General features: G+C 67.2%; 34 protein-coding genes (1 of these 34 running past the window's edge). 21 read left to right on the top strand and 13 right to left on the bottom strand.

From position 1 onward, the window contains the following. From J7J50_RS16810 to J7J50_RS16800, 3 genes are all read right to left on the bottom strand, one after another. The coding region (locus J7J50_RS16810; protein ID WP_215097514.1) for a pseudouridine synthase at positions 1-1,550 on the bottom strand (1,550 nt) is incomplete at its 3' end. Continuing rightward, the gene (scpB, locus tag J7J50_RS16805) at positions 1,547-2,554 is read right to left on the bottom strand and encodes an SMC-Scp complex subunit ScpB (protein ID WP_215060087.1); all 1,008 of its coding nucleotides are present in this window, start codon (positions 2,552-2,554) and stop codon (positions 1,547-1,549) included. The genes J7J50_RS16810 and scpB, both read right to left, overlap by 4 nt. A 177-nt stretch (positions 2,555-2,731) precedes the next feature. Next, the gene (locus J7J50_RS16800; protein WP_057943149.1) at positions 2,732-3,652 is read right to left on the bottom strand and encodes a ScpA family protein; all 921 of its coding nucleotides are present in this window, start codon (positions 3,650-3,652) and stop codon (positions 2,732-2,734) included. 377 nt (positions 3,653-4,029) lie between these two features. Between J7J50_RS16800 and J7J50_RS16795 the strand changes: the two genes are divergently transcribed. From J7J50_RS16795 to J7J50_RS16745, 11 genes are all read left to right on the top strand, one after another. Next, the gene (locus J7J50_RS16795; RefSeq protein WP_215060085.1) at positions 4,030-4,932 is read left to right on the top strand and encodes a hypothetical protein; all 903 of its coding nucleotides are present in this window, start codon (positions 4,030-4,032) and stop codon (positions 4,930-4,932) included. A 24-nt stretch (positions 4,933-4,956) separates the two neighbouring features. Continuing rightward, entirely contained in the window at positions 4,957-6,288 is a 1,332-nt protein-coding gene (locus J7J50_RS16790; protein ID WP_215060083.1) for a peptidoglycan-binding domain-containing protein, read from the top strand. Positions 6,289-6,440: 152 nt separating this feature from the next. Beyond that, positions 6,441-6,740, top strand: a complete 300-nt coding sequence (locus J7J50_RS16785) for a YciI family protein (RefSeq protein WP_215060081.1) — start codon at positions 6,441-6,443, stop codon at positions 6,738-6,740. Further along, on the top strand, positions 6,737-7,033 hold the full coding sequence (locus tag J7J50_RS16780) for a BolA family protein (RefSeq protein WP_343222531.1): 297 nt from the start codon (positions 6,737-6,739) through the stop codon (positions 7,031-7,033). The genes J7J50_RS16785 and J7J50_RS16780 overlap by 4 nt, the downstream gene beginning before the upstream one ends. A gap of 187 nt (positions 7,034-7,220) precedes the next feature. Beyond that, positions 7,221-8,276, top strand: coding sequence for a LacI family DNA-binding transcriptional regulator (locus J7J50_RS16775; protein ID WP_343222530.1), 1,056 nt, complete (start codon positions 7,221-7,223; stop codon positions 8,274-8,276). Positions 8,277-8,377: 101 nt separating this feature from the next. Next, positions 8,378-11,404 (top strand): TonB-dependent receptor, encoded by a 3,027-nt coding sequence (locus tag J7J50_RS16770; protein WP_215060077.1) that lies wholly within the window; start codon positions 8,378-8,380, stop codon positions 11,402-11,404. 122 nt (positions 11,405-11,526) lie between these two features. Then, positions 11,527-13,188, top strand: coding sequence for a glucoamylase family protein (locus tag J7J50_RS16765; RefSeq protein WP_215060075.1), 1,662 nt, complete (start codon positions 11,527-11,529; stop codon positions 13,186-13,188). Positions 13,189-13,192: 4 nt separating this feature from the next. Then, positions 13,193-14,623 carry a sugar ABC transporter substrate-binding protein gene (locus tag J7J50_RS16760; protein ID WP_215060073.1) on the top strand — a complete coding sequence of 477 codons (1,431 nt, stop codon included), beginning with the start codon at positions 13,193-13,195 and terminating at the stop codon, positions 14,621-14,623. Beyond that, positions 14,620-15,498 carry a sugar ABC transporter permease gene (locus J7J50_RS16755; protein ID WP_215060071.1) on the top strand — a complete coding sequence of 293 codons (879 nt, stop codon included), beginning with the start codon at positions 14,620-14,622 and terminating at the stop codon, positions 15,496-15,498. The genes J7J50_RS16760 and J7J50_RS16755 overlap by 4 nt, the downstream gene beginning before the upstream one ends. After that, a complete protein-coding gene (locus J7J50_RS16750) occupies positions 15,495-16,331 on the top strand; it encodes a carbohydrate ABC transporter permease (RefSeq protein ID WP_251044349.1) in 837 nt (278 codons plus the stop codon). Before J7J50_RS16755 ends, J7J50_RS16750 begins: the two co-directional genes overlap by 4 nt. 329 nt (positions 16,332-16,660) lie before the next feature. Then, positions 16,661-19,867 (top strand): discoidin domain-containing protein, encoded by a 3,207-nt coding sequence (locus J7J50_RS16745; protein ID WP_343222528.1) that lies wholly within the window; start codon positions 16,661-16,663, stop codon positions 19,865-19,867. A gap of 48 nt (positions 19,868-19,915) precedes the next feature. On the opposite strand, the gene pgl is transcribed toward J7J50_RS16745, so the two are convergent. The 4 genes from pgl to J7J50_RS16725 form a co-directional block, all read right to left on the bottom strand. Beyond that, entirely contained in the window at positions 19,916-20,662 is a 747-nt protein-coding gene (gene pgl / locus J7J50_RS16740) for a 6-phosphogluconolactonase (RefSeq protein ID WP_215060067.1), read from the bottom strand. Between the two features lie 223 nt (positions 20,663-20,885). Further along, complete coding sequence (gene glk, locus J7J50_RS16735) at positions 20,886-21,869, bottom strand: glucokinase (protein ID WP_215060065.1); 984 nt, start codon at positions 21,867-21,869, stop codon at positions 20,886-20,888. Further along, positions 21,866-23,305 carry a glucose-6-phosphate dehydrogenase gene (gene zwf / locus J7J50_RS16730; protein WP_215060063.1) on the bottom strand — a complete coding sequence of 480 codons (1,440 nt, stop codon included), beginning with the start codon at positions 23,303-23,305 and terminating at the stop codon, positions 21,866-21,868. The genes glk and zwf overlap by 4 nt, the downstream gene beginning before the upstream one ends. Positions 23,306-23,821: 516 nt before the next feature. Further along, entirely contained in the window at positions 23,822-25,210 is a 1,389-nt protein-coding gene (locus J7J50_RS16725; RefSeq protein WP_215060061.1) for a GH1 family beta-glucosidase, read from the bottom strand. Between the two features lie 160 nt (positions 25,211-25,370). On the opposite strand from J7J50_RS16725, the gene ugpC reads away from it, so the two are divergent. The 6 genes from ugpC to nudK all read left to right on the top strand — a co-directional run bounded on the left by ugpC (position 25,371) and on the right by nudK (position 31,281). Further along, positions 25,371-26,465 carry a sn-glycerol-3-phosphate ABC transporter ATP-binding protein UgpC gene (ugpC, locus tag J7J50_RS16720; RefSeq protein ID WP_215060059.1) on the top strand — a complete coding sequence of 365 codons (1,095 nt, stop codon included), beginning with the start codon at positions 25,371-25,373 and terminating at the stop codon, positions 26,463-26,465. Between the two features lie 389 nt (positions 26,466-26,854). Beyond that, positions 26,855-27,394, top strand: a complete 540-nt coding sequence (locus J7J50_RS16715) for a hypothetical protein (protein WP_215060057.1) — start codon at positions 26,855-26,857, stop codon at positions 27,392-27,394. 67 nt (positions 27,395-27,461) lie between these two features. Next, positions 27,462-28,895 carry a DUF2235 domain-containing protein gene (locus J7J50_RS16710; RefSeq protein ID WP_215060055.1) on the top strand — a complete coding sequence of 478 codons (1,434 nt, stop codon included), beginning with the start codon at positions 27,462-27,464 and terminating at the stop codon, positions 28,893-28,895. Positions 28,896-28,900: 5 nt separating this feature from the next. Next, complete coding sequence (locus J7J50_RS16705; RefSeq protein ID WP_215060053.1) at positions 28,901-29,482, top strand: hypothetical protein; 582 nt, start codon at positions 28,901-28,903, stop codon at positions 29,480-29,482. 64 nt (positions 29,483-29,546) lie between these two features. Beyond that, positions 29,547-30,584 carry an aldehyde reductase gene (locus J7J50_RS16700; protein WP_215060051.1) on the top strand — a complete coding sequence of 346 codons (1,038 nt, stop codon included), beginning with the start codon at positions 29,547-29,549 and terminating at the stop codon, positions 30,582-30,584. 121 nt (positions 30,585-30,705) lie between these two features. Beyond that, positions 30,706-31,281 (top strand): GDP-mannose pyrophosphatase NudK, encoded by a 576-nt coding sequence (gene nudK / locus J7J50_RS16695; protein ID WP_215060049.1) that lies wholly within the window; start codon positions 30,706-30,708, stop codon positions 31,279-31,281. A 42-nt stretch (positions 31,282-31,323) separates the two neighbouring features. Here the strand turns inward: nudK and J7J50_RS16690 are convergent, their stop codons facing one another. The 6 genes from J7J50_RS16690 to J7J50_RS16665 all read right to left on the bottom strand — a co-directional run bounded on the left by J7J50_RS16690 (position 31,324) and on the right by J7J50_RS16665 (position 41,167). Continuing rightward, positions 31,324-32,580, bottom strand: a complete 1,257-nt coding sequence (locus tag J7J50_RS16690; RefSeq protein WP_251044351.1) for an MFS transporter — start codon at positions 32,578-32,580, stop codon at positions 31,324-31,326. A 94-nt stretch (positions 32,581-32,674) separates the two neighbouring features. Next, positions 32,675-35,050: a TonB-dependent receptor gene (locus J7J50_RS16685; protein ID WP_215060101.1), complete on the bottom strand. Its 2,376-nt coding sequence runs from the start codon at positions 35,048-35,050 to the stop codon at positions 32,675-32,677. 137 nt (positions 35,051-35,187) lie between these two features. After that, positions 35,188-38,214 (bottom strand): beta-phosphoglucomutase, encoded by a 3,027-nt coding sequence (pgmB, locus tag J7J50_RS16680; RefSeq protein WP_343222527.1) that lies wholly within the window; start codon positions 38,212-38,214, stop codon positions 35,188-35,190. A gap of 337 nt (positions 38,215-38,551) precedes the next feature. Continuing rightward, positions 38,552-39,364, bottom strand: coding sequence for a hypothetical protein (locus J7J50_RS16675; protein ID WP_215060047.1), 813 nt, complete (start codon positions 39,362-39,364; stop codon positions 38,552-38,554). 392 nt (positions 39,365-39,756) lie between these two features. Further along, positions 39,757-40,038 carry a hypothetical protein gene (locus tag J7J50_RS16670; RefSeq protein WP_215060045.1) on the bottom strand — a complete coding sequence of 94 codons (282 nt, stop codon included), beginning with the start codon at positions 40,036-40,038 and terminating at the stop codon, positions 39,757-39,759. Between the two features lie 115 nt (positions 40,039-40,153). Beyond that, entirely contained in the window at positions 40,154-41,167 is a 1,014-nt protein-coding gene (locus J7J50_RS16665; RefSeq protein WP_251044352.1) for a LacI family DNA-binding transcriptional regulator, read from the bottom strand. Between the two features lie 340 nt (positions 41,168-41,507). Between J7J50_RS16665 and smc the strand changes: the two genes are divergently transcribed. From smc to epmA, 4 genes are all read left to right on the top strand, one after another. Next, entirely contained in the window at positions 41,508-45,011 is a 3,504-nt protein-coding gene (smc, locus tag J7J50_RS16660) for a chromosome segregation protein SMC (RefSeq protein ID WP_215060043.1), read from the top strand. A gap of 190 nt (positions 45,012-45,201) precedes the next feature. After that, positions 45,202-45,969, top strand: coding sequence for a cell division protein ZipA (gene zipA / locus J7J50_RS16655; protein ID WP_215060041.1), 768 nt, complete (start codon positions 45,202-45,204; stop codon positions 45,967-45,969). Between the two features lie 567 nt (positions 45,970-46,536). Beyond that, the gene (gene ligA / locus J7J50_RS16650) at positions 46,537-48,900 is read left to right on the top strand and encodes an NAD-dependent DNA ligase LigA (protein ID WP_343222525.1); all 2,364 of its coding nucleotides are present in this window, start codon (positions 46,537-46,539) and stop codon (positions 48,898-48,900) included. Beyond that, on the top strand, positions 48,897-49,882 hold the 5' portion of the coding sequence (gene epmA, locus J7J50_RS16645; RefSeq protein WP_215060037.1) for an EF-P lysine aminoacylase EpmA. Its footprint extends 4 nt past the window's final position; 986 of the gene's 990 nt are visible here — the first part of the coding sequence; it begins with the start codon at positions 48,897-48,899; its stop codon lies off the right edge, out of view. The genes ligA and epmA overlap by 4 nt, the downstream gene beginning before the upstream one ends.

The following is a 49,882-nucleotide window of genomic DNA, read 5'->3' as shown; positions in this document are numbered from 1 at the left end:
GCGCCGGGGCGTCCGCCCGGCTTGCCGCCGGCCGGACGTGGCGCGTTGCCGCGCGCGGGGCGTTCGCTGCCGTAAGGATTGAAGCCCGGGTTGGCGTGGTCGGACGGGAAGCTCGGGGCGTTGCCCGGGTGGCCGTAGGGCCGCGTGCTGCGCTGGCCCTGGCCCTGGCCTTGCCCCTGACCGCCGCCGCCGCGGCGTTCGCCGTAGGGGCTGTTGCCGGTGCTGTTGCCGTTGCGATCGCCGCCGAAGCCGCCGCCTTGCGGACGGCCGCGACCGACGCCGGCACCGGCGCCCGGACCGCGATTGCCGCCGGCGCCGCCGCCGGGCTTGCCGGCATAGGGCTTCTTGGCGCGACCGTCGGGATTGCGATGGCCGCTGGGGCCGGTCTCGACGCCTTCGGGCACGTACCAGGTGCGGAACGCGGCCGGATTGCCGTCGGGCAGGGGCTTGACGCCCTTTTCCTTGCGCTGCTTGAACGGCTTCTGCGACTGGCGGGCGGCGGCTTCGCCGCTGACGGTCAGGCCGCCGGGCTTGCGCGGACCGCCGCGGCCGCGGCCGCCGCGATCTTCGCGGACGTGGTCGAAGCGGCGCAGTTCGCGGCCTTCATCGGCGGTGTTGTGGCCGCTGACGTAGCCGGCCGAGCGCTCGCCGCCGGACAGGTGCACGGTGGACTTGGCCGCCTTGCGCTGGCCGATCACCGGCTGCAGCGTCAGCGCCGACGGGGTGCCGTCTTCCAGGCCCAGTTCGGTGCGCAGGGCATCGACCTTGTCGTTGACCAGTTCCTGCGACTGGCCGCGCAGCAGTTCGCGCGGCAGCGAAACGGTGCCGTAGCGGATGCGCTTGAGCCGGCTGACCTGGCAGCCCTGCGATTCCCACAGGCGGCGCACTTCGCGATTGCGGCCTTCCTTCACCACGACGCGGAACCAGTCGTGCGAATCGGTGCCGCCGATGCGCTCGATCTCGTCGAACTTGGCCGGGCCGTCGTCCAGCGAGACGCCGCGGGCGAGGCGATCGACCAGGTTGTCCGGCACCGTCTCCTGGCCTTCGGGAGCGCGCACGCGGCAGACGTATTCGCGCTCGACCTCGAAGGACGGATGCATCAGCGCATTGGCCAATTCACCGTCGGTGGTCAGCAGCAGCAGGCCGGTGGTGTTGATGTCGAGGCGGCCGATCGCGATCCAGCGTGCGCCCTTGAGCGCGGGCAGGGAATCGAAAATGGTCGGGCGGCCTTCGGGGTCTTCGCGCGTGGTGACCTCGCCTTCGGGCTTGTTGTACATCAGCACGCGGGAGGGTTCGGTCAGCGCGCTGGCGACGAAGCTGCGGCCGTCCAGCTCGATCTTGTCGCCGCCCTTGATGCTCACGCCGATCTGCGCGGTCTCGCCGTTGACCTTCACCAGGCCGTCGGCGATGCGCTGCTCCAGCGCCCGGCGCGAGCCCAGGCCCGCTTGCGCGAGCACTTTGTGCAGGCGTTCTTCCAAGCGCGGCGCTTCGGGGGCCGTGCTGTCGCCGCTGCGCTTCAATGAGAGCTTGCGGGGTTTTTCGTCAGTCATTTCTGTTGCTCCGGCCGGTCGTCTTCGGACTCGGCCTCAAGTTCCGGAACGGTCGTCGTCTCGACGGCGTGTTGGTCTTGCTCGTGATCGTTCGCGTCCGCCGCGCGCTCGCCCGGCGCGGCATCGGGGTCGTCCGAAAGGACGGTGTGTTCGGTGTGTTCGGTGTCGTCTTCGCTGTCGGCGCTCGCGCCGGCGGCTTCGGATTCGGGGGCTGCCGCATCGGCGTCGGCATCGGCATCGGCATCGGCCGGAGCGTCTTCGGCAGCGGTTTCTTCATCGCCGTAGTCGTCGTCGTTGACTTCGCCGCGCTCGCTTGCCGGTTCGTCGGCGCGGCGCGCGGCGGTTTGCGCATCGGCGTCGCCGGTGTCGGATTCGTCCGGCGCCTGCTCGTCGCTACCGTCGGCGTCTTCGTTACCGTGGCCGATACCGCCGGCGGCGATCGCTTCACCGCCGAACGACAACTGCGGTTCCAGCTCGCCGATGTCCTTGAGTTCCGACAGCGGCGGCAGTTCGTCCAGGCGCTTGAGGCCGAAGTAGTCGAGGAAGGCCTTGGTGGTGCCGAACAGGGCCGGCTTGCCGGGCACATCGCGGTGGCCGACGACGCGAATCCACTCGCGCTCTTCCAGCGCCTTGATGATGTTGCTGCTGACCGCGACGCCGCGGACCTGTTCGATCTCGCCGCGGGTGATCGGCTGGCGGTAGGCGATCAGGGCCAGGGTCTCGAGCGTGGCCCGGGTGTAGCGGGTCTGGCGCTCGGTCCACAGGCGCGCGACCCAGGGATGGACATCGGCCTGGACCTGGAAGCGGAAGCCCGAGGCCAGTTCGACCAGTTCCACGCCGCGCTCGGCGCAGCCTTCGGCCAGCGTCTGCAGCGCGGTCTCGACGCTGTCGGCCGGGGCCGGCTGGTCTTCCGGGAACAGCGCGTGCAGCTGCGCCAGCGTCAGCGGCTGGTTGGCCGCGAGCAGGGCGGCTTCGACGATGCGGGTGACTAGGTGTTGGTCCATGTAACCGGGATTCGGGAATGGGGATTCGGGATTCGTAAGGGCGTGTAGCGGTTCAACCGTGGCGCGTAACGGTGCGGCGCGGCCGCCCCGGCAAGGGTGGATTTCGAAGACTGACTGACAGCGATGGCGCGCCGGGCGCTTGCGAGGTCCGGGGCGCGGACGGGCCGGCGCAGGCGCTCACAGGGCGCGATCGTCGTTGGCGGCGTCGTCGAACTCGCTGCTGAGCTCGATCTCGTCCGGGTCCTTCATCAGCGCCAGCGACTTGACGTAGATCGGCGCCAGCGGCCCGTCCTGCAGGATCTCGATCAACTGCTCCTTGGCCAGGGTCAGCAGCCCCAGGAAGGTCACCACCACGCCGAGCCGGCCTTCCTCGACCGTGAACAGCGTTTCGAAACGGTGGAACACGCCGTCGTTCATGCGCGTGAGCAACTCGCCCATGCGCTGGCGCACGCTCAGCGCGTCGCGCTTGATCGCATGCTGGGTGTACAGCTCGGCGCGCTTGAACACGTCGTGCAGGGCCAGCAGCATTTCCTTCAACTCCACCGGCGGCGGCAGCTTCACCGAGGCCCGGTCCGGCACGTAGGCCTGCACCGGCACGGTGTCGCGGTCCTGGCGGGGCAGGCTGTCGATGTCCTCGGCGGCCTTCTTGAAGCGCTCGTACTCCTGCAGGCGGCGGACCAGTTCGGCGCGGGGGTCTTCCTCGATGCCTTCCTCGTTCGGCGCGCGCGGCAGCAGCATCCGCGATTTGATCTCGGCCAGGATCGCGGCCATGACCAGGTATTCGGCGGCCAGCTCGAAACGCATTTCGTGCATGGCCTGGATGTAATCGACGTACTGCCGGGTGATCTCGGCGACCGGGATGTCCAGGATGTCCAGGTTCTGCCGGCGGATCAGGTACAGCAGCAGGTCCAGCGGACCTTCGAAGGCTTCGAGAATGACTTCCAGCGCGTCCGGCGGGATGTACAGATCCTGCGGGATCTGCAGCACCGGCTGGCCGTGGACCACCGCCAGCGGCATTTCCTGCTGCTGAGGCGTCGTCGGGCCGGGTAAGTGCCCCGTAGCGGGTTCGGTCGCGGCGGGCGCGGGTTCGTTGGTCATTCGGAACCGGCCCCTCCGGGCCGTGGGCACTGCTGTTGCGACGATGCGTGCGGCACAAGGCCGCACCGGGAATGCCGGACCGGTGGCGTACCCACCGGAATCGGAGCGTCCCTACGGGTGCTACGAACCACTCATTAAAGGCGTGTGCTTGGCCCGAACGATCCCGGCCTGCGCGACACGCGGGGCGTGGCGGCTAAGGCGTCGAGGGTTGCGGGCGCGGGCCGGTGGACTGCAGCGATGCAAGCGTACTGGCGCACCGATGGTGTGCGGGAGAGTACGGGTGCGGACGTGGCGACGGTGTGGGGTTCCGGTCGCGACGGGTTTGCTGCATCCGGCCTGACGGCAATTGAGGTTTAGGGTAAGGGCTGGGGGCGGCAGTGTCCAGCACCGGTATGAATGCCGGATGGGGCGCGGTTCCCGGTTCAGGCAAGCCGGGCCGCCCGGGGCACCGGTCCGGCCGGGCCGCCGGCGACGGCCGGGCGGGGCGGATTAGTGCAATTGATCGGCGCGGCCGGGACACATTGCCCGGGGTTCTGTCGCCTGCGGCGATCGGATTCGGTGGTCCGGTACCTTGCAGGCGCCGTGCGGAACGGGAACTCGCGGGCGATATCGCCAGGCCGCCCGCGCCGCTAAACTGCCGCGAGGGACTTTCATCCGCCTATATGGAACCGGGGATACAGATGAATCAAGCAAGGATCGCGGCCAGTTTGCTGGTCGTCGTGTTGTCGGCCTGCAAGGCGCCCGCGCCGGCCGAGAGCGCCGCTGCGGCGCCCGCCGCTGTGCCGGCTCAGGCCGCTGCCGTCTCTCAAGGCGCTGCGTCGGCGGAGGCGAGCAAGCCGCAGCCCGCGATCGCGGCCGGCAAGATCGAGTTGACCGAAGGCGCGTGCAACAAGACCGAAGACGATTTCTGGTCGTTCTTCCAGGATTACGTGAACCGCGAGGACGTGCGCGCCCGCTACACCGCGCCGACCATCGAGATACGCAGCTACGCCGACCCCAAGAAAGTGCTCGGCAGCGAGGCCGTGCAGGGCAACGGAGCGTTCAAGATCGGATTGGTCGACAATATGTGGTCCTACATCGAGCCTTCGCGTGCGGACGATGACACGCCCTACGACCGGGTCGAGCTGGACCTGCGCAACCAGGGCGATTTCATGCGCATGAATTTCTCGAAGGCCGAATATGCGCCGAACGACGATCTGATCAAGAAATTCGGCGCCCCGGGCGCCTATGTATTCCAGCACAAGGACAATTGCTGGCAATTGGTCCAAGAGCTGCGCTGAGATTCATCCACAAGGAGAAGTGCGATGCCTAAGTACACGATTGTCGAATCCGTCGACAAGAAAAACACGATCGAACACATCCACGATCTGGGCGACATCGAGCGCCACCATCCCAGCCGCGGCAACGAATCCGGCCGCGTCTATGGAACGGTGAACGGCGAACGCGAAGAGTTGTTGGGCAACTACGCCGGCAAGGCGACGGTGTCCCGCGACGGCGATCACTATGTCTCGAAGGACTTCATCCTGCAGTCGGGCAGCATGAAGAGCGTGCCCGTCCCGTCGGTGGCCAACGGCTATATCGGCAAGATCGATCCGGCCAACGGCATCGTGCAGCTTTACGACAAGCCGGCCACCGATCCCAGCCGCGAGATGATCGCCCAGTATCGTCATCTGGATCTGCGCGGGACCAAGCTGGAAGTCGGCGACAAGGTCGAATACGGCCAGCCTCTGGCGCCGCAGGGCGGCTTCAACAAGGGCAATCCGAAAGCCTTCGGTCCGCACGTGCATATCGATATCAATGCCAGCTATCTGCCGCAGATGGACCGTTACATCCGCGACATGGACAACGGCACGATCAGCACGGACAAGCGTCCCCCGCATTCGGAAAACCTCACCGCCGCGGCCAAGGTGACCGATGTCTCCGGCAAGGGCACCGTCACTCACACCGCCCCCGCCGGCACCGCGCATCACGACAAGACGCCCGCCGCGCCCATGGCCGACGGCACCCTGCGCAAGGACGAGCACGGCCCGGAAGTAAAAGCGCTGCAGGAAAAGCTCAGCCAGCTCGGCTACAAGGACGCCGACGGCAAGCCTCTGGTCGCCGACGGCAAGTTCGGTCAGCGCACCAAGGACGCGGTCGAAGCCTTCCAGCGCGATCACCACCTGACCGACGACGGCATCGCCGGCAAGGACACGCTGAAGGCGCTGAAGACCGCGCAGCCCAGGCAGGCCGACGCCGAGCCGACCCGTTCGGCCGATCCGGCGACGCGCGGGCCGCTGCTGTCGGACGCCGCGCATCCCGACAACGCGATGTACAAGCAGGCGGTCGGCGGGCTGGAGAAGCTCGGCGGCTTCAAGAACCACCAGGAGCTCGAACGCGCCGCGGCCACGCTGACCTACGACGCCCGCGTCAGCGGCCTGACCAAGATCGATCACGTCGTGCCCAACGCCAGCGGCACCGGCCTGTTCGCGGTGCAGGGCGGGCTCAACGATCCCAGCCACCAGCGCGCCTTCGTCGATCGCGCCCAGGCGACCCAGCAGAGCGTCGAGCAATCGACCCAGAAACTGCAGCAGGACGCGCCGAAAATGGCCGCGCCCGAGCAGGCCCCGCAGCAGGCGCGCACGATGGTGGCGTAAGCCCTCCATCGCGCTGCGCTGCGCTCGACGGCCCGCATCATGGATGCGGGCCGTCTTGTTTCCGCCAATCGCCGCAAGCGGCATCGCCGTGCGCCGCGCGCTCGCCGCTACAATGCGGGTTCCCTGCGCAGCTACGAAGTCGAGGCTTGGCCATGTGGTATCTGATCGAAGGTTATGACGTCGCCGATGCCTTGCCCAAGCGCGGCGAGGCGCGTCCCGCGCATCTGGCGCGCCTGCACGAACTGCGCGATCTCGGCCGCCTGCTGTTGGCCGGCCCGTGCCCGGCGATCGACGCGGAAGATCCGGGTCCGGCCGGTTTCAGCGGCAGCCTGATCGTGGCCGAGTTCGAATCCCTGGAAGCCGCGCGCGTGTGGGCCGATGCCGATCCGTATGTCGCGGCCGGCGTGTATTCGCGCGTGGACGTGCGGCCGTTCCGCAAGGTCCTGCCGTGAGCGCAGGCCCGTTGCCGCGCGAGCAGCGCGTGGAAGCGATCCGCGTCGCGATCGAAGCGGCGCTGGCGCCGTCCGCGCTGGAGATCGAGGACGAAAGCCATCGCCACGCCGGCCATGCCGGCGCCCAGGACGGACGAGGGCACTTCCGCGTCGCGGTGATCAGCGACGCGTTCGCCGGCCTGAGCCCGATCGCGCGCCATCGCGCCGTGTACGCCGCGGTCGGCGAGCTGATGAACACCGACATCCACGCCTTGGCGATCAGCGCGAAGACACCGGACGAAGCCGCGCGCTGAAGCCGCCGCATCGATGCGCGAACGGTGTTGCGGCGAGCCGCATCGTTGCGCACTGCAGCATGATGCGCCGGGCGAATTCGCCGACGCCGGCGGCCTAACCGGTTTTCATAACAAGCGCTTTACACTCGTTCCTGAAAACGTTTACAGTCGTCCCACTTTCCAACCGCGAGGGGCGGCCAGGACAGTGGTGAGCGTGACGATCAAAGATGTCGCCCGCGCGGCCCAAGTGTCGGTGGCGACCGTATCGCGGACCTTGAACGGCCACGGCAACGTGGCCGAGGACGTGCGTCGGCGCGTGTTGGCCGTCGCCAACGACCTGCGCTACACCCCGCATGCCGCCGCGCGCAGCCTGAGCAGCCGGCGCACCCAGACCCTGGGCGTGGTGCTGCCGGATCTGCACGGCGAATTCTTCTCCGAACTGGTGCGCGGCGTCGATCAGGTCGCGCGCGAACACCGGTTGCATCTGCTGGTATCGAGTTATCACGGCCGTCCCGACGAGCAGGTCGCCGCCTTGCGCGCCATGCGCGGGCGCGTCGATGGCCTGCTGGTGATGTCGCCGTACGCCGCCGCGCATGCCTCCATCGTCGAGGAACTGGCGCCGGCGCTGCCGATCGTGCTGATCAACGCGCAGAGCGACGCGCCCGAGGTGCTGTCGCTGAGCGTGGACAACTACGGCGGCGCCCAGGCGATGGTCGAGTACCTGATCGCCAGCGGCCATCGCCGCATCGCCTTCATCGCCGGCCCGGAAGACAATTTCGACGCCCACGAACGCCTGCGCGGTTATCGCGAGGCGCTGGCTCGGCTGCTGCCGGATGCGCGCGAGTGGGTGCTGCCGGGCGCGTTCGACGAAGCCTCCGGCCATGCCGCGGGGCAGACCTTGCTCAGCGCCGCGCAACGACCCGACGCGGTGTTCGCGGCCAACGACATGATGGCCCTGGGCTGCCTGTTTTCATTGGTGCAGGCCGGCTTGAACGTGCCGGGCGACATCGCCGTGACCGGGTTCGACGACATCCCGCTCGCGCGCTATGTCCACCCGACGCTCACGACCATGCGGGTCAATATCGCCCAGTTGGGAGCGCGCGCGGCGCGCTTGCTGATCACGCGCCTGAGCGTGGATTCCAATGCGCTCGACGCGCAGCAATACGAAGTGCGGGACGACGAGGTAAAGCAGCGGCGCAGCGAACCGTTGCGGCCGGAATTGATCGTGCGCGAGTCGGGAGTACGCCGGGGGGGCGGTGCCTGATCGCGTCGAAAAAAATTTGGTCGTGCGTGTAAGCGATTACAGAACGAAGCCGCAACATCAATGCCACTTGCAGTACGTGCTCCTTGGAGGGAGGAACGCTGATGAACCCCAATGACAATCGACACGATCGCCGCCCCATATCCGCCCTGCGCATCGGCGCCGGCCGCAACCTGCTGGCCTGCGCGCTGGCCAGCTGCCTGATGGTGGCCGCGCCGGCCGCGTTGGCGCAGAGCACGGCCGCGACCATCCGCGGCGTGATCAGCGGCAACGCCGGTCCCGCCGCCAACGCCAGCGTCACCGCGACCAATATCACCAGCGGCCTGAGCCGCAAGGCGCAGACCGGCGCCGACGGCAACTACACCCTGGCCGGCCTGCCGCCGGGCACCTACCGCATCGACGTCAACGCCGACGGCCAGACCAATACCCGCAACGTGACCGTGGCCGTCGGCCAGGCCGCGACGCTGAATCTGTCCACCGGCGGCGTGGCCGAGACCGCGCCGGCGGGCGAGGCGACCGATCTGGACAAGGTCACGGTGACGTCCACCGCGTTGGTCGAAACCAAGACCTCGGAAATCGCCACCTACGTCAGCAATAAGCAGATCGCCGCGTTGCCGCAGGCCTCGCGCAACTTCCTCGCCTTCGCCGACATCGTGCCGGGCGTGCGGTTCACCACCGGCACCGAAGGCTCGACCACGCTGCGCAGCGGCGCCCAGCTCAGCAACGGCATCAATGTGTATGTCGATGGCGTGGGCCAGAAGGACTACGTGCTCAAGGGCGGCATCACCGGCCAGGATTCCAGCCGCGGCAACCCGTTCCCGCAGTTGGGCATCGCCGAATACAAGGTGATCACTTCCAACTACAAGGCCGAGTACGACCAACTCAGCAGCGCGGCGATCACCGCGGTGACCAAGTCCGGCGGCAACGATTACCACGGCAGCTTCTTCTGGGATCGCACCTCCGATCAATGGGCGTCGAAGACCGTGCGCGAGGAAAAGGGCGAGGTGCCCAAGGCCGAGCAGAAGGAAGAGCAGTACGGCGCGTCCTTCAGCGGCCCGCTGATCCAGGACAAGATGCATTTCTTCGTGACCTACGAGGCGAAGGAATACAACTCGCCGCGCGCGATCACGCCCGGCCGCAATTACCGCATCGAGGATCTGCCGGGGCAGTTCCAGGACATGGCGCGCCAGTCCATCAGCGCGCCGTTCAAGGAAGACCTGTATTTCGGCAAGATCGACTGGACCCCGGGCGACGCCCACCTGATCGAATTCACCGCCAAGTACCGCAAGGAAGACGAGCTGACCAACATCGGCGGCCCGCGGCTTGGCGATTACGGCACGCTCAAGGCCGGCGAAGAAACCCGTCTGGACCTGCGCTACCAGTACAGCGCGGCCAACTGGCTCAACGACGCCCACTTGACCTATGAGGACACGACCTTCGGTCCGCGTCCGGCGACCCTGGCCAACGGATTCCAGCTGCGCGTGCCCAAGCAGGGCCAGGAGGCGCGGGACAACCCCGACATGGAAGAAGTGCTGTTCTTCGGCGGCGGCGGCGACTTCCAGGACAAGGGCCAGAAGGGTTACGCGCTGCAGAACGACTTCACCTGGAACGGCTGGGAAGGGCATACGGTCAAGGCCGGCGTGAAATACAAGGTGATCGACATCACCGCGATGGAGAAGCAGCCGTACTCGCCGCAGTTCCGCTACGACATCCGCAACTTCGCCACGCCCTACGAGGTGAACTTCTCCGGCTCCGCCGGCGATTTCCCGCCCAGCGTGAAGTCGCGCAACAAGCAGTTCGGCATCTACCTGCAGGACGACTGGGAGGTCAACGAACACCTGACCTTGAACCTGGGCCTGCGCTGGGATTACGAGACCACGCCGAGCTACGAGGACTTCCGCACGCCGGCCAACCTGGTCGCGGCCTTGAACGGCTTCTCCAACATCCATCAGCCCGGTGTCGACTACGACATCAACGACTACATCAGCACCGGCAACAACCGCAAGGCGTTCAAGGACGGCTGGCAGCCGCGCCTGGGCTTCTCCTACGATCTCAACGGCGACGAGCGCCATGTGATCTTCGGCGGCGCCGGCCGCTCGTATAACCGCAACCAGTTCGACTACCTGTCGTTCGAGCGTTACCGCCTGGCGTTCCAGCAGATCACCTACCAGTTCAACTCGCCGAACCACAGCTGCACGGTCACGCCGACCGGCAACTGCTTCAACTTCGATCCGAGCTTCTTCGATCCCGAGACCCTGGCCGCGCTGGCGCGCCAGCGTCCGAACGCGGGCAGCGAAGTGTTCCTGCTCAACAACGATCTGAAGACGCCGTATTCGGATCAGTTCAGCCTCGGCATGCGCAACGGCTTCGCGATGTTCGGCCAGGAGTGGAATTCCTCCGCGACCCTGGTGCACGTGCGCAGCCACGACGGCATCTTGTTCGCGCTGGGCAATCGTCGCCCGGACGGCAGCTTCTATCCGCCCGGCGTGAGCTTCGGCAGCGCGCCGTTCGGCGAGAATCTGCCCGGTTTCGGCAAATTCTTCATCGGCAACAACGCCGTGGAGACAAAGACCAATCAAGTGCTGTTGTCGCTGGACAAGCCGTTCTCGGAAGAGTCGGGCTGGGGCGTGAGCTTCGCCTATACCTATACCGACGCTAAAGAGAATCGCAATAACTCCGACATCTTCACCTTCGACTATCCGAACCTGGATAACGTGGGCTACGCCCGCGCGCTGGGCGTGTCGAAGCATCGCTTCGTCGCCACCGGCATCATGGATTTCTACGGCATGACCTTGTCGGGCAAGCTGACCTTGGCCAGCCCGGAAGCCGAGGAATCGTTGAACTGCGTCAAGTACGGCGACAAGGCCTGTTTCTTCGATCCGTACACGCCGGGCAACACCATCGGCTTCAAGCAGTTCGACCTGGCGTTGCAGAAGGAGTGGGACACCGGCGCGGGCTTCAAGATGTGGGCGCGCGGCGACGTGCTCAATGTCTTCAACTGGCGTAACTACATCGACTTCGACACCTACCGCGGCACCCAGACCGATCCGAACGAGAAACTGGGTGAGCGCCGCGACAACATCGCTCTGCCGACGCGCATGTTCAAGCTGTCGATGGGCTTCAACTGGTAAACCGCCGGCGCCGGCCGTCGCTGGACGGCCGGCGCCGCGTCCCGCGGGCGCAATCGCGCCGGCGGATGTTGTTGGGTTGTATCGATACCTTCCACACGAAGACACAGGGGTCTTTGGTTTTCATGCGATGCGTCAAAACGACAACACGTGCGATTTCCTTCGCTGTCCTGGGCACGTTGTTGCTCGTCCTGTCCGCCTGCAAGAAGCCGGAAACGCAATCGCAGACGCAACCCATCGTGAGTCCGGAGCCCGTCGTGGTCGAGCCGCTCAAGCAGGAGCGGCTGGAGTTGCCGCCGCTGTTCCGCGATATCGAAAAACGCACGTTCCAGTTTTTCTGGGACACGACCAATGAGCAGAACGGGCTGACGCCGGATCGATATCCGTCCAGGCCGTTCGCGAGTATCGCTTCTACCGGGTTCGCGTTGACCGCGTATCCGGTCGGCATCGAGCGCGGCTGGGTCAGCCGCAATCAGGCGGTGGATCGCACCCTGACCACGCTGAAATTCCTGCGCGATCTGCCGGCCGGGCCGCAGGCGACCGGCAAGGGCAGTTACAAGGGCTTTTACTACCACTTCCTCGACATGCAGAAAGGCCAGCGCTACGACAGCTGGGTCGAACTGTCGAGCGTGGACACCGGCCTGCTGATGATGGGCGTGCTGTTCGCGCAGTCGTACTACGACCGCGACGAGCCGCGCGAGAAGGAAATCCGCGAGCTGGCCGACACGCTGTACAAGCGCGTGGACTGGACCTGGCTGCAGCAGAACAAGCCGCTGGTGTCGATGGGCTGGTTCCCCGAGAGCGGTTTCATCAAGCACGACTGGATGGGCTACAACGAAGCCATGCTGCTGTACGTGCTAGCGCTGGGCTCGCCGACCCATCCGGTCGGGCCGGAGGCCTGGACGGTGTGGACGCGCACCTACAACGACGTGTGGGGGGTGTACCAGGGCGAGGAATTCCTGGCCTTCGGTCCCTTGTTCGGCCATCAGTACAGCCACGTCTGGATCGATTTCCGCGGCATCCAGGACGACTACATGCGCGAGCGCGGCATCGATTACTTCGAGAACAGCCGCCGCGCCGCCTACGCCCAGCGCGCTTACGCCATCGCCAACCCGATGAAGTGGGAGGATTACGGCCCGGAGGTGTGGGGCCTGACCGCCAGCGACGGGCCGCAGCAGACGTTGCAGGAATATCGCGGCGAGCAGCGCCAGTTCCGCCATTACTCCGCGCGCGGCGCCGGCCTGCGCGAGAACTTCGACGACGGCACCATCGCGCCGACCGCGGCGATCGCGTCCCTGCCGTTCGCGCCGGAGATCGTGATTCCCACCACCGTGACCATGCACGAGCGCTACGGCGAATACATCTATTCCAGCTACGGCTTCCTGGATTCGTTCAATCCCAGCTTCAAGTACGACATCCCGCTGAAGACCGGGCGCGTGGTGCCCGATCACGGCTGGGTGTCGAGCGACTACATCGGCATCGACCAGGGCCCGATCCTGGCGATGATCAGCAACTACCGCAACGAGTTCGTCTGGAACGTCATGAAGCGCAATCCCTACGTCCGCGCGGGCCTGGAACGCGCCGGATTCAAGGGCGGCTGGCTGGCGCCGGCGGACGACAAGGGCAAGGACGGCGGCAAGGACAAGAAGGCCGCCGAACAGGCCAAGCCCGAAGCGAAGCCGGCCGGCGCCATGGACCCGGCCACGGCGCGCGCGCTGGGCGAGGCGGAGTCGCGCGCGGGCCGCACCAACGCGCCGGCGAAGCAGGCCGCGCCGAAGCCGGATTGACGGCATGAGGCGAGCCGGCAGTCACGCGCGCAGGGGGGGCGAGGGCATCGAACCGGGGCCGCGCGCACGGGCGCTGGCGGCGATCGCGCTGGGCGCGGCGCTGCTGCTGGGCGCGTGTTCGCAGCGCGACGACGGCCGCGAGCGCGTGCGCTTCTGGGCGATGGGCTACGAAGGCGAGCAGGTGCTCAAGCTGATCCCGGAGTTCGAGCGGCGCAATCCCGGCATCCGCGTGGAAGTGCAGCAACTGCCGATCAGCGCCGCGCACGAGAAGCTGCTGACCGCCTTCGCCGGCGACGCCTTGCCCGATGTCGGCGCGATCGGCAACACGTGGATTTCCGAATTCGCCCTGCTCGATGCGCTGACGCCGCTGGACGCGCGCCTGACCGATCCCGCCGCGCCGCAGCGCCAGGACTATTTCTTCGGCGCCTGGGACACCGGCGTGATCGGCGGCACCACCTTCGCGGTGCCGTGGTACGTGGAAACGCGCTTGCCGTACTACCGCCGCGACCTGCTCGAACAGGCCGGCATCCAGCGCCCGCCGACGACCTGGGACGAGTGGAAGGTCGCGATGGCGGCGATCAAGCGCGAGGTCGGCCCCAAGCGTTATGCCACGCTGTTTCCACTCAACGAGGCCGAGCCCTTGCTCAACCTCGGCATCCAGGCGCCGGAGCCGCTGCTGCGCGAGGACGGCCGCTACGGCAATTTCCGCAGCCCCGGGTTCAAGCGCGCGCTGAGCTTTTATCGCGAAGTCTTCGACAAGCAATGGGCGCCGCTGGCCAGCAACACCCAGATCGCCAACGTCTGGAACGAGTTCGGCCGCGGCTATTTCAGTTTCTACGTCAACGGCCCGTGGAATATCGCCGAATTCCGCAATCGCTTGCCGGCCGACCTGCAGTCTTCGTGGATGACCATGCCGCTGCCGGGCGAACACGGCCCGGGCGCCTCGGTCGCCGGCGGCGCCAGCTTCGTGCTGTTCCGCGGGGCCAAGCGCGAGGACGCGGCGTGGAAGTTGATCGCGTATCTGTCCGAGCCGGACGTGCAGGCGAAGTTCCACGAGATCACCGGCGATCTGCCGCCGCGGCGCAGCGCCTGGAACGCGCCCAAGCTCGCCGGCGACGTGTATGCGCGCGCGTTCCGCGATCAGCTCGAACGCGCGCGGCCGGCGCCGAAGGTGCCGGAGTGGGAGCGCATCGCGACCGAGGTCAAGCTGGTCGGCGAACAACTCGCCAACGGGCGGGTCAGCGTGGATGAGGCGGCGGCCGAGCTGGATCGCCGCGCCGATCGGATCTTGGAGAAGCGGCGGTGGATGTTGGACCATCAGACGCTTAAGCCCGCGGCGGGCGCAGCGAAGCAGGCGGCCGGTGCGGAGCGGAGCTTGCGGGCTTCGGACGAAGCGGTAGGTACTTCATCGGCTTCGGTGGGAGAACGCGGATGAAACCTGCCACCGCCGGCTGGGTGTTCGCCGGGCCCGCCGTCAGCGTCATCGGCCTGTTCTTCGGATTGCCGGTGCTGGCCGCGCTGGCGCTGAGCCTGACCGACTTCGATATCTATTCGCTGGCGCATATCGACAACCTGCGCTTCGTCGCCTTCGACAACTACCTCAACCTGTTGCGCAATCCCTTGTTCTGGAGCGCGCTGGGCAACACCTTGTACTTCGTCGCCGCCGGCGTGCCCTTGTCGATCGCGGTGTCGCTGGGCGCGGCCTTGCTGCTGCATTCCAGGCTGGGCTGGTTCAAGCCGTTCTTCCGTACCGCGTTCTTCGCCCCGGTGGTGACTACGGTGGTCGCGGTCGCGGTGATCTGGCGGTATCTGTTCCATACCCGCTACGGGCTGGTGAACTGGGGCCTGTCGTGGGTCGGCATCGATCCGGTCGATTGGCTCGGCGATCCGCACTGGGCGATGCCGAGCATCATCGCGTTCGCGGTGTGGAAGAACTTCGGCTACAACATGATCATCTTCCTCGCCGGCCTGCAGGCGATTCCGGAAGACCTGTACGAGGCCGCGCGCATCGACGGCGCCAGCCAGTCCCGCCAGTTCCGCTACATCACCTTGCCGATCCTGGGGCCGGTGTTGCTGATGGTCAGCATCCTGACCCTGGCCGGGTATTTCCAGTTGTTCGCCGAGCCTTACGTCATCACCCAGGGCGGGCCGCTGCAAAGCACGGTCAGCGTGCTGTACCTGATGTACGAGGAAGGCTTCAAGTGGTGGAACCTCGGCAACGCTTCGGCGGTGGCGTTCTTGCTGTTCGTGTTGATGACCGCGGCGACCAGCGGCCTGATGTGGATCGCGCGCCGCAAGGGGATCGAATGAACGACTCGGGCATGCCGGCCTGGTTGGCCAAGGCGATCGTCAACGGTTTGCTGATAGGGCTGGCGGCGCTGAGCCTGGCGCCGCTGCTGTGGATGTTCGCGGTGTCGCTGATGCAGCCCGGCGAGGCCAGCGCGTTTCCGCCGCCGCTGTGGTCCTCCAACCCGACCTTGCACAACTACCATGAACTGTTCTCGCGCATGGGCATGGGCCGGTATCTGTTCAACAGTTTTCTGATCTCGATCCTGGTCACGCTGATCGCGGTGCTGCTCAACACGCTGGCCGGCTACGCTTTCGCCAAGCTGGATTTTCCCGGGCGCGAGCGGCTGTTCCGGCTGCTGCTGGCGGCGCTGGTGATTCCGGCGCAGGTGTCGATGATGCCGCTGTTCCTGATGCTCAAGCAGATGGGTTTGATCAACAGCTATGCCGGCGCGGTGGTGCCGGGCATGGCGGGCATCTTCGGCATCTTCCTGGTGCGGCAGTACGCGCGCTCGATCCCGGACGAATTGCTGGAGGCGCCGCGCATCGACGGCGCCGGCGAGTTGCGGATCTTTTTCCAGATCGTGCTGCCGGCGTTGCGGCCGATCCTGGTGACCCTGGCGATCTTCAGTTTCCTGGGCGCCTGGAACGATTTCATGTGGCCGCTGATCGTGCTCAGCGACGAAAACCTGCAGACCCTGCCGGTCGCGCTGGCGTCGCTGTCGCGCGAGCACGTGCAGGACAACGAGATGATGATGGCCGGCTCGGTGGTGACCGTGGTGCCGGTGTTGCTGTTGTTCCTGGTGCTGCAGCGGCATTACCTGCAGGGCCTGCTGGTCGGCAGCGTCAAGGGCTAGAACACTCAGCCGCGATGCGCGGCGCGGACAAGGTGGAAGGAATGTCGGAACGCTACCTCTCGGTCGTGGCGCGTGTGTTCGCCGCCTGGCCAGGCTCGGCTGTTGTGGGAGGGCCTTCAGGCCCGATGCTTTCGTCGGTTGTTGTGGGAGGGCCTTCAGGCCCGATGTTTTCGTCGGCTGTTGTGGGAGGGCCTTCAGGCCCGATGCTCTCGTCTCAGATCGCCGGAACCCTCAGCCGGTTGTTGACGCGAGCCCAAGATGCTCAGCGATCTGATCGAAAGGCATCGGGCCTGAAGGCCCTCCTACAAAAGACTTCGTGGTGGGCGTTGGTGCTGGCGGCGGCTCATGGCCATGCGTCCGCTGCGCAGCCGCAGGGGCTCGACGATTTCGAATCGGCGACGCCCTGGAAAGTCGTGGTCTCCGATCAAGTCAGCGCGAGCCTGCGCAAGGTCGAAGGCGCGCAAGGCGGCGGCTTGTGCCTGGACTACGACTTCAACGGCGTGTCCGGTTACGCCGGCCTGCAGCGCGAATTGCCGCTGGAGTACCCGGACAACTATCAGTTCGCGTTCCAGCTGCGCGGCGATTCGCCGGCCAACGATCTGCAGTTCAAGCTGGTCGATGCCAGCGGCGACAACGTGTGGTGGGTCAACACGCCCAAGTACGATTTTCCGAAGCAGTGGACGCCGGTCGTCTACAAGAAACGCCATATCGGCCGCGCCTGGGGCCCGGCGCCGGACCCGAGCCTGCGCCGCAGCGCCAAGCTGGAGTTCACCGTCTACAACAGCGCCGGCGGCAAGGGCTCGGTGTGTTTCGATTCGCTGAGCCTGCGGGCCTTGCCGCTCGATCCGGGCGGGCCGTACACCGGCACGGCGAGCGCTTCGAAGGCCGATGCGAACGGCGCGGCGGCGAACGCGGTCGATGGCAAGCCCGACACCGCATGGCGCGCGCGTTTCGATGCGGCGCAACCGCCGCAACTGTTGTTCGACCTGGGCCGCAAACGCGAATTCGGCGGCGCGATCCTGCGCTGGGCCAGCGATGCCTATGCCTCGGCCTACCGGCTGCAACTGTCCGACGACGCCCGGCAGTGGCGCGATGGGGCGATGGTTGGCGATGGCGACGGCGGTGCGGATTATCTGGCCTTGCCCGAATCCGAAGCGCGCTATCTGCGTCTGCAGCCGATGGCCGGGCCCGGCGCTTCGTTCGCACTGGCGCAATTGCAGGTGCAGCCGTTGTCGTTCGCGGCGACGCCGAACGACTTCGTGCGTTCGATCGCCGCGCAGGCGCCGCGCGGCCGCTTTCCGCGCGGGTTCAGCGGCGAGCAGCCGTATTGGACGTTGATCGGCGTCGATGGCGGCAGCGACCAGGGCTTGATCGGCGAGGACGGCGCGATCGAAGTCGGCAAGGGCGGTTTCAGCCTGGAACCGATGCTGATCAGCGATGGCCAACTGGTCACCTGGGCCGATGTGCAGACCTCGCAATCCCTGCAGGACGGCTATCTGCCGATGCCGTCGGTGCATTGGTCGCATCCGCGCTTCAAGCTCGATGTCAGCGCATTCGCATCCGGCGATCGCGCGCGCTCGCGCCTGACCGCGCGCTACCGCCTGCACAACGACACCGCGCAGCCGCGCAGCTACGTGTTCGTGCTGGCGCTGCGGCCGTTCCAGGTCAATCCGCCGACGCAGTTCCTGAGCCAGGTCGGCGGCGTCAGCGAGATCCGCGCGCTGCGCAGCGACGAACACGGCTTCAGCGTCGAAGGCGCCGCCGCCAGCGGTTCGGCGGAGAAAACCCGCAAGCGCCGCGTGCAGGCCAGCGCCGCCGATGCGGCCTACGCGATGAGCTTCGATCACGGCGAAGTGGTCGAACGTCTGGCCCGCGCCGACTGGAATTCGCCGTGCGCCAACTGCACGACGTCCGGCGAGATTCTGCGCCGGCTCGGCGGCAGCGCCATGAGCGCCGTCGCCAACGATCGTAACGCGCTGGCGTCGGGGGCCTTGTTCTATCGGGTCGAACTGGCGCCGGGGCAGTCGCGCGAGTTCACCTGGAGCACGGCGCTGTCGGGCGCGGACGATGCCGGCTTCGCCGATCTGGCCGAAGTCGATGCCTTGCAGGCGCTGGTCGCGCAACAGTGGCGCGACAAACTCGACCGCGTGCAACTGCGCGTGCCGCGCGCCGGCCAGCGCGTGGTCGACACCTTGCGCACCGGGCTGGCGCACATGCTGATCAGCCGCACCGGCCCGCGCTTGCAGCCGGGCACGCGTTCGTATGCGCGCGCCTGGATCCGCGACGGTGCGATGATCGGCGAAGGCCTGTTGCGCATGGGCCGCGAAGATGTGGCGGAGGAATTCCTGCGCTGGTATGCGCCGTATCAGTTCGGCAACGGCAAGGTGCCGTGCTGCGTCGATGACCGCGGCAGCGATCCGGTGCCGGAGAACGACAGCCACGGCGAGCTGATCTTCACCATCGCCGAGGTCTATCGCTACACCCACGACCGCGCCCTGCTGGAATCGATGTGGCCGCACGTCGAGGGCGCGATGCGCTACATGGACGCGCTGCGCCTGAGCGAGCGCACCGCGGCCAATCGCGAACGCGACCCGGCCTTCTACGGGATGATGCCGGCCTCGATCAGCCACGAGGGTTATTCGGCCAAGCCGATGCATTCGTACTGGGACAATTTCTGGGCGCTGCGCGGCTACAAGGATGCGGTCGAGATCGCGACGTGGCTGGGCAAGGACGCGCAGATCAAAACCTTCAGCGCCGCGCGCGATCAGTTCCGCGAGGATCTGTACGCATCGATCGGCCACGCCACCCGCCGCCACGGCATCGACTACATTCCCGGCGCCGCCGAACTCGGCGATTTCGACGCGACCTCCACCACCATCGCGCTCGCGCCCGGCGGCGAGCAGGGCCTGCTGCCGCAGACCTTGTTGAACAACACCTTCGAGCGCTACTGGAAGGAATTCGTCGATCGCCGCGACGGCCGCCGCGAGTGGAAGGACTACACGCCGTACGAACTGCGCACCATCGGCAGCTTCGTGCGCCTGGGCTGGCGCGAGCGCGCGCACGAGGCGCTGGCGTTCTTCTTCGACGATCAGCAGCCGCGCGGCTGGAATCAGTGGGCCGAAGTGGTCTCGCGCACGCCGCGCAAACCGTTCTTCGTCGGCGATCTGCCGCATGCCTGGGTCGAGTCGGACTATGTGCGCTCGGCGCTGGATCTGTTCGCCTACACGCGCGATGTCGATCAATCGCTGGTGATCGCCGCCGGCCTGCCGGCGTCGTGGCTGGACGGCGAGGGCGTGACGGTCGCGGGCCTGCGCACGCCGTACGGCGCCTTGGGCTATCGGTTCAAGCGCGAAGGCGCGAAGGCGACCTTGGAGATCGGGCCGGGGCTGCAGATGCCGGCCGGCGGCGTGATCGTGAAGTGGCCGTTCGACGGCCAGCCGGGCGCGACCCGGGTGGACGGGCGCGAGCGTGCGTGGAACAACGGCGAGCTGAGGATCGAGCGGGTGCCGGCGAAGGTGTCGATCGAGCTGCCGTAAGCCGCCGGCGCGCGTTGCGATGGTTCGCAAGCGCGCCGCGTTATCGCGTTACGGGCACCAATGCACGTCGAGGCCGACGTCGCCTTCCATGCCGATCAACACCGGCCAGCGCTTGATGTCGCCGCTGGCCACGGCCTCGCGGAAGGTCTCGCGCTTGGCCTTGCCCTGGATCAGCAGGAAGCGCGCTTGCGCGTAGGCCAGGCCGACCGGGGTCAGGCTGATGCGCTTGCTCCATCGGCCCGCGCCGGGCGCGCCGCTGGCGTCGATGGCGACGTAGGGCTGCTTCGACGCCAGCACCCGGTCCAGCGCCGGCAGGCCGGGAAACAGCGAGGCGGTGTGGCCGTCTTCGCCCATGCCCAGCACCGCGGCGACCGCGCTCTGGCGCGCGTGTGCGTTGGCGAAAGCGACGGCTTCCTCCAGGGTGCGGCCGGGCTGGGTCAATGATTCGAAACGCGCGGCGGCGGCGTTGTCGCGCAGCAGATGCTGGCGCACCAGCCAGGCGTTGGCGTCGGGATCGTTCGGCAACAGCCAGCGCTCATCGACCAGGGCGACATCGACCCGCGCCCAGTCCAGCGGTGCGCGCGCCAGGGCGCGGTAGACCGGCGCCGGCGTGGTGCCGCCCGACAGCAGCAGGCGCGCACGCGGACGGCGCGCGAGTTCGCGGCGCAGGTCGGCCGCGATCGCCACCGCGCAGGCCCAGGTCCAGGTGTCGAGGCTGCGGTGTTCGTGCCAGCGGTATGGCGTGGCCTGGGGCTGCGCCGGATCGTGCGGGACGGGTGAGGAGTCGTCGAGCATGCGGCGATCTTCGCACGCCGGGGTTTAAGGCGGTGTGCTCGCCGGGTGTGACTTATGCCTCATGCGCTTCGTTGATCGGCACACGAATTGATGGCGTGAGCAGCGGCCGCGACGGCGAGTCGCGGCGTGCGGGCACGTAACGCCCGCCCCTGATTCAGCGATGTGATCGGAACGGCCGGATGCGAGCGGTTAGCTCGCGGCGATCCGACCGATCCGGCCGGACTCAGCCGACCGGTTCGAGCCGCGACGCCAGCGCCGCCGCGCCGAGCAGGCCCGGTTGCGCGTGAGTCACCGCCAGGGTCGGCACCCGCGCCATCGTCGGCGAAAACCGGCCCTTGTGTTCGAAGCGCTGGCGGAAGCCGGAATGGGCCAGCCACGGCATCAGCTTCGGCACCAGGCCGCCGGGCAGGAACACGCCGTCCCACGCGCCCAGGGTCAGCACCAGATCGCCCGCGGCGGCGCCGAACACCGCGCAGAACACATCGATCGCGCGCAGGCAGCGCGCGTCGCCTTCGCGCGCCATCGCGGTGATGTCCTGCGGCTGCAGCGGGCCGGGGTCTTCGCCGGCGATCTGGCTCAGCGCGCGATGCAGATTCACCAGACCGCTGCCGCTGAGCAGGCGCTCATTGGAGACGCGGCCGAATTCGCCCGACAGGCGCTGCAGCACTTCGATTTCTTCCGGCGTGCCGGGGGCGAAGCTGACGTGGCCGCCCTCGGTCTGCAGCGGGTAGTAGCGGCCGTCGCGGCGCAGCAGCGCGCCCACGCCCAGGCCGGTGCCGGCGCCGATGATGGCGTAGGTGCGGTCGCCGCTGTCGTTCCAGCCGTTCCAGCGCACGCCGCCGATCGGCACCACGTCGGCCGGCTGCAGCAGCGACACCGCCATGGCCTGCGCGGCGAAATCGTTGACCAACCGAAGCTGCGTCAGCCCCAGCGCGATGCGAGTGCGCTCAGAAGAGATCACCCAAGGATGATTGGTAATCCGCGCCTCATCGCCGTCCACCCGCCCAGCCACCGCGAACACGCCCTGGTCCGGAGTCGCGCCGGTGCGGTCGAGGTAATGCCGCGCGGCATCGGCCAGCGACGGAAAGTCGGCCACCGCGAACACCTGCACGCTGTCGGGCAGCAGGGCGGGAGTGGACGGGTCGGAAGAGGCGAGGGCGAAGCGGGCATTGGTGCCGCCGATATCTGCGAGCAATGCACCGCTCATGCGTGGCCTCCGCTGTTGCCGTTGCCGGGGCGGTAGCCGTTGGTGGGCGGCAGGTAGCGTTCGGCCTCGCTCGGGCCCCAGGAGCCGGCCGGGTATTCGAGCGCCGGCTGGCCGGTCTGGGTCCACGCGGTTTCGATGCTGTCGATCCAGTGCCACGCCGCTTCGACTTCATCGTCGCGCACGAACAGGGTCTGGTTGCCGCGCAGCACATCCACGATCAGGCGCTCGTAGGCGATGCGCCGCTGCGGCGAGCCCGACATCGACAGGTCCAGCGACATCGGCTTGAGTTCCATCGCGCCCCATTCCGGCGCGGCCAGACTGCCCATCAGGCCCAGCTCGATGGTTTCGTCCGGCTGCAGGCGCATGCGCAGGCGGTTGGGGCGTTCGCGGCCGCGGCGCGGGCGTTCGAACAGCCAGTGCGAGGTCGGCCGGAACGAGACCACGACTTCGGTCGCGCGTTCGGCCAGGCGCTTGCCGGTGACCAACCGGAACGGCACGCCGGCCCAGCGCCAGTTGTCGATGTAGGTTTCCACCGCGACGAAGGTCTCGACCGTGGATTCGTGCACGAAGCCCTTGACCGCGCGCCCCTCGACCACGCCGGCGGCATAGCGGCCGCGCACGGTGCGCGAGGCGACGTCGTCGTTGCTCATTGGCCGCAGCGCGCGCAGCACTTTGCGTTTTTCGTCGCGGATGCTGTCGGCGTCGAGCACCGACGGCGGCTCCATCGCGATCAGCGCCAGCAACTGCAGCATGTGGTTCTGGACCATGTCGCGCAGCGCGCCGTAATTGGCGTAATAGCCCTCGCGCCCGTCCACACCGGCGGTTTCGCCGACGAAGATGTCCACCGACTCGATCCAGCGATGCTCCCACACCGCTTCCAGCAGGGTATTGCCCAGGCGCAGCGCGAGCAGGTTCTGCACCGCGGCCTTGCCCAGGTAATGGTCGATGCGGAAGATCCGCGATTCGTCCAGGCAGGCCTTGAGCGCGGCGTTGATCTCGCGCGCCGAAGCCAGGTCGCGGCCGATCGGCTTTTCCAGCACCAGGCGCGATTCGCCTTCGAGCAGGCCGGCGGCTTTCAGGCCTTTGGCGCAGGGCACGAACAGGTCGGGCGGAGTGGCCAGGTAGCTGACACTCGGGCGGTCGGCGTAGCGGGCCAGGGCGGTGGAGATGGCCGCCTCGTCGCGCAGATCCACCGAGACGTAGGCGATCTTGCCCAGCAGTTCCTCGACCACGGCCGGGTCGTCGGCGACCTCGGAGGCCATGCGCTCGCGCAGCCAGGCGCGGAAGTCGTCGTCGGACAGCTCCTGGCGGCCGACCGCGACGATCCGGAACGCCGGCGGCAGCAGCCGGTCGCGCCACAGATGGACCAGCGACGGGAACAGATAGCGCTGGGAGAGATCGCCGGTGGCGCCGAACAGCAGCAGGGTGTCGTGCATGGAACCGCGAGCTCTGAAAGTGGGGGAAACAGCGATCGAGCGCGGCAGCTGCGTTCGGTCGTGCGCCGGGAACGCTCCCGGCTCGGGTCCCAAGCATATCGCCGCTCGGGGTCAGGGCGAATATTCGTTGTTATGGATGTCGGTTGGTGCGGGGTTTGGGGGTGCCGGCGGTATCAGTCTTGATGGGCGGAGGGCGGTTTGGGGCGGCAACGTGTGGTGAAGCGGTCGGGTTGACGTTGTTGAGGCGAGGCCATCAATGCTTCACCCGCGAATCCATCCGTCCGTCATTCCCGCGAACGCGGGAATCCAGTGTCTTTGTCGCGACCTGTACGAAAGTCGCTGGATCCCCGCGTTCGCGGGGATGACGTCCTTGAGGGAGCGGCGCCGAGTGTCGGATTCGCTACGTCCCGGTGTTCGATTCCCGACTCCCGACTCCCGACTGCCGACTCCCGATTCCCAACCCAGAGCCGTGAATCCAACCCCCGAATCCCAAATCCCGAATCCCAAATCCCCGCCTCAATAAGGCAACGGCTCGCTCAAATGCTTGCCGTTGCTGGCGATCACCTTCGTATACCAGCGCGCGCTGTCCTTCGGCGTGCGGTCCTGGGTGGCGTAGTTCACGTGCACCACGCCGAAGCGCTTGGAGTAGCCCAGCGACCATTCCAGGTTGTCCAGCAGCGACCAGACCATGTAGCCGCGGATGTCGCAGCCGGCCTGGATGGCGTCGTGGATCGCGCTGATGTGCTTTTGCAGATAATCCATGCGCAGCGGATCGCGCACGCGGCGCGCGCCGCTGACGTCGGGCTCGGCCACCGGCGGGTCGAAGAAGGCCGCGCCGTTCTCGGTGATGTACATCGGGATGTCGCCGTAGCGCTCCTTCACCCAGGTCAGGGTGTCGGTCAGGCCCTGCGGGAACACTTCCCAGCCGGTTTCGGTGTAGGTGCCCGACGGCTGGCGCACCACGCCGGTGTTGAGCGGGTAGCTGACCGCGTCCTTGGTGACGCTGCGGGTGTAGTAGTTGACGCCGATGAAATCGAGCTTCTGCTTGATCAGATCGAAATCCGCCTGCGGCCATTCCGGCCAGGCCTCGCCGAAGATTTCCCGCAGTTCCGGCGGATAGCTGCCGAGCAGGGCCGGATCGAGGTATTGCTCGTTCATGTAGGCGTGCGCGCGCTCGACCGCGGCGGCATCTTCGGCCGAATCGGTGGCCGCGTACTTGGGCTCGATGTTCACCACCAAGCCGATCTCGTGCTTGCCTTCCGCGCGATATGCCTGCACCGCCGCGCCGTGCGCGCGCATCAGGTTGTGCGAGGCGATCGGCGCTTCGAAGCGGCTGCGATGGCCCGGGGCGAGGGCGCCGTGCAGATAGCCGCCGTCGGTGATCACCCACGGCTCGTTGAGCGTGACCCACTTCTTGACCCGGCCGTCGAGCGCGCGATACAGGACCTGACCGTATTCGGCGAACCAGTCGGCGCAGTCGCGGTTGAGCCAGCCGCCGCGGTCGTCGAGCGCGGCCGGCATGTCCCAGTGGTACAGGGTCAGCAGCGGCTCAATGCCGTTGGCCAGCAACTCATCGACCAGGCGCGAGTAGAAATCCAGCCCGGCCTGATTCACCCGGCCGGTGCCTTCGGGCAGGATGCGCGACCACGACACGCTGAAACGGTAGGCCTGCAGGCCCAGTTCCTTCATCAGCCTGACGTCTTCCTTCCAGCGCCGGTAGTGATCGCAGGCCACATCGCCGGTGTCGCCGTTGAGGGTCATGCCCGGCGTATGGGCGAAGCGGGTCCAGATGCTGGGACCGGCGCCGTCGGCCATCGGCGAGCCCTCGATCTGATGCGCAGCGGTCGCGGCGCCCCACAAAAAGCCCTGCGGAAAGGTACGGTCAGCGGTAGTGCGGTCGGTCATTGCGTCGTGGCCTCCGGAGCCATTCGGGCCTGCGGTCTGGCCGGCGGATCGAGGCCCGCCGGCAAAGCCGCAAGTGGGACGTGCACGAAAACGGTTACATGGCAGAATAGCCCAGGGCGCGGCCAAATGCATCGCCCCGATCGCATTGTCGGGAGAATTCATGGCGAAGGTCACTCTGCAGCATCTGCGCAAGGTTTATCCGAACGGCTATGTCGGCGTCGCCGACGCCAGTTTCGAAATCGCCGACGGCGAACTGCTGGTGCTGGTCGGTCCTTCCGGCTGCGGCAAATCGACCCTGTTGCGCATGATCGCGGGCCTGGAAACCATCAGCGACGGCGAGCTGCGCATCGGCGAGCGCCGGGTCAACGACATGCCGCCGAAGGATCGCGACATCGCGATGGTCTTCCAAAGCTACGCGCTGTATCCGCACATGACCGTGGCGGAGAATCTCGGCTTCGGCCTCAAGCTGCGCGGCATGAGCAAGGCCGATGTCGCCAGACAGGTCGGCGAAGCCGCGGCGATGCTGGAACTGGAGCCGCTGCTGGAGCGCAAGCCGGCGGCCTTGTCCGGCGGCCAGCGCCAGCGCGTGGCGCTGGGGCGCGCGCTGGTGCGCAAGGCGCAGGTGTTTTTGCTCGACGAGCCGCTGTCCAATCTCGACGCCAAGCTGCGCATGACCATGCGCGTGGAGATCGCGCGGCTGCACCGTCAGCTGGGCACCACCATGATCTACGTGACCCACGATCAGGTCGAAGCGATGACCCTGGGCCAGCGCATCGTGGTGATGAAGGACGGCAAGATCCAGCAGATCGACACGCCGATGGCCTTGTACGAGCGCCCGATCAATCTGTTCGTCGCGACGTTCCTGGGCAGCCCGAAGATGAATATCTTGTGGGGCCCGGTGGTCGAACGCGACGGCGGCCTGCATCTGCAGATCGGCGAGGGCGTTGAGCTGCGCCTGCGGCCGCAGGGCGAGATGCTGGAGAAAGTGCGCGCCTACATCGGTCGCGAGTTGATGATCGGCCTGCGCCCGGAAGACATGCATCTGGCCGAAGCCGGCCCGGACACCTTGCCGGCCAAGGTCGAAGTGGTCGAACCGGTCGGCAACGAAGCCTTCCTCAATCTGGGCTGCGGCGGCTGCGATCTGGTGCTGCGGCTGCCGCCGTTCCACCTGCCCGCGCCGGGCGAGACCGTGCACTTGTCCTACGCCGCCGAGCGCATGCATTTCTTCGATCGGCAGAGCGAGCTGCGTTTGTAATCGCGGCGCGCGGCCGCGCCGGAATCCTCGCGCCGCGGTCGCGGCGAAGCATCGCGCATGCAGCTCGGTCCGGCCGCCGCATGCGCAGCGGCCCGGCGTGCGCGCGACCAGCGAGTTGAGTCCGATCGCCGCTTGAGTGCACACTTCATGCGTGTGTTCCGCCGCCTGCGCAGTACGGAAGGGGACGCGCCCGTACGGTGGGCGCGACCGGCCTGCGATGTTAGTGTGCCGGGGCACCCGGAGGGATCCAGATGGACAGTCAGTCCGCGACCGGCCGCCGCCGTTGCGCGGCGATACCTTGCGCCGCGCATCGTATCGCCCGTGTTCGCCGGCTCCGCGCCTTGGCCGCGATGCTTGCCCTATTCGCCGCAACAGGATGTCAAACCGCCATGTCCAGTTCCGCCGCAACCGACTCTTCCGCGCAGCCCGGTCCCGGCGCCGGCACCACGGCACAGTGGCCGCTGCGTTTCCAGCGTCACCGTTTCGGCGGTTTCTGCTTCGACACCTACGGCTGCAGCATCGTCTACAACGGCTTTCCGCACGGCAAGGACGATCCGGATCAGCTCAGCGCCGCGACGTCGTCGTTCGGTGCCGACTACCGGCAGCGCATGAAGGCCGCGCACCTGGACATCGCCAATTTCCCCGCGCCGGCCGAAGTGAAGTGGCGTTCGAAGGACAAGAGCGAGCACCACGCCAGCATCGACATCGCGGCGATCTTCAGCGACCAGCTGATCCGCCATGAAGTCGCCCGCGAAGACGTCGCCGAGGGCGTGAGCGTCAACGATCCGGAAATCATCCTGGAAGTGGACGACCGCACCGTCAACGTCTACATGCGCTGCATGATTCCGCTGAAAAAGCCGCGCGATCCGGACAATCCGAACAGCGATTTCCGCGCCGACCTGATCCGGGTCTTCAGCCGGACGTATTGATCGACCTGACCGGGCGCGGCCGCCGCAGGCGCCGAGGCCCGGACCGCAATGCCAAGGAGAGTTTGCGATGGGCGGTGGCAAGAATCCCGACGGCGTCAAGACCTATCCCGCCGACGAGCACGACCTCGACAGCTACGTGGAAGCCGGCGAAAAGCTCGCGCAGTTGCGCGCGCCGACCTTGCTGGATTCGTCCGATCCGCATGCGCGCCTGTTCGTCGCCGCCTTCGACGGCAGCGGCAACAGCATGTACGGCGACGAGCCGAAGAATCACACCAACGTCGCCGAAGTCGTCAAGCAACTGCAGAACGGCATGCACGACAACATCGGCGTGGGCTACGTCGAAGGCCCGGGCACCCAGAGCGGCTTTTTCAAAAGCACCCTGGACCTCGCCACCGGCCGCACTTTCGAGCCGCGCGTGGAGAAGATGTACGCGCAGTTCATCGAGCAGTCCAAGCATTGGAAGGCCGAAGACCCCGACGCGAAAATCAGCCTGGTCGGGATCGGCTTCAGCCGCGGCGCCGAGCAGGAAGCCGCGTTCGCGCGACTGGTGCACGAGCGCGGCATCCAGGACCCGACCGGCGCGGTCTATCGCAAGGACCGGGACGGCAACGTCACCGAGGTGAGCTATTCCAAGCCGCCGTTGCAAGCGCCGGGGCAGGTGCCGCAGGCGGTGGGCCTGTTCGATCCGGTCGGCACCGGCGAGCCGCGCAATCACGACCGGCGCCTGCCGCCGACGGTGATGTCGGCCTTCCAGATCACCGCCGAGGACGAACGCCGCGACCAGTTCAAGTCCACCAGCATCCTGCACGACGGCTTCGCCGAGGATCGGCGCTTCCTCAACGTCACCGTCGGCGGCGCGCACAGCAACATCGGCGGCAGCTACGAGCTCAACGGCTTGTCGGTGCGCAGCGGCAATCTGATGGTGGACTACCTCAACGGCCTGAGCGACCGGCCGTATCTGGAAAAGCGCGCCGAGTCCGACGATCCCAGACTCAACGTCGTGCATCGCTCGGACAAACACCAGTTCTTCTACACCACGCACGGGTTCCGCGACGGCGTGCGCGACCGTGTCGATGAGGTCGCGGGCAAGGATCAGGTAAGGCACGGCTCGGTCGTCGATCCGCGCAACAAGGAACCGATCGACCCGGCCATGGACGCGCGTTTCGAGCGTCATCCGGTGCGGATCGGGCCGGCGCCGGGCAACGAACGCGGCATCGCCGTCGGCGGTCCCGCGGGTGCCGGCGGCGATATCGACCGCACTTTCGCCCGGCTGGTCGATGCGGCGCGCAATCGCGACGACGGCGCGTTCCGCGCGGCCACGCTCGATCACGCCCGCACCGAAGCCACTCAGGCGTGGCTGCGCAGCGGGCGCGATCGCTACCAACTCAATCACGCCGACCCGGCCACGCAGCAGCACGCCGCGCGCGAGCAACCGCCGGCGCAGCCGCCGTTGCCGCCCGAGGCGCCGCCGAACCCGCAGTCGCGGGCGACCGGGCCGTAACTTCAATGGAGAACCCAGCAGTGCAGGACGCGCAAGACCTAAAACGACTGGCCGCCGATCTGGCGGTATTCGCTCAGCACCTGCAGGAGCAGAGCGAGCGCGCGGTGCAGCACGTGGACCGCAGCGCCGACGAATTGCATCGCGCCGCGATGGGCATGGGCGCCGGCGCGCAGGAACTGGCCGAGCAACTGGTCGGGGCGGTGCAGGGGCACGCACGCGATGCCATCGGCCGCGCGGTGGAGCAATCCTTCGGCCCGATCGGCGCGCAGCTGCGCGAAAGCGCCGAGGTCGCCACGCGCGCGGGCAAGGCGCTGGAGGATCAGCGCCAGGGCCTGGAACGCGCGCAGCAGATGTTGATCTACAAGGCCACGCTGGCGCTGGTGGTGGGCTCGGCGGTCGCGGTCGGCGGCAGCTGGTTCTTCATCAACAAGTCCATGCGCGAGATCCAGCGCGCCAAGTTCGGCCAGGACATCCTCGAAGCGACCCGCAGCGGCGCCTTGACCCGCTGCGACGGCGAGCTGTGCGTGCGCGCCGGCAAGCGTTTCGGCAGCAAGGGCGAGTACGTGCTGATCGAGTCGCAGCGCTGATGCGGTATCGGGCTCCGGCGGCGAGAAACCTGCGACCTTGGCGAACCGGCGATCTGTCGATCTCATGAGTGAAGCGACGACGACGGTGTTGGTCACCGGCGGCTCGGGTTTTCTCGCCAGCCACTGCATCGCGCAACTGTTGGCCGCGGGTTACCGAGTGCGCGCCAGCGTGCGCGATCTTCGGCGCGAGCCCGACGTGCGCAAGATGATCGCCAACGCCGCGGTCGAGGCCGGCGATCGTTTGACGTTCGCCGTCGCCGATCTGGAGCGCGACGCCGGTTGGGCCGAGGCCGTCGCCGGTTGCGGCTACGTGCTGCACGTGGCATCGCCTTTTCCGGCCGGCGTGCCCAGGCACGAGGACGAACTGATCGTGCCGGCGCGCGACGGCGCGCTGCGGGTGCTGCGCGCAGCGCGCGGTGCGCGGGTCAAGCGGGTGGTGCTGACCTCGTCGTTCGCGGCGATCGGCTATGGACACCCCGCGCGCACCGCGCCGTTCGACGAAACCGTGTGGTCCGATCTGAGCGGCGAGATCGCCGCCTATCCGAAATCCAAGACCTTGGCCGAACGCGCGGCCTGGGAATTCATCGAGCGCGAAGGCGATGGTCTGGAACTGTCGGCGATCAATCCGGTCGGCGTATTCGGCCCGGTCCTCGGCCCGGACTATTCGACGTCCATCGCCTTCATCAGGCGCATGCTCGACGGCAAGCTGCCCGGCTGTCCGCGGCTCGACTTCGGCACCGTCGACGTACGCGATGTCGCCGATCTGCATCTGCGCGCGATGATCGATCCGGCCGCCAACGGCGAGCGCTTCCTCGCCGTCGCCGGCGATTTCATGCCGGTGATCGACATCGCGCGAACGCTGCGCCGCGGCCTGGGCGCGGAGGCGAATAAAGTGCCGGTGCGGCAACTGCCTGACTGGCTGGTCCGCGTCACCGGCTGGTTCGATCCGATGGTGCGGCAGATCGTGCCGGACCTGGGCAAGAAGAAAAACGCGAGCAGCGCTAAAGCTCAGCGCGTGCTGGGATGGACGCCGCGTTCGGGCGAGGAAGGGCTTATCGCCGCCGCGCGCAGTCTGATCGAACTGGAACGGGCGCGCGCTTGATCCCTTGTTCGGATTCGACGCATGCCCGATCGCGATCGACGGGTAGACTGGCGGCATGAAGCGGCCGGCGGCGTGAAGTCCGCGGCTATGAAATCCGAATCGCACCTCATGGAGAGAACGAATGAATGAGCGCATTCGCGTAAAAGACGTACGGCTTCTTTCGGACAACTGGTATGTCCTGAAGACGACGACGTTCGAATACCTGCACGCCGATGGGCAGTGGAAGACCACCAGCCGGGAAACCTACGATCGGGGCAACGGCGCCACGATCCTTCTGTACAACCGCCCGCGGCGCACGGTCGTGCTCACCCGGCAGTTCCGCTACCCGACCTACGTCAACGGCAATGCCGACGGGATGTTGATCGAGACCTGCGCGGGCTTGCTGGACGACGACGACCCCGAGACCTGCATCCGTCGCGAAACCGAGGAAGAGACCGGGTATTCGATCGGCAACGTCCGCAAGGTGTTCGAGGCCTACATGAGCCCGGGCTCGGTGACCGAGAAGCTGTTCTTCTTCGTCGGCGAGTACAGTCAGAAGGATCGAATCAGCGATGGCGGCGGCGTGGACAGCGAGGATATCGAGGTCTTGGAGATGCCCTTCGATGAGGCCTTGCGGATGGTCGCTTCCGGCGAAATCAAGGACGGCAAGACCATCATGTTGCTTCAGTTCGCCAAAACCAGCGGGTTGCTGGATTGAGGTTGAGTCAATTCACGCGGGCCTGGGCGCGGCGACTGGCGCTCAGGCCGCGGCGACCTCGCGCTCGGCGCGGCCGGATTGCCGCTTCAGCATCGCGATACCCAGCAGCAACAGCGCCATCGGCAGCAGCGACAGATAGAACGCGGTGCCGCCGCCGATACGGGCGAACAACTGTCCGGTGATGAACGATCCGGTGGTGCCGCCCAGCGCGGAGAACACCACGATCAAACCGGTCATCGCCGCATGCCGCGATTTCGGCAGCGAGCTGAGCACGACCGAATTGATCGCCGGATAGATCGGCGCCATGAACAATCCGATCAGCGGGAACACATACGCGGCCAGCGGCGCGCGCATCCAGTTCATGTCCTCGTGCGGCTGCACGTCGCGCGCCAGCGGCAGCGCCAGCAGCACCAGCATCGCCATCGCGATCACGCACACGCTCAGCAGCCAGTGCCAGGGCACGCGTCGCAGCGCCACGCCCGCGGCCAGGCGCCCGAGCGCCAGCGACACGGCGAAGATGCTCGCCGCCTGCACGCTCATTTTGGTCGGCAGGTGCAGGATTTCGCGATTGAACGTCGGCAGCCAGGTGCCGACGCTTTGTTCGATCAGCACGTACAGGAACGCCGACACCAGGAACGCGGCGACCAGCGGCTGGGCGATCAGGCGGAACATGTCGAGGAAGGATTCGCCCGCGGCATGGCCGTCGCGCGCGGCCGATTCGTCCATCCGCGAACTGGCCAGCAGGATCACGATGGCGGCGGCGATGGCGGCGAGCAGCCAGTAGACGTGCAGCCAGACCGGATCGCCCGGCGACTGCGGATTGATGAACCAGGCGAAGACCCAGTAACCGGCGAGCACGCCGACCATGAACCAGCCTTCGATGATGCTGGTCAGGCTGGCGTGCGCCTGCTTGCCTTCGGTGAGCAGGCCGATGGAGGAGTACACGGACACTTTCGCCAGGGCGAAGGACACGCCGGTAGCGATGAACAGCAGCTTGGTCATCCAGAACGACGACAGCACCGGCATCAGCGCGCAGGCGACGCCGACGATGCTCAGGCCCAGCATCATCGCCCGGCGGTAGCCCAGCCGCGGCATCAGCGCGGCGGTCAGGAACGAGACCACCGCGATCGGCAGATCCTTGAACGCCTCCAGGATGCTGGCCTCGTTCTTGCTGATGCCGAAGCCCTGGATCGCCTGCAGGATCACGGTGCCCACGCTGTTGAGCAGGATCCCGAACATCATGTAGGTCAGGATCATGGCCGCGATCATGCGACGGCGGTTGGCGGCGGTGGAGGGCATCGGGGCTCCGTGGGTATCGCGGCGTGTAGCGAAGTTTTCGAGCGTCGCGCAACAACTCCCTCTCCCGCAAGGCGGGAGAGGGGCTCCAGTCACATCACCACTTGTAAGCCGCCGAGAACAAGTACTGCCGTCCCGCGATCGGCCGCCCCATGAACACACCGCCGCTGGCCGCGCCCGGCACGCGCACGTTGCCTTCGGTCAAGCCCAGTTCGTTGGTCACATTGCTGCCGCTGAGCGCGAACTCCCAGTGATCGCCCACGTGCATGTTCGCGCCGACATCCAGCGTTTCGTACGAAGGCAGCTTCTGGGTATTGGCCAGATCGGCGAAACGGTCGCCGATGCGCGAGTAGGTCGCGAAAATCTTCAGATCGCCGAACGGCAGCGTCCAGAAATAGCTCGGGGTGAAACGGAACTGCTGCTTGGGCTGGCGCATCACCTGATTGCCGGTGAACTCGCGGTAGTTCTCGTACTTCGCGTCCAGCCACACGCCGGTCAGGGCCAGTTCCAGGCCGCCGATCGGCCGCACCGCGCCTTCGACTTCCACGCCATAGGCGCGCGAATCGCCGGCGCTGGTGAAGTTGGTGCCGTCGTCGAGGAAGGCCTGGAACGGCGAGTTGGTGAAGCTGTTGTAGAACGCGGTCAGGTACAAGTCGTAGACCGAGTTGCCGGACTTGAAGCCCAATTCGTACTGATCGATTTCCTGCACCTTGTTGTTGCCGTCGCGCAGGTTGTCGAAGGCCGGCAGCTTGTACCCCGAGTTGGCGCGGGCGAACACGCTGGAACTGTCGGTGAGCTTGTAGTTCAGGCCCAGGGTCCAGGAGAAATGCTTGTCGTCCTGATCGATGCGGCGCGAGCTGGGCAGCGAGACTGAAGTGTTGTTGTCGTACAGCGTGTTCGGGTTGCCGTCCAGATCGACCGTGGCGGTGTCGTGCACGGTGCCGTCCACTTGCTGCCACTCGTAGCGGATGCCGCCGTCCAGGCGCAGGCGGTCGTTGATCTGCCATTCGTCGGCGACGAACACCGCGGTGTTCTGGCCGTCGTAGTCGCCGCGCAGGGAGAAGAACGAGGTGCCGGTGAAACCGTCGCGGGTGACCTGACGGCCGTCGGCCAGGGTCAGGTTGATGCGGCGCGCGTTGTTCTGCGCGGTCAGCAGCATGTTGTTGCCCAGGTACCAGGTGTCCTTCGACGAATAGCGCGCGAAGTACACGCCCGCCGTCAACGTGTTGCCTTCGAACAGATCCTTGCTGAAGCGCAGGTCGTTGGTGAACGATTCGATTTCCTTGTCCACCACCCAGAAGCCCGCGGTCAGCACCTGCTGGTTCGGATCGACCGCGCCGCCGCCGTTGACGTAGGTCGCGGTGCCGGCGCTGCCGAATCCGGCGATGAACGATCCCAGCGTCTGCGGGCTGGCGCCGGTGAACAGGCCGTTGGTCGGAGCGCTGCCGCTGACGAAGTTGACGCGGTCGCTGATGGTCCAGTCGCCGAGATAGAAATCCATCGACGCGCCGAACACGTCGAGGTTGATGCCGCGGCCGTCGGCGAGATCGCGGCTGATGGTCTGTCCGCCCGGGCCGGTCGGAAGGGTGACGTGGCGGAAATCGTTGCCGAGCAGGGTGCCGGTCCGCGCATCCAGGCCCGGAAAGCTCGACAGGCTGCTGCCGTTGTCGCGCGAGAGCAGCGGGATCGGAGTGAAGAACGCGTTCTTGTCGTTGGTGTGGCGCGCGTACACGGTGATCTCGCCCTTGTCCCAGCTGTGGGTCAAGGTGGCGCTGAACTGGCCGCCCTTGTCGGCCGGGAACTGGGTGTCGCGAACGCCGTCGGTGGCGCGGTAGAAGCCGCCGACGCTGTAGTACCAGCCTTCGGCGAGCTTGCCGCTGTTGAACAGATCGACGCGGCGGAAACCGTCGCTGCCCAGGCCGACGCGGACGCTGCCGGCCGGCTCTTCGCCGCCCTTCTTCTGGATGAAGTTGACGGTGGCGCCGGGCTGACCGTTGGAGAAGATCGGGCTGGGGCCGCCGCGCAGCACTTCCATGCGGTCGATGGTGTCGTCCATGCGGAACAGCGTGGAGTTTTCCAGGAACGACAGGGTCGGCGGCGGGAACAGCGGCGCGCCGTCCATCTGCACGGTCACGAACGGCGCATCGCCTTCCGACGGCATGCCGCGCACGAAGATGTTCGCGCCGGTGCTGCCGCCGGCCGATTCGGCCCAAACGCCCGGCACGACCTTGAGCGCGTCGGCGGTGCTCAGCGGCACGGCCTCCTGCAACTGTTCGGCCGATGCGGTGGTGATCGAGAAACTCGCGTCGCGCTTGCGCAGGCCCTTGAAGCGGGCGGTGCCGCTGACCACGACCGCGTCGAGCGTGGTCGCCGAATCGTTGGCGGCCTGCGGCGCCGGGGCGGCCGCGTCCTGGGCCAGCGCGAGGCCGGGCGAAAGGGCGAGGGCGATCGCCGCCGACAGCGCGTAACGCATCAGCCGGTTTGGTTCGACGCCTGCGCGTTGGCCGGCTGCGTGCTTGAAAGTGGTCTGTTGCATGGTGTTCTCCCCACCCATCGTTATGGATTGTTGGTCAGTGGCGGTCCTGCCGCGGCGGTACGTGCCGGACGCGGTCAGGGCGAAACGAAAGCGTTCAGATCGAAAGAGGCGATGTCGGGCAGGCAGGCATCGGCGCGCGCCAGCGTGGCGGCATCGCCGATGCCGATCGCGGCCATGCCGGCGGTCTTGATCGAGACCACTCCGGCCGCGGCGTCTTCCAGGCCGATGCACAGCGACGGCGCGACGCCGAGCGCGGCGGCGACATCCAGGAAAATGTCCGGCGCCGGCTTGGCGCGGGCGATCCGCGCCGCGTCGGCGATGTAGTCGAAGCGCTCCGCGATGCCCAGGCGATCGAGCAGGGCGGCGGCGTTGCGGCTGGCCGAAGCCAGACCGAGCTTGAGCCCGCGCGCGCGCGCCTGTTCGAGCACGCGCTCCACGCCCGGGAACAGATCCTTCGGCGTGACCTCGGCGATGGCCTCGACGTAGTAACCGTTCTTGCGTTCGGCCAGCGCCAGTTTCTGCTCGGCGCTGAGCACCTTGCCGGCGTGGCGCAGGATGATGTCGAGCGAGCTCATCCGGTCCACGCCCTTGAGCTGCTCGTTGAGGTGCTGGTCGAACGGCAGGCCTTCTTCGTCGGCCATGCGCTTCCACGCGCGGTAATGGGTTTGCGCGGTGTCGGTGAGCACGCCGTCGAGATCGAAGATCAAGGCTTGCGCCGGGCGCGGAAACGCCAGCTTGGCGTCGTCGCCGGGCGTGGCCAGCGGCTTGCGCACCGGCGCGCCGCTGCGCAGCTCGATGCGTTCGCCGGCGTGTTCGATGCTCAGCGGCGCGCCGTCGAGCAGAACGTATTCGACGCCGTCGCGGAGCAGGTTCACGCGCAGGCGCCGGCCCTGCCAGCGCAGGCCGAAGCCGAAGCCACGCCATTGCCGCGGCAGAGTCGGCGAAAACTTCAGCTCACCATTGGAAACGCGCAAGCCGGCGAACCCTGACACCAGGCCCAACCATGTCCCCGCCAACGCCGCCATGTGCACGCCGTGATCGGTGTTGCCGTGCAGATCGTCTAGGTCCACGCGCAGGTTGTCGTGGAAGAAACGCTCGGCCTGATCGGCCAGGCCGACTTCGCTGGCGAGAATGCCGAACACCGACGCGGACAAGGTCGAGTCGTGGGTGGTCACCGCTTCGTAGTAGTCGTAACTGCGGCGCTTCACCGCGACCGAAATGCCGTCGCCGGCCAGCACCAGCGCCATCACCACGTCGGCCTGCTTGCAGATCTGGTGGCGGTACAAAGTGATCGGGTGGTAATCGAGCAGCAGCGGGCGATGTTCGCCCTCGTGCTTCGGGAACGGCCAGCGCGGCTTGTCGAGGAAGGTGTCGTCCTGGGCGTAGATGCCCAGCGCCGGGTCGAAATGCAGGAACATGCGCTCGCCGGCGCGGCGCCAGGTGTCGATCTCGTGCGTTTCCAGTTGCAAGCGTTGCGCCAGCGCCTGCAGTTGCCGCGGGCGTTCGCGCTGCAATTGTTCCCACACCCGCACCGCGCGCAGCAGATGCTGCTGGGCCATGCGGTTGGTGTAGAAGTTGTTATCAACCAGCGCGGTGTATTCGTCGGGGCCGGTGACCTCGTGGATGCAGAACGCGCCGCCGCGGCGCGGATTGAAATGGCCGATCTGCGGCCAGATGCGCGCGGTCTCGAACAGGATCTCGGCGCCGCATTCGAGCAGGAAATCGATGTCGCCGCTGGCGTCCAGATACAGCCCCAGCCCGTACGCCACAGCGGCGTTGATGTGGTAGGCCGCCGAACCGGAGGGATAGTGCGCCGAGCATTCGCCGCCGGTGATCGTGCGCCACGGGAACAGCGCACCGCGCGCATGGTTCATCTCGCGCGCGTGCTTACGTGCCGGCTCCAGCGCCAGGAAGCGCGCATGCAGCATCGCGCGCGCGACTTCCGGCGCGGTGCAGGCCATCACCGGCAGCATGAAGGCCTCGGTGTCCCAGAAATAATGGCCTTCGTAGCCTTCGCCGGTGAGGCCCTTGGCGGCGGTGCCGTTGATGCCGTCGCGGCCGGCCGATTGCAGCAGGTGGAACAGGTTGAAGCGCAGCGCCTGCTCGGCGCCGGCATCGCCGTCGATGAACAGTTCGGCGCCATCCCAGAACTGCGCCAGCGACGCTGCCTGACGCGCGGCGATGGCGTCGAAGCCCTGCGCCGCGGCCTGGTTCAAGGCCTGCGCGGCGTGCGCGGGCAGGTCGGTGGCGTGCGGATTGGAATCGGTGGCGTAGACCACGAACTTCTCGATCGTCGCCGTCTGCCCGGGCTGCAACTGCGCGAGGTAGCGCTGGGCGACCTGCTCGGCGCCGATCACGGCCTCGCCGAAGCTCAGCCCTTCGCCGAGGCGATGAGCCTGACTGCAGACCACGCGCACGCCGCTGCGGCGGGTCGCCTGGACCACGTCGGCGCTGCGCTGGTCGGCCTGTCGCGACAGCAGTTGCAGGCCTTCGGCCGAGGCCACGCCGATGCGCGGGTCGTCGCCTTGCTCGGCCGCGGCGTGGCCGCATTCGATCGCCGAGACCAGGGCGAGCGGGCCGCTGTAGTCGATGGACGCGACCGTGTAGCGGATCGCCAGCAAGTCCACGCCGGCCGCGCCGCTGTCGAACGGCAGCACGCGCTCGGCGCGGATTTCGATGCTGTGTCCCTGCGCGGTCTTCAGGCGCAGGCGCCTGCGCAGCAGGCCGCTGCGCAGGTCGAGTTCGCGTTCGAACCCCAGCCACTGCGCGCTATCGATATCCAGCCGCTGCGCGCCGAGCCACACCGCGATGCGCTGGCCGTCGGCGACCGGCAGGCGGGTATCGGTGTTGCGGGCGAAGCCGGGGAAGCGTTCGTGATAGTGGATCGGGTGTTTCTCGAACACCGCGGCGAGGAAGCTGCCGTCGCTGCCGCCGTCGGCTTCCTCGAATCCGCCGCGCACGCCGAGCGAGCCGTTGGCCAGCGCGAACAGGGTCTGGTCGCGGCGCGCGCGGGCCGGGTCGAAGGCGTCCTGGCGCAGGCGCCAGGCGTCGGGCGCGTCGGTCGAAGCGGTGTCGGGGGCGAGGGGTTGAGGCTGGATCACGCGAACGGGGCCCTGGATCTGGACGCCGCGGCGGGTATCGCGGCGGCTTGGAGGCGGACCCTAGGGATTCATTGTTATCGATGTCAAGTTATCGATAACAGTCGGTGCACCGATGGCGGCGCGAGGCGCTGATCGCCGGCGCACGACGCGCCGGATCACGAAACCTTAACCCCTTCGAATCAGCCGCTTAGCCAATTGTTGCGGTGCGCAAACCGGCTCGGCCGGTGCGCCGCAACGCAGCTCGGCCGCGCTGCGTTGCAGCATGTTTCAGCGGGCCGGCTGCGCGAACGCCGCCGATACCGCCGTCACGGATTTCCAGAGCGCATCGCGATGCCGCTCATGGATGAGTGGCGACGTAGGGATTCAGATCCAGGCGCAAGGAATCGAAGTACTGCAGGCGGTACGGCACCGTGGTCAGCACGGTGTAGGCCACGTCCGGCGGGACCCGGCCCAGGCCATGACGCACCGCCAGCCACATCAGGAAGGTTTCCGCCATGTCCTCGCGGGTCGGGTTGTCGCGCGCGTAGGTCGAGATGTATTCGCGGTCCCACTGCTGCGCCACCCACCAGCCGGACGAGCCGGCATAGAACGGATCCAGCGAGGTGTGCGTGGCTTCGTGGACGAAGGTTTCCTCCAGGATGCCGCGGGCGATGTAATCGCGGGCGTAGCTGCCGGTGTGGATCAGCAGATTGTTGTTGCCGCCGCCGAACGGCTGATCGCCGGCGTGGATCCACAGAGTGCTCACTTGCGAGCGCAACGCGCGCGGGATGCGGCCGATCACCGGCGCGTAGAACTCGACCTGCGCCTGCGCCGCGGCCGCGCTGCCGAACTCGGGATTGACCTGGGCCTGGACGTGGACGGCGTTGGCGTAGACGACATCGAACAGATACGCGTTGTAGTACGCATAGGCGTTGGTGCGCCGGTCGAACATCAAGCGCACGCCCTGGCCGCTGTAGCTCACGCCGACATAGTCGCTGGGATCGGCCGCGGTGATGAGGTTCGGAGCGAGATAAATCGTGCCGCTGTACGGCGGCGCGGCCTGGGCCAGGCCGCAGCAGGCGAACACCGCCGCGCATGCGGCGATGCGGGCGAAGCAACGGGCGAGGCGGCGCGGGAGCGAACCGGTGTGCGAGGCGATGAAGCGCTTCATGGCATCCTTCCTTGATGATGAGCGATGCGATCGTCGTGATCGCGTGCGATGTATCCATGCCGCGAGCGCCGCGGCGACTCACGCTAACGGCCCGGGCGATGCCGCGTCCACGCCGAAACCGCGCGGTTTCAAAACGCGAATGGCGACTGCGTCGCTGTTGCGCGAATTCGCTTGGGAGTGGCTAACGAAACCGTATCATTTCCCTCTCCCGCTTGCGGGAGAGGGTTAGGGTGAGGGGATGAGCGCCGTAGGCGCGAATGCTCTGGTTCGGATTTCTGCGGCCTCTCGCGCCCTCACCCCAACCCTCTCCCGCGCCCCGAAGGAAGTCACCTTGGGTGGCAAGCGGGAGAGGGAGATGATGAAGCTTCGCTATCGGTTCTTGGACAGCGAAATTACAGCCAGGTGAACATCGTGATCAGCAGCGCGATCGCCCAACCGCCGAGCCAGGCCAGCAAGGTCCGGGTCAATGCGGAGTAGATCAGCGTGGCGATCAGGAACACGCCGGCCACGATCGGGCCGAGGAAGATCAAGGTGTAGGCGTGGCCCAGGTTGTCGCCCTGGAATATCCACGCGGTCAGCAGATTGATGACGACGGAAAATCCCAGCGGCAGACCGAAGCTGATGTAGGCCTGTTGCGAGATGGGCTTGGGCGGGATGGGTTGCGGGTCGTCCATGTCGAGTCCTTTCGTGCGCTGTGCGCATCTGCGCGATCGGCATGGTCGACGATCGCGGCCGCGGGTGTCGAGTCGCGATGCGCCGGCCGAATCCGCACCGTCGCCATGCCGCGGCTCAGGTGACGCGCGCGACCAGATGGGTGGGCAGGATTTCCGACTGCGCCGGTTCGCCTTCGATCATCGCCAGGATCTTGCGCGCCAGCGACACGCCGGCATCGACGAAGTTCTGGTGGATCGAGGTCAGCGGCGGCAGGTAGGTGGCGCCCAGCGGCGTGTCGTCGTAGCCGATCACCGACACGTCCTCGGGCACGCGCCGGCCGCGTTCGATCAGCGCGCGGATCGCGCCGATCGCGAGCAGATCGCTGGCGGCGAACAAGGCGTCGAACTGCGGATGCTGGTCGAGCAGGGCGTGCACCGCCTGGGCGCCGGCGCTGACGGTGAAATTGGCGACCGTCGGGGTCAGCGGGACGATGCCGTGTTCGGCCAGGGTCTGGCGGAAGCCCTGCAGGCGTTCGGCGAACTCGCCGTGGGCTTCGTCCCCGAGAAACACCGGCCGGCGCCGGCCCAGGGCCAGGAACCGCTCCGCCGCCAGCTTGCCGCCGCGATGGTTGTCGCTGCCGACCACGACCTGCGATTCGTGCCGGCTGACCGCGCCCCAGACCACCATCGGCCGGCCCCAGCGGCGGACCTCGTGCATGGCGTCCTCGTGCGCGCCCTGGCCGAGCAGGATCACCCCGTCGGCGGCCTGCACGCTGGGCAGGGCGCCGCCCTGCAGCGAGGTCAGCAGCACGCTGTAGCCGGCCGAGGTCAACTCCTGGCTGATGCCGCCGAGCAGGTCCAGCGGGTAAGGGCCGGACATCTGCCGCTCGACGGTGGGTTTCATCTCGACCACCACCGCCACGGTCATGCTGCGGCGCAGGCGCAGATTGCGCGCGCTGATGTTGAACTGGTAGCCCTGGCGCTCGGCCAGCTCCTTGATCTTGGCCCGGGTCTCGGGATTGACCAGCGGGCTGTCGCGCAAGGCGCGCGAGACGGTGATCGCCGAAACCCCGGCCAGTTCGGCCAGATCGGCCATGGTCAGGTGTTCGCCGGCCTTGCGGGCGGGGTTGAATGCGCGCGGTCGGCTCATGCGGGGCGTGTCGCTCCATGTCACGTTGGCGACGGCGAGTATTGGCGACTCGGGTCGGATGGGCCGTGCATGTTTACCACGGCCGGGCCGTGGGCCGCATGGTCGCGGGCGGACGCTCGTCCCAGGATGGGGCGGCGGCGGGTTCGGGCCCGGCGGCCCCGCCGCCGCGGTCGCGGCGGCAAAACCGCGGCGTCGACGGCGGGCTCGGCTCCGGCCCGCTATACTCGCGAGGAAGCACGGTTTGGAACCGCGTCCTGCCCATAGGATTCAACCACTTGGGCGTACTGTCTAACCTAAATTCACGGTCGCGCCCCGGCGCGCCAAGAGGCCACACCGCCGCATGCGTCTGTCCACGATCAAGCTGTCCGGTTTCAAGTCCTTCGTCGATCCGACCACGCTGCACCTGCCCACCAACATGACCGGCGTGGTCGGTCCGAACGGCTGCGGCAAGTCGAACATCATCGACGCGGTGCGCTGGGTCATGGGCGAAAGCTCGGCCAGCCGCCTGCGCGGCGACTCGCTGACCGACGTGATCTTCGCCGGTTCCTCGGCGCGCAAGCCGGTTTCGCAGGCCATGGTCGAGCTGATCTTCGACAACTCCGACCACACCATCACCGGCGAATTCGCCGCGTTCAACGAAATTTCGGTCAAGCGCACGGTCAGCCGCGACGGCACCAGCCAGTACTACCTCAACGGCGGCAAGTGCCGGCGTCGCGACATCACCGATCTGTTCCTCGGCACCGGCCTGGGCCCGCGCAGTTACTCGATCATCGAGCAGGGCATGATCAGCCAGATCATCGAGGCCAAGCCCGAAGACCTGCGCGTGTACCTGGAAGAAGCCGCGGGCATTTCCAAGTACAAGGAACGCCGCAAGGAAACCGAAACCCGCATCCGCCACACCCGCGAAAACCTCGACCGCCTGAACGATCTGCGCGAGGAAATCGGCAAGCAGCTCGAACACCTGCGCCGCCAGGCCCGCCAGGCCGAGCAGTACCAGGCGATCCAGGCCGAGCGCAAGATCAAGGACGTGGAGTGGAAGGCGCTGGAATACCGCGCCCTGGATCAGAAGCTGCAGGTCCAGCGCGAGAAACTCTCGCAGCAGGAAACCCGCCTGCAGCAGTTGATCGCCGAACAACGCGAAGCCGAGCGCGAGTTGGAAACCGGTCGCGTCGGCCGCGAGGAAGCGGCGGAAAAACTCAACAAGGCCCAGGCCGCCAGCTACGAAGTGGGCGGCGCGCTGGCGCGCATCGAGCAACAGATCCAGCACCAGCGCGAGATGTCCAGCCGCCTGCTCAAGGCGCGCGACGAGGCGATGGCGCAGTTGGCCGAGATCGGCGAGCACATCGGCAGCGATCAATCGCGCCTGGACGTGCTGATGGCCGCGATCGCCGATGCCGAACCGCGCATCGAAGCGATGCGCGAGGACGACGAGGCGCGCCAGGACGCGCTGCGCGACGCCGAGAACAAGCTTGGCGACTGGCAGCAGCGCTGGGACGCGCACAGCCGCGAACAATCCGAAGCCGCGCGCGCGGCCGAGGTCGAGCGCACCCGCATCGAAGGCCTGGACCGGCAGACCCTGGACGCCGACCGCCGCCGCGAGTCGCTGAGCAGCGAACGCGCCGGCCTGGACGTGGCGGCTTTGGCCGATGCCTTCGAGCATCTGCAGAGCCAGCACGATCTGCAGAAAGAATCGCTGGACAGCCTCAGCGAAGAACTGGAAGTGCGTAAGTCGGCGGTGTCGGACCTGCAGGAGCAGCAGCGCTCGACCCAGAACCAGCTCGCCGAGGTGCGCAAGCAGGCGCAGACCTCGCGCGGCCGCTTGTCGTCGCTGGAAACCCTGCAGCACGCCGCGCTTGGGCAAGAGCAGGGCGCGGCGCTGACCTGGCTCAAGGCGCGCGGCCTGGACTCGGCGCAACGCGTCGGCGAAACCCTCACCGTCGAGCCGGGCTGGGAAAACGCGGTGGAAAGCGCGTTGGGCCAGTTGATCGAAGGCGTGCTGGTGGAAGCGCCGGAAGCCCTGGTCGATGCGATCGGCGAGCTCGGCGAAGGCCGCCTGACCCTGGTTTCGCCCGAGCGCGACAACGCCACGTATGCAGCGACTTCGCTGGCCTCGAAGGTGCAGGGCCCGGCGGCGATCCGCCGGCTGCTCTCGCGCCTGCACGGCGCCGAGGATCTGGCCGCGGCGCGCGCGCTGCAGCCGGGCCTGGGCGCGGAAGAAACCGTGATCACCCGCAACGGCGAGCGCCTGGGCGCCGGCTGGGTGCGGGTGCTGCGTTCGGGCGCGGCCAAGCAGGGCGCGCTGCTGCGCGAACGCGAGATCCAGACCCTGCGGGTCGAGATCGAAGAACTGCAGACCCGCGAGCGCGAACTCGAACAAAACCAGATTCAACTGCGCGACCGCTCGCTCGCCGCCGAGCAGCATCGCGAAGACGCGCAGCGCACCTTGTACATGGCCCATCGCGGCGTGTCCGAACTCGCCGGCCAGTTGCAGAGCCATCAGGGCCGCCTGGATTCGGCGCGCAGCCGCATCGAGAAAATCGACGCCGACCTGGAGCAATTGCTGATCGGCCTGGACGCCGGCCGCGAGCAGGCGCGCGAGGCGCGCATGCGCCAGGAAGCCGCGGTCGAGCGCATGGGCGAGTTGGAAGACACGCGCCTGCAGCTCGAATCCGAGCGCCGTTCGCTGTCGGAAGCGCGCGACGCCGCGCGCAACGCCGCGCGCGAATCGCGCGACGCCGCCCACGCCTTGAGCCTGACCCTGGAAACCCAGCGCGCGCAGATCGCCGGCCTCAGCCAGACCCTGCAGCGCATGGGCGGCCAGCGCGGCCAGCTCGATTCGCGCCTGAGCGAACTGTCGGCCCAGCTCAGCGACGGCGATGAGCCGGTGGTCGAACTGGAACAGCAGCGCCAGGTCGCGCTGGAGCAGCGCGTCGTCGCCGAGCAGGACCTGACCGCGGCGCGCAGCGCGCTCGACGGCATCGACAACGATCTGCGCAAGTTCGAGCAGACCCGCCAGCAGCGCGACGAACAAGCCCTGCAGCAGCGCGAAGCCATCGGCCAGCGCCGCCTGGAACAGCAGGCGCTGGTGCTCAAGGCCGAAACCCTGACCGAGGCCATCGCCGAAGCCGGCGCGGTGCTGCAGGACGTGGTCAATTCGCTCGACGAGAACGCCGAGCCGCAGACCTGGGAACGCACGGTTATCGAGCTCGACAACAAACTGCGCCGCCTGGAGCCGGTGAATCTGGCCGCGATCGCGGAACACGCCGAGTCGCAGCAGCGCAAGGATTATCTGGACGCGCAGTTCCTCGACCTCAACACCGCGCTGGAAACCCTGGAAGAAGCGATCCGCAAGATCGACCGCGAAACCCGCGGCCGCTTCAAGGACACCTTCGACCGGGTCAATTCCGGCGTGCAGGAGCTGTATCCGCGCCTGTTCGGCGGCGGTCACGCCTATCTGGAACTCACCGGCGAAGACCTGCTCGACACCGGCGTTGCGATCATGGCCCGTCCGCCGGGCAAGCGCGTGTCGAACATCTCGCTGCTGTCCGGTGGCGAGAAGGCGATGACCGCGGTGGCGCTGGTGTTCGCGATCTTCCGTTTGAATCCGGCGCCGTTCTGTCTGCTCGACGAGGTGGACGCGCCGTTGGACGAAGCCAACGTCGGCCGCTTCACCGCGATGGTCAGCGAGATGAGCGAACAGGTACAGTTCCTGTTCGTGAGCCACAACAAAGCGACGATGGAAGCCGCGCAGCAACTTTCGGGCGTGACCATGCGCGAACCGGGCGTGAGCCGTCTGGTCTCGGTGGATCTGGCCGAGGCGACGCGATTGGCCGGCGCGGCGTAGGCGCACGGGAATCGGGAATCGGGAATCGGGAATCGGGAATGGTCAAAGCATTCCGGCCGGACCTGTCACCATTAGTCTTATTCGATCATCTGGAGTTTGGAACTGGAGGTAGAGAATCGATGGCCGACGCGGCGCTTTTTCACGATTCCCGATTCCCCATTCCCGATTCCCGCACCAAGAGGAGCAACGAATGTCCGACGTGACCCTGATGAGGATCGGCATCCTGATCGCCGGCCTGATCCTGATCGGCGCCATCGTGTTCTTCGGCCGCCCGCGCAAACCCGGGCAGGGCAAGCGCGTCGCGCGCGAAGACGAAAGCCGCGCCGGCGAGCGCAAGCCCGGACCGCGCCAGGAACCGACTCTGGGCGAGCAGATCGAAAACGAACTGGGCCAGAGCGGCGTGCCCGGCGAGGCCACCACCCAGGCCGAGCTGGAGCTGTTCGACAAGACTCTGGAAGGGGGCGTCAACGCCGCCAACAGCGAACTCGGGCGCCGGGTCAGCGAGGAGTTCGACAAGATCGTCACCCTGTACCTGGCCGCGCGCGCCGGGCAGAAGCTGCATGGCCCCGACATCGTGGTCGCGGCGGAGAAGGCCGGCCTGGTCTACGGCCACATGGGCGTGTTCCACCGTCTGGTCGAAGGCCATCCCGAGCGCGGCCCGGTGTTCAGCGTGGCCAACATCATGAAGCCCGGCAGCTTCGACATGGCCACGATCCAATCGCTGGAGACCCCGGCGGTGGCGTTCTTCCTGACCCTGCCGGCGCCGGTTCCGGCCTTGGACGCATGGGAAACCATGCTGCCGACCGCGCAGCGCATGGCCGAACTGCTCGACGCGGTGGTGTTGGACGAACAGCGCAACGCGCTCGGCCGCCAGCGCATCGCCCACCTGCGCGACGAACTGCGCGCCTACGATCGCCAGCGCGAAGCGCCGCCGCTGAGCAAGCCGACGCGGTGGTGATCGGCGCGGCGGCGTAGCTGCCGCCCTGCTAGCAGCACCTCAAGCCCCCGCATCGCCCCGAAGTCTCTTCCCCCCTTTGAAAAAGGGGGGCTAGGGGGGATTCGCTTTTGCTCTTGGCACCGCCAAAGCAAATCCCCCGCGCGCCGATTGTCGGTGCAGACCTCCGAGCCTCGCAGCGCGCAGCCCCCTTTTTCAAAGGGAGCGTATTTCCGCGCCCGCATTCGCGACAGCGCATCCCCGCGTCTCCCCGAAGTCTCTTCCCCCCTTTGAAAAAGGGGGGCTAGGGGGGATTTGCTTTTGCTCTTAGCACCGCCAAAGCAAATCCCCCGCGCGCCGATTGTCGGTACAGACATCCGACCTCGCAACGCGCAGCCCCCTTTTTCAAAGGGGGCATGTTTCTACGCCTGCATCGGCCATCAGCATCCGCCATAACGAACGCATCTTCAGCCTGCATGCGCCGCACCGCAGCAGTCGCACCCCACGACACTCACAACGCCCACAATCACGACAAATCCGTTCAAAATGCCGGTCGCCCCGCTCGAACGGCAGCGCAAGGACAACCCGCCCGTGACGACCGCCAACAAGAAAGACGCCGCCCAGGCCGCCAAGCGCGCCGCCGAACTGCACAGCCAGCTCGATGACGCCAACTACCGCTACTACGTCCTCGACGACCCGACCCTGACCGACGCCGACTACGACCGCCTGCTGCGCGAGTTGGAGGCCCTGGAAGCCGCGCACCCGGAACTGGCCAGCGCCGATTCGCCGACCCAGCGCGTGGGCAACACCCCCTCGGGCGCCTTCGCGCAAGTCACCCACCAGGTGCCGATGCTGTCGCTGGGCAACGCCTTCAGCGACGAGGAAGTCGCCGACTTCGTGCGCAAGATCGTCGAACGCCTGGACATCGAAGCGCCGCAGTTCTCGGTCGAGCCCAAGCTCGACGGCCTGGCGATCAGCCTGCGCTACGAGAACGGCCAGTTCGTCCAGGGCGCGACCCGCGGCGACGGCGCCACCGGCGAGGACGTCACTCTCAACCTGCGCACGGTCAAGGCCATTCCGATGAAGCTGCGCGGCAAAGGCTGGCCGCCGGTGCTGGAAGTGCGCGGCGAGGTCTATATGCCGCTGGCCGCGTTCAAGACCTACAACGAAAAAGCGCTCAAGGACGGCGGCAAGGTCCTGGCCAATCCGCGCAACGGCGCCGCCGGTTCGCTGCGCCAGCTCGATCCGCGCATCACCGCGCAACGGCCGCTGGCGTTCTACGCCTATGCGGTCGGCGTGGTCGAAGGCTATTCGCTGCCGGCCAGTCATTCGGCCACGCTCAAGCAATTGCGCGAATGGGGTTTCCCGGTCAGCGGCGAAAGCGGCGTGGTCGCCGGCAGCGAGGGCCTGCTCGGTTACTACCGGCAGATGGGCGCCAAGCGCGACGCGCTGCCGTTCGACATCGACGGCGTGGTCTACAAGCTCGACGACTACGCCGGCCAGCGCGAGATGGGGTTCGTCTCGCGCGCGCCGCGCTGGGCGATCGCGCACAAATTCCCGGCGCAGGAGCAATCCACGGTGTTGGAGGCGATCGAAATCCAGATCGGCCGCACCGGCGCGGCGACGCCGGTCGCGCGGCTCAGGCCGGTGCAGGTCGCCGGCGTGGTGGTGACCAACGCGACCTTGCACAACGCCGACCAGATCGCGCGCCTGGACGTGCGCGTCGGCGATACGGTGATCGTGCGCCGCGCCGGCGACGTGATTCCGGAAATCGTCCGGGTCGTGCCCGAGTACCGCGCGCCCGACGCGCCGCAGTGGCAGATGCCGACTGTATGCCCGGTGTGCGGCTCGGAAATCGTGCGCGAGGAAGGCGAGGCGGCATGGCGCTGCTCGGGCGAACTGAGCTGCCCCGCGCAACGCAAGGAAGCCATCCGCCACTTCGCATCGCGCCGGGCGATGGATATCGAAGGGCTGGGCGACCGCTATATCGAAGACTTGTCGGACCTGGGCTATCTGCAATCGGTCGCGGATCTGTTCAAGCTCAGCCTGGACGATCTGCTGGAGATGAAGCGCCGCGCCGACGAGCGCGACGGCACCACGCCGGAGACGGTCAAGGCCGGCAAGGTCGCGACCAAATGGGCCGACAACCTCATCGAGGCGATCGACCACAGCCGCAAGACCACCCTGGGGCGCTTCCTGTTCGCGCTCGGCATCCAGCACGTCGGCGAAAGCACGGCCAAGGCCTTGTCGATCTGGCTCGGCGATCTGCAACTGATCCGCCAACTGCCGTGGCCGGTGTTCAAGCGCCTGCCCGATGTCGGCGGCGAAGTCGCGCGCTCGCTCGGCCATTTCTTCGACCAGCCCGGCAATCAGCAGGTGATCGACGATCTGCTCGCGCGCGGCGTGCTGATCGGCGACACCCATGCGCCGTCGCCGAAGCTGCGCGACGGCCTGAATCTGGCGACCTTGCTGGTCGATCTGGAAATTCCGAAGGTCACCAAGATCCGCGCCGAGCAACTGGCGACCGCGTTCGACAGCGCGGAGAAACTGCGCGATGCGCCCGAGCATTCCTACATCACCGCCGGTTTGCCGGCCGACAGCGCGCAGGCGCTGGCTTCGTGGCTGAGCGTGGATGAGAACTCGCAGTTGTTGACGCGGGTTGGCGACGCGCTGAAGCGGCTGGATGCGTTGACGCCCGTAGCCGCGTCCTCTTCGGCTGGCCCGCTCGACGGCCAGACCGCGGTGCTGACCGGAACGCTGAGCGCGCTGACCCGTGACGAAGCCAAGACTCGCCTGGAAGCGCTGGGCGCCAAGGTCGCCGGCAGCGTGTCGAAGAAGACCAGCTTCGTCGTCGCCGGCACCGAGGCCGGTTCCAAGCTCGACAAGGCGCAGGAACTGGGCGTGGACATCTGGGACGAAGCGAAGCTGCTGGCGTTCCTGGCCGAAAACGAATGAGTCCGGGCGATTCGCGCTGGCGGCCGTCGGCGGGCTTCGACGCACTGCGCCTGCGCGCGCGGCTCAACGCCGTGGTGCGCGCGTATTTCGCCGAGCGCGGGGTGATCGAGGTCGAAACTCCGGCGATGTCCGTGGCCGGCAACACCGATCCGAACATCGCCTCGTTCACCCTGGAATTCAGCGGCCGCACCGACGGCGCGCCGCGCACGCGCTGGCTGCGCACCTCGCCGGAGTTCGCGCTCAAGCGCCTGCTCGCGGCCGGGTTCGGCGATTGCTACGAGTTGGGCCGGGTGTTCCGCGACGGCGAAGCCGGCGGCCGCCACAATCCGGAATTCACCATGCTGGAGTGGTACCGGACCGGCTGGGATCATCGCCGCCTGATCGGCGAGACCGCGCAACTGGTGCGCGCCGCCCTGGCCCTAGTCGGGCGCGATGTGGGCTTGCGCGAAGTGGCGTATCGCGATCTGTATCGGCAGCGGCTGGATCTGGACCCGTTCGGCGCCGATGAAGCGCAACTGCGCGCGGCGCTGGGCGATGTCGTGATCGATCCGGCCGGGCTCAATCGCGACGACTGGCTCGATCTGCTGATGACCCATCGCCTGCAGCCCTCGTTCGCGCGCGACGAATTGCTCGCCGTCTACGACTACCCGGCCTCGCAGTGCGCGCTGGCGCGGCTGCGCGACGACGGCGACGGCCATCCGGTCGCGGAGCGTTTCGAGTTGTACCTGGGCCCGCTGGAACTGGCCAACGGCTATCACGAACTGGCCGAAGCGGACGAGCAGGGCGCGCGCTTCGATCGCGACCGCGCCGTGCGGGTTCAGCGCGGCGTCGCCGCGCCGCCGCGCGACGAGGCTTTGCTGAGCGCGCTGGGCGCAGGTTTCCCCGATTGCGCCGGCGTCGCCATGGGCATGGACCGCCTTGTGATGGCGATGCTTGACACCGATCGCATCGCCGAGGTGCTGGCCTTCGATTTCACGCGTGC

The sequence above is a fragment of the Lysobacter sp. ISL-50 genome, assembly GCF_018612875.1.
Classification (GTDB): Bacteria; Pseudomonadota; Gammaproteobacteria; order Xanthomonadales; family Xanthomonadaceae; genus Lysobacter.
The sequence above is the reverse complement of the archived record's forward strand: the minus strand, read 5'-3'. Positions and strand labels throughout refer to the sequence as shown.

Coding starts and splice junctions, on each gene's coding strand:
- smc (WP_215060043.1), top strand. CDS start 41,508: ATGCGTCTGTCCACGATCAAGCTGTCCGGTTTCAAGTCCTTCGTCGAT.
- J7J50_RS16675 (WP_215060047.1), bottom strand. CDS start 39,364: ATGAAGCGCTTCATCGCCTCGCACACCGGTTCGCTCCCGCGCCGCCTC.
- J7J50_RS16755 (WP_215060071.1), top strand. CDS start 14,620: ATGAAACCTGCCACCGCCGGCTGGGTGTTCGCCGGGCCCGCCGTCAGC.
- J7J50_RS16715 (WP_215060057.1), top strand. CDS start 26,855: ATGTCCAGTTCCGCCGCAACCGACTCTTCCGCGCAGCCCGGTCCCGGC.
- zwf (WP_215060063.1), bottom strand. CDS start 23,305: ATGCACGACACCCTGCTGCTGTTCGGCGCCACCGGCGATCTCTCCCAG.
- J7J50_RS16685 (WP_215060101.1), bottom strand. CDS start 35,050: ATGCGTTACGCGCTGTCGGCGGCGATCGCCCTCGCCCTTTCGCCCGGC.
- nudK (WP_215060049.1), top strand. CDS start 30,706: ATGAATGAGCGCATTCGCGTAAAAGACGTACGGCTTCTTTCGGACAAC.
- J7J50_RS16725 (WP_215060061.1), bottom strand. CDS start 25,210: ATGACCGACCGCACTACCGCTGACCGTACCTTTCCGCAGGGCTTTTTG.
- J7J50_RS16765 (WP_215060075.1), top strand. CDS start 11,527: ATGCGATGCGTCAAAACGACAACACGTGCGATTTCCTTCGCTGTCCTG.
- ugpC (WP_215060059.1), top strand. CDS start 25,371: ATGGCGAAGGTCACTCTGCAGCATCTGCGCAAGGTTTATCCGAACGGC.
- J7J50_RS16790 (WP_215060083.1), top strand. CDS start 4,957: ATGCCTAAGTACACGATTGTCGAATCCGTCGACAAGAAAAACACGATC.
- J7J50_RS16705 (WP_215060053.1), top strand. CDS start 28,901: ATGGAGAACCCAGCAGTGCAGGACGCGCAAGACCTAAAACGACTGGCC.
- J7J50_RS16665 (WP_251044352.1), bottom strand. CDS start 41,167: ATGAGCCGACCGCGCGCATTCAACCCCGCCCGCAAGGCCGGCGAACAC.
- glk (WP_215060065.1), bottom strand. CDS start 21,869: ATGAGCGGTGCATTGCTCGCAGATATCGGCGGCACCAATGCCCGCTTC.
- J7J50_RS16750 (WP_251044349.1), top strand. CDS start 15,495: ATGAACGACTCGGGCATGCCGGCCTGGTTGGCCAAGGCGATCGTCAAC.
- pgl (WP_215060067.1), bottom strand. CDS start 20,662: ATGCTCGACGACTCCTCACCCGTCCCGCACGATCCGGCGCAGCCCCAG.
- J7J50_RS16700 (WP_215060051.1), top strand. CDS start 29,547: ATGAGTGAAGCGACGACGACGGTGTTGGTCACCGGCGGCTCGGGTTTT.
- scpB (WP_215060087.1), bottom strand. CDS start 2,554: ATGGACCAACACCTAGTCACCCGCATCGTCGAAGCCGCCCTGCTCGCG.
- J7J50_RS16710 (WP_215060055.1), top strand. CDS start 27,462: ATGGGCGGTGGCAAGAATCCCGACGGCGTCAAGACCTATCCCGCCGAC.
- J7J50_RS16760 (WP_215060073.1), top strand. CDS start 13,193: ATGAGGCGAGCCGGCAGTCACGCGCGCAGGGGGGGCGAGGGCATCGAA.
- J7J50_RS16690 (WP_251044351.1), bottom strand. CDS start 32,580: ATGCCCTCCACCGCCGCCAACCGCCGTCGCATGATCGCGGCCATGATC.
- J7J50_RS16670 (WP_215060045.1), bottom strand. CDS start 40,038: ATGGACGACCCGCAACCCATCCCGCCCAAGCCCATCTCGCAACAGGCC.
- J7J50_RS16785 (WP_215060081.1), top strand. CDS start 6,441: ATGTGGTATCTGATCGAAGGTTATGACGTCGCCGATGCCTTGCCCAAG.
- zipA (WP_215060041.1), top strand. CDS start 45,202: ATGTCCGACGTGACCCTGATGAGGATCGGCATCCTGATCGCCGGCCTG.
- J7J50_RS16770 (WP_215060077.1), top strand. CDS start 8,378: ATGAACCCCAATGACAATCGACACGATCGCCGCCCCATATCCGCCCTG.
- J7J50_RS16800 (WP_057943149.1), bottom strand. CDS start 3,652: ATGACCAACGAACCCGCGCCCGCCGCGACCGAACCCGCTACGGGGCAC.